This window comes from Leuconostoc sp. BM2 (assembly GCF_002095565.1).
In the GTDB taxonomy this organism is placed as follows: domain Bacteria; phylum Bacillota; class Bacilli; order Lactobacillales; family Lactobacillaceae; genus Leuconostoc; species Leuconostoc falkenbergense.
The window spans coordinates 1-57,671 of record NZ_MOWQ01000006.1 but is presented as its reverse complement, the minus strand read 5'-3'; the positions used below and the strand labels follow the sequence as shown (position 1 = coordinate 57,671).

Below are 57,671 nucleotides of genomic sequence, written 5' to 3'. Positions count from 1 at the left end.
GCGTCTGAGGATTCATGTATTGTCCAACATAATTAGCCAATTCCGTAATAGCTTGACCCATATAAACTGGTGCTTTAACTTCAAAATAAATAGAAATGACTGTTACAACCGTAACAAAAGCTAAGCTGAGCCAATAACGCTTAAGATATTTTGCAAAATAGACAACCGCGCGTTTAATATCAGTCATGCGTTCGCTCCTTTCGCTTTCTGTGTCTCATAGATTTCTGTATAAATAGGAGATGATTGCAATAATTCTTGATGTGACCCAACACCAACAAGTTGCCCATTATCAAGCACCAAAATGCGATCTGCGTGTAATACGGAGCTAATTTTTTCAGCAATCACAAATGTCGTGGTACCTTTCAAATCACGATCAAGCGCTTCTTGCACTAATTTTTCAGATCGCGCATCCAAGGCGGATGTTGAATCATCAAGTATCAAAATTTTAGGATTTCCGACCACGCCACGCGCAATTGATAAACGTTGTTTTTGCCCACCGGAAAAATTGGCCGAACGTTCTTCAACCTCGTGTTCAAAGTTATCATCTTTTGATGATTGTAGTGGTGTCATTTCTGAAGTATCGGGCACACGCTTGATGAACAGGAATAAAATTGGAAAGGCAATCAAATAGACCAAAAATGTCGCACGCCATCCAAATGCTAGTAACAAGCCTGCTAATAAAGTCAAAACTGCTTGTCCAACTTGCTCAGCAGCCGCACGATAACCTAACATCGCCGCGCGTGTTTTACCATTGTACATTACTGCAATCATGGATACTGCCAATGAATTAAAAATGCCTAGTCCAGCGCCCAATACTGTTCGTGAAACTAATATAATGGCATACGAGTCAGTGAACATTGGCACAATACCAGCTAGACCCACTAACGTCACACCCAAAATAATAGTGTTTTTGTCACCAAGTTTTGCTGCTATGAAGCTGCTCAAGAGTACAAAAACCGTTACCGTGATAGACGGTGTTGTTGCCAAAACCTGCGCCTCTGTCGATGAAATGTGCAATGCCTCAGTCATTTGTGGCAACGCACCGTTAATAGCATACGCACTTGTCAAGACAAATGAAATGCCCAAAAACGCAATCTTAGTGAGCAGGCTATCTTGTTTAACCATGTTATCTCCTTCAATTATGATAATCACTTACCATAATATTGTAACCGGTTCCACTCTAAAATGTCAATCGTTTATCAAATTTTTGTGAAGAAAATAACAATGATGTTTTCAGAAACAATTGTGAAAAAATCATTGCTAAAAGGTTTATTTTGTTTCTCAATAAAAGTAAAGAATTTTTAAATATATCTATTTTTAGGAAAAAATGGTGTCAATGTCATTAAAGTGAGTCACTTTCAAACCATTATTATCCAAATCAAAGACAGCAACTGCACCATTTCGAGGACGCTGGGCGCCTTGCAGATGGCCATAGTGTTGCGCTAAGTTACCAATCAATTGGCCGTGAGTCACAATTAAAATATTATCATTGGGTTGATGCTTAGCGTTTAAGTGACCCAGTGCGCCGGACATACGTTGCCAAAAATCAGCGGCAGTTTCGCCAATATGTTGCGGATCTACTTCATGAATTTTGTTCATGATAGCCGTCATATCATGTATTGATTCAGCAATCGCATCAGGCGTTTTTTCGCTAACATCGAGCGCATCAGCGACAGCGCCCCACATAATATCGTTGCTACCACCTTCAAAACTCCCAAAAAAATATTCACGCCATTCGGGCAGAAACTTCAGTTGTGGTGTGGAATTATTGTTTTCAGCCAAAACAAACTCAGCCGTGTGGATAGCACGCGACGTATCTGAAGAATAAGCAGCATTGAATTTGACATTTTTTAGTCGTTGGCCAGCCATTTGACCATCTTTTTCACCTTTTTTAGTAAGTGGTGTATCAGCCCAACCTTGTACTTTGTTTAATTGATTAAAGATGGTCTGCCCGTGACGTACAACGTACAATTTCATAATATTTGCCTTTCTAAGTGGTAAATTTTAGTGCTCAGCATTATTAACTTTCGCAGCAAAATCAGGTAGCAAACTTTTCGCCAAATCATATAATAATGCTTTGTGGATGAAAGTTTCATGGAAGATGTCTGGTAAAATTTCAGTGGCTAAATACTTAACACTCGCCATTGATTGATACTCAGAAAGTGCTTCTAAACTGCTTTGGAAAATTGAAACATAGACTGGTTCTGGATTAAACTTTTCAAGTTCGCCATACGCTTCATACATCAGGTCAATTTTATCAGCAATGGACAAAATTTGTCCTTCAATGCTGTCGTCTTTACCTTCTCCAAGCCGTCTCGTATAGGCTGCTTGAAATTGCGCTGGAATTTCTGTTTTGATAAAATTTTCGGTCATTGAATCTTCTACGTCAGCTAACATTGACCGTAAGGTTGAGGTCGCATATTTCACGGGTGTTTTGATATCACCGATAAATCGTTCTGTGTAATCATGATTCAAGGCTTTTTCATAAACCGATTGCCAATTAATTTTGGCGCCATTTTGTTCCTCAACATCCGCTAGAAACTGCGCGATTTGAGTCACTTTCCAAGAGTGCGCCGCTACGTTGTGGGGTTGATATTTGAAAAATCCCGGCGCGCGATTAATGAGCTCTAGTTGTGTCATGCCCATAAAGTATTCATGCATTGGCATTATTTAATTGTCCTCCTCATCCAAATTGTCTTTAGTATAACGCAAATCTATCTCTGGTGCATGTGCCACTCCCTTATTATCAACCTTCAGTAGTCCAATCATCACAGCAATAATGCTACTTTTTCTCGAATAAGCAATGTACATTGCCTGCCACGTAGGAGAAAATTTATTTTTGTAGTGATGTAAGCCTTCAAAAGAATAGACTTTGGATCCAAATTGATAGACTAAGTTAGCTAATCGCTCACGTCCAAAGCTTTGTCGATGAAGCCCGACATTGGCTAAGGGTGACATGCCTAAATTAAAAGTTTCATAGTTTTGTGCCTTTGCATATTTGAAGACATTAACAAAAAGGACATCCATCACCCCATTAGGTGCTGAAGCAGTGAAACGCATTAAGTCAACTGCCATCTGCTTTTCTGTGTGTGAAACAACTAATGAAGCAAACGCCTCAATGCGATCATCTTTTTCCAAAATGGCAACCTCGCCACGTTGCAAATAATTAGGGTCAAAAAAGCCTAACGAGTAACCTTTTTCATCACGACCGGCTAACCATTCATCACTAATTGCCTGCATTTGTGTGAGGACGGCTGGGCTGAATGGTGGTGTCAAAACTTTGAATTCAAAGCCAGCGCGACCAGCTTGATTTATTTCTGAACGAATATTTTGCATTTTTTTGCCAGCCGTTGAAAAATCAGCCAAATTAACATGCGCCTCTTCGCCAAGTTTGAAAAAGTCATAGCCAAACTCATGAGCTAGCATCGCCACACGCTCACTAACCTCATAAAATACTGGTACATAACCAAGTCGATCAGCTTCTTCAACAAAAGCTTGCATGGCTTCAGCAAAATAATGTGACTCCCCAAATGGATCGCCCATCACCATGGCCTTATTATTGACTAATCTAAACTGCAACCCAACAACATCATGTTCCTTAATTTGGTAAAAATAAAGTCGCTTATCACCCAAAAAAATCAAGCTGGTATAGTGATTGTCACCGAGTGATAAGACTTCTTGTACGCGCATTTCATCAAATTCAGTGCCCAATGGTCGTTGTTTGGCATGTAAAAATTGTGCTAGCAGCCAAACAGAAATCGCAACAATTGCTATCGTAACGGCGCCTAACCACCACCAGTGTATTGATGGTAAATGACCAACATGAATAAAGTGGCGATGAATACTTGGCACATGCATGAAGCCTAACATTAAGTAACCGGCAATCAAGGCACCCCATATCACACCATCAACTGTTTGCTCTTCCCACGCGTGTATAAATTGTGACCGATATAACGTTTTTTTGCTAAAAATAACTGCCATTAATACCAAACCAATCAAAATCAAAGGTAATAGATGGCGATAGAAAAATAGCACATATACAACCGTCAAACTTAGAACAATAATGGTTGACTGATAAGCACGCGCCACACGATTAGCTACGCCACGTGCATTCATCAAAATCAAGAATCCCAATAAAATGCTAGGTAACTGATTCGCCAGCGCATAAGTAATAGGCCACAATCTAAGTTGGTTAAATAATGGTATTCGCTCAACGATTTGAGGCATCGTACCAGATAGCACTAGTAAAATACCAGATAAATAAAGTGCAATCGTCACCAAACGATGTACCACGGCTTGCGCAACATAATGTGGTACACCACGAAAATTATTATTTATCTGCTTTGATAGCCGGAAAAATAACAAGCCCAGCGCGCTCAATAGCGGCACCAAATTAAAGGTCACACGATATAAAATTAGCCAAATGACACCATCCACGCGAGATATGCCAAGCAAACTAATTAGCAATAAAACCGCGACTTCAAAAGCACCCCAAGTACCCGGCGCCATTGAAATCAACGCAATTGTACTAGCAATAACAAAGACGATTAAAATATTTAACCAGCTTAATTGAACATTAATGATAATGCCAATGATTAAAAACAAAATCATTTGTGCACTCACAGCAACCACAGCATTTAACATTAACTGTCCTGCAACTGGCCATGTCAGCCCGTCCCAAGCTTTCAAACGTGAACTTAACGATACTGCCAAAGCCGCCATGCCGACGATGATTAATACTGCCAACCAACCAATTTCATCGGCAAAATAATGACTGTGCCAAACTAACAAATCAAACAAAACTAGCACTGCCAATAGCAATAAACCAGTTTGTCCCAAAAAATACATTTGTACAAAGGGCTTAACACCATTCTTTCGTGTTTGGTCGCTATAAAAAATACGCCGTAATAACACACTAAAGACACCAAAAAAACCAACGTTAAGGTTGATCACATTAACGAGCCATGAACGCTGTAACAACTCACCATTTGTCAATTGATACCCTTGCCAGCGACTTAATATTTGGTCGTTATACAATGTCGGTATCACCGCTAAAAAGCCAAGCAAAATCAACAAAGCGGCTTGCCACCATGCCACGTCATTAATACTTGACCAAATTGCCTGCCAAGTAATCTCACGCGTCATAATGATTAATTGTGTCACCAAAATCAACGTAATGGTCGGAATCACCAACCGCAATAATAAGTTTTTAAATTTTTGCATCATTTCCCCCTATTAAAAATGGTGCCACCAATTGCGCAAACTTGCGTGGGTTCGTGTAAGTGACAAAATGCCCATGTCCCTTTAAAATCATGACTTGTGCATGTGGCATTATTTCAGCAATATGTTCGATATGACGACGCTTGACTAGATCAAACTCACCAATGACTATCAAAGTAGGAATGGCTAAATCCGCCAATTGCTGACAAGTAATATTAAGTGGTTCACTCATCACATGTAATTGTTGGTGGCGACGTTTAGCATAAGCACTGACTGGTGCCATTGCTGCAGTCGCAACTTGCGCAACATTGTCTCCCCACCAGAGAATTTTGTACACACCTTCCGAAGTCAAATTAGGTGCATTGAGTACCAAACGTGCCACATGCTGTGGATATTGTATGGCATATTTCATAGCAATATTAGCACCATCGCTGTAACCTAAAATAACCACTTTGTCGAGATGCAACGTCGTACGAATTTGTTCAATATCACTAATTAAATCAGTAATCTTAATATCCGGTTGTGTATTATTAGAGCGACCATGCCCTCTTGAGTCAATCGCAATGACATGTAAATGTGCAGCATAGATTGGTAATTGACGCTTAAAGTAACGCGCAGAGCTACCATTGCCATGCAATAGCAAAACAGTCGTTAGCGTGTCATTTCCATATTCATCATAAACAATTTTTGTACCATCAGGCATAGTCAAAACGTGTGTTTTCATATTTTCTCCAAAATAAAAGGAAGCTTTCGCTCCCTTTTATTATACCGTTAAGAAAATTTACTTGCTATCTGATGGCTTATCAGTATCATCAGTAATCTTTTCTGTTTCTTCAACTGTTTCGGCTGGCTTTAAGTCATCAACTGTTGGCTTTTCTGCTACTGGTGCAACAGGGTTTTTGATTGTACGAATTGCTGACAATTCAAATGTCAAAATAACACCTTCAGCGTCTAAATCAACTGTTTTTGCAGCAGTATCTACGCTATCAACAATCGCATGTAAGCCGCCAATTGTCACAACTGAACTACCTTTTTGCAAACTGTTTTGCATAGTTTGTTGTTGTTCACGTTGCTTCTTTTGTTGGCGTGACATAAACCAAAACATTGCCACGATAATCACCAATGGCAAAATCAAATTCCAAGACATGTTATATCCTACTTTCTTCATTCTGTGGTCATATTTTGAGTAAAGCCCATAATTTTACTAGTATCTCTATTGTACCAAATTTAAAAAAGACGTGCATTTGGTTTGTTGTAACCGTATTCTTCCATGACTGTCTCACGGAAAGCTAGTAGCTCATCATTCTCGATTGCTGTACGCATATCTTCCATGAATTGCAGTAAGAAACGTAAATTATGTTCTGACGCTAATTGTGCACCTAGTAACTCATTGGCGTTAAACAAGTGGTGTAAGTATGAGCGTGTCAGATTCTGGAATGGGTTGTAATCCGGCAAATCATATTGTGCTAAGTTACCAAATTGTTCACGGCGAATTGGATTAGGTGAGTAATAACTCAAATCTGGATCCAATGGTGTGAAATCATTTTTGTACTTTGAATTTTTGATGACGACGCGACCAAAGCGTGTCATTAAGGTACCTTTACGACCAATTCGAGTGGGCAAGACCGAGTCAAACATATCAACACCGCGAATAACACCGTCAATCAATGAATCAGGTGCTGCCACGCCCATAAGGTAGCGAGGCTTGTCTTCTGGCAACAGTGGCATAGTGAAATCAAGCACGCGGTTCATTTCTTTTTTAGATTCACCAACTGATAAGCCACCGACTGCATAACCGGGCAAGTCCATGCCAACTAAACCATTAGCAGACTCTGTACGCAATGCTTTAAAACCAGCGCCCTGTACAATACCAAACAAGGCTTGTGTGTCAGGATTTTTGTGGGCAACTTGCGCACGTTCTGCCCAACGTAATGATCGTTGCATTGATTCCTTGATGTATTCATAAGTTTCAAAATACGGAATGGCTTCGTCAAGTTGCATCATGACATCTGAACCCAAATTATTCTGAATTCTCATTGCCACTTCAGGTGATAGAAACATCTTGTCCCCGTTGACGTGATTTTGGAAAGTGACGCCTTCTTCTTTGAGCTTACGAGCGTCAGCCAATGAGAAGACTTGGAAGCCACCTGAATCAGTCAAAATGGCTTGGTCCCAACCCATATATTTGTGTAACCCACCAGCTTGCGCAATTAACTCATCCCCGGGACGAACCCATAAGTGATAGGTATTGCTCAAAATAAATTGTGCACCAATATCTTTTAATTCACGTGTACCAACACCTTTGACAGCACCTTGTGTGCCAACCGGCATGAACATAGGCGTCTCAAATGTGCCATGCGGCGTGTGGATACGGCCTCTGCGTGCGCCGGTGTATTTCTCGGTATGCAGATGTTCATACCACACTGCCGGATGTTCTGATTTTGCCATTGTTATTTCTCCGTATTTAGCAAGTTATCTTTCTGTAAATCAATCTTTTCAGTTAATTAGTTACTTTACTATTGTACGTGAAAAATCCGAACATTGTCAAACGCAACTGCAACAAAAAAAGGCAACTAGGTGTTAACGTAAACGTTATTAACCGTTATGTTGCCATGCTGACACTGATAAAAATAAGTCATTATAATCGTAGTCGGTCCAATCTTCCGCCACGAAAACATAATCACGAGTAATCAGACTGTCATCATTATTTGAAATAGTGAGTTGCTCATAGCGCACATCTAAATCTGTCGAATCATCACAACGAATTGTCACCGTAGGATTGTCTGTCAATGTGATAAATGTGCCAGTAATAGTTGGTATTGGATTGCTACTTGATCGCTGCGCATAAAATAATTGCGTACCATTCTGATCAGTAATAGTAACTTCTATGGCATAACCTGCTTGCGTTGTCATCGTCACTAAACCAAAATAACCAGCTGGAAATTCAAGCGTTTCAGTTCTAATATCTTTCATCATCATCTTGTACCATTCTAATAATCACCTTTACAGTATCTGTTGTGTTCTGGCTATCCATCACCGTTATTGTAATTGTTGTATCGCCGCCAAACGCAATGGGTTGTCCATAAATCACACCAGTTGTCCCATGACAATATAAGCCACATGGCAAACCGTGACAACTATAATTTATCTTGCCAACACCGCCATCAACCGCTATTTTTTGTGCAAAAAACTGTCCTTTTTGAAAAATAATGATTTTAGATAATGGTCCAATCTTAAGTGGTGGCGAAACCGTCGCACAAATATTTAAACGTACTGTTAAAATATCATGACCATTGATTGTGCTCACTTGCACATCATGAGTCTGCGCAAATGGCGTTGCCGTTCCATATAATTCACCAGTCGTTTCATTAAACAGTATCCCCCCCGGTAGTTGCCCGGCAACTATTTGAAATGTCACATTTGGATTAACTTCATTGTCCGTCATGTAAGCAATCACTGTTGAATAAGGAACACCAATATAGATGTTAGCAAACAATTGCCCACGAACAAATCCATCCATCACAATTAAAGGTGTAATTGTGAGATGAAATCCATCTCGTGTTCATTTATTGGTGCTGTTTTCAAGCCTCGATTTGTTTGTAATTGTTTTATCTTTGAAGCTTCTGCAGCCCCAAACAGCACACGTAAATCAATGTCAACAACATCACCACTTTTGATGCCAAATTCAGAAAATGAGTACTTACAATTATAGTTATTACCAGTCTTCACAACTGGTAATTCAACCTCATTGCTAAACGCAATCCCATTATGCGCTGTGACTCTTAAATAGGCCACGCCTGATGGCGCAAGGGTAACATTTGAAAAGAACAAAGCGCCTTGATTATAATTCAATTGAAAATAAGAACCTGATTTAACATTTTCAGAATCAACAACTAAATTTTTAAAACTCGCAGTATAAATCATGCCGCCAGCCGCCAGAGCATTTCCTCTAAAAGTGGTGGGTTCGTTAACTGGCACGACTTGCACAAATGTGTCAACTGGATAATGTGAATTCGTATAAAATGGTTCAATATAACCTTTATCAGTTGGCCCAATGAGCAAGCTTTCACTCATTGGGTCATCACCCTTGATATCATCAACATTAGCACGGGTAATCTCGAGTGCATTTTCAGAGGAGCGATTGAACAAAAGATGATCAACCTTACCAGTTGTTTCATTTTTACTTGTGATAAAAGAGCCATCACCGATTGATAAGCCAGTGTCAGATAATAAGTGTGTCTGTCCATCATGGTCAGTGTAGCACATAGTTAAGCGTCCCGCATTGGTATCAGACAATGTGCTCGCAAAAGCGCCACAAATCTTACCCACCATTGCACCGGCACCCAATATTGTTCCTAGAATTCCCATAGTTTCTCCTTTTGTGATAATTTAAGCTAAAATTTACTTGTATCCCACTCAATATATTCGTTCAAGTAGGCTTTATGATCCCAATTAATTAAGAAGCTATTAGAAGACGAGTACAAAACTGGTTGCCACGTATAGACTGCTGGAAAACTAAATGACACACCCAGTTTATTTTGTACAAAGTCTGGATAACCGAATCCTATTGCACTCGTGACCGCTGCTAGCCAGTTTAATTGTCTGGCGTCAGCATCGCTTGTCAGTACGAAAGTGTTGCGATAAACATCTGGTCCACTAGGTGGATTCGGATTATCATCACTCATATCTGCCACACCAGCATCATTGTAGTGCACCCAGTGACGTGGGTCAAAATTCATCTTAATTCTTATATTCCAAAAACCTTTATCTAAACGTAAGTTGTGCACTTGACTAAACATTTTTTGATAAAATGTTTGAACTAAACCGTTATTTTGTGACCATAGTGATTCAATGTTTTGCAAACACCATGCATTGTAATCGTCGCTCAAAGTGGCAGCTGTTGCCTTATGATTGACCGTTGGACTGACTTCGCCAGCATATAAAGCGCGTAAGAAAGTGCTTATCAAATTTTCTTTCTGTGACTTATCATAAGCCGACTTTACAATGCCCCCTACTATATCATCCATCGTCTGCCAACTAATCGAATGACAGATGTGCATACTAACACTATTATCAAAAAGCTTCTCAACTGCTGATGTGAAGTTCGGTCGTCCTTCAGTAATAACTAATTGGCCATCGTCATCAAAGTAAATCTTTTCAGCAATTGATATGATGTTGTCATTCATGAACTCTACCTCATACCAGAAAAAGACTACTCTAATCGAATAGTCTTCTAAGCATTATGCACCCTCTGTCAAAGTCCAAGTCACTTCAGATGTCAATGCCTTGTCAAGAGCATTTGTCAAATTACCACTACCTGTCAAGTCTAAAGTAAAGTCCTTAGAGCCATAGTTAAAATTCTTGTCAGATAAACCACGTGTTGTTGGCGCAGACGTACCAGTAGTAACAAAATCTTGAGCAGCTGTAATAGAAGTACCATCATACTGAATTGGCAGGTTAGCTGCTGTCGCTTGCGTTCCACCATTGATCCAATCACCTGTTTGTTGCACTGTAATACCATAAGTGCCAGTTGGATTAGCTGAAGTTTGGCTCAAAACAACCTTACCTGTTGCTTGGTTTGTAGCCGTAGGTGTGAAATCAGCAACGCTTGCCAAGTCAATTGTGCCAAATGTAATGTCATCTGCACTATCAATTGACAGTGCACCTGTTTCATCAGAAAATGTCACAGTTCCATCTGAAGTTTCAGCACTAACAGTACCAACAAGTGGGGCTGCACCTAACATTAATGCCAAAGCAGCAGTGATTGTCTTTGTGTAAATCGTCATAATATATACCTCTTCCTTTTATGTATATTGTGTTACCGCGAGAACACTCTCACTTCTTCACAAGATTATTATCTCTAAAATTTGTGAAGATATACGGGAGAACTGATGAACTAACAGTGAACAAAATCGTTCAGTTTGTGACTATTCTTTGACTACTTGGCGGGCACTCTTGATATGACTGAAACCGTTATCATTCTCGCTTATTCAGCACTATAATAACGGTTTTTATTTTTTTAATTTTTAATCAAATTCTTGAGAATGATATGATGACTTACCCTATTACAATACCTGATGAACAATAGAAAAATGATAAGGAGAGAAACATGTTCAAGAAATTCACCACACTGTTCAGTTTGGTTGTGATGATCAGCACTTTTGCTGTGACGCCTATATCAGCTGCCACACAGGCAGCTTCAACGGATACAACAGTATCACAGGCAACAACGGAGCAAAGCAATCACACTGATGTCACTAAAGAAGAGACGACAGCAGCTACAACTTTGCCCGCTACAAGCGACAAGTCTTCACTAATACCAACAACACAGAATCAAAAAGCTACTAATCAAATAACTAATGCACAAGCACAATCTCGTGCGCCTGCTTTGAGAGCCACAGACTGGGGTGACCAGTTCGTGACCCATGCAGAACTCGAAGATGAAAACGGTAATCCAAAAACGGATTTTGGCATTTACGACAATATGCAAGCCCACTGGGACTATAACATTCCCGCAGGAACTGCTATTAAGTCCGGAGATACAATGTCGGTTAATGTGCCCTCAGTATTGGCATTACAATCTGATGTCACATTTGATATCAAAGACGCTGCCGGCAATGTCATTGGTCATGCTGTGGCTGACCATACAACAGGTAAAGTAACAATTACGTTTACTGATTATGCAGAAACATCAGCCAAAAACGGCATAAATGGTGACTTCAATATTTGGGTTCACTGGAATCATAGCCAAGTAGAAGAAGATACAGATGTCCCGATTGATTGGGGAACAAATGGTCAAACTATTCATGTTGACCCTGATGGCAATCCAACACCAGATCCAAATGAAGTTTTGTATAAATGGGGAACAGTTGATTCTAATGATCCAACACTTATTCATTGGACAGTGAGACTGAATTTAACACAAGAAGAAATTAAAAATGGTGTTTATACAGACTTCATAGGCGAAAATCAACAAGTTGTCCATGGTACAGTGGCAGCAATGCATGGTTCTTACAACGCTACTTTTACAGATTTCATAAAAAGTAGTGATGTGCCAGCTGACGCAATCTCCTATGATTCAGACACGCAATTCCATATCAATATTGGTGATTTTAGTGATACCGTTCTAATTAATTATGACTCTCGTGCTACCGATGGCGGTCAATCTTCCAAATATGAAAATTCTGGTCAGCTTACTGGTGACAATATAGAAAAGCAGACCGTAGATATCTATACACCAGATAATGGTGGTGGCGGTGGTGGTGAAACCACTGAAACTGTATCAGGCACGAAAACTTGGCAAGATGATAACAACGCCGAAGGATTACGTCCTGACGCAATCATCGTTGATCTTTACCAAAATGGTGTAAAAATTGATAGTAAGTCCGTTTCCGAAGAGACGAACTGGCAATATTCATTCACTAACTTGCCAAAGTATGATGCCGATGCCAATGCGTATACCTACACCGTCAAGGAAGAAGCAGTTGATCATTACACATCTCAACAAGACGGTAATAACTTTACCAATACACTATCTGATACAACTTCTGTATCAGGTACAAAAACTTGGGACGACCAAAACAACCAAGATGGTAGCCGTCCTGACGCCATTAAAGTTAATTTATTGGCTAATGGTCAAATCATCAATACAAAAACCGTAACAGCCAAAGATAATTGGCAATACAGTTTCACTGATTTACAAAAGTACGATACTAACGGTAAAAAGATTGTCTATACCGTCACTGAAGATAAGGTTTCAGGATATAAGACTGAAGTGTCTGGCTTCGATATTATTAATCATCACACGCCAACACCTACGCCTACTCCTACTCCTACTCCCACGCCTACGCCTACGCCAATTATTCCAGTAGACCCAGTGACACCAGATAAGCCAATTCAACCTAGTGAACCAAAACTCACACCTGAAGCACCTGCTAAGCAAGCTAAGTTACCAAGTACAAGTGCTCAAGCTTTGGCAATTGTGCCACTCGTTCTCCTAGCGTTGGCTATGACTACGATTACACTCGTTTGGTATCAAAAACGTCACAACTAATTGATAAAACTCATCAAATTAATTGATGGGTTTTTTTTTGCATGACCTGCCAACTGTTTTATAATGAATGTAATATACCGATAAACACTACAACGAAAGATTCCTATGCCCTCAATCCTGAATGAATTTATTAATAAAAATGACGCTTTAAAGATTAAGTTACTCACTACTTTGCTGGAAAACAAACAAAACACCTACGAGCTTCGTAATTTAACCAATCAGTTCAAAGTGTCAGACTATTTGATGCGTGAGTCATTAGAAGCCCTAAATAGTGACATCAACGTGTTATTTGGTGACGATTGGATGGTACTAAAACGTGGTATCATTTATCAAAAAATGACATTGACTCGTTATCATGTCTATCGTTTATCGCAATATTTCTTTGATTTATCGCCACTTAAATTATTGCTAGATCAACGATTAATTTCTGGCAGCATACCAAATTACACGTTTATGCAATCGGAATTTGGCTGGAGCACCTCTTATTTCTTCATTCAAAAAAATACCTTATCAGAGCTTATTGATCTTGACTCACCCGAAGCTGTGATTTCGGCCGCTTTTGTGATTTACGATCACTACGATGCTAAACCAAAATTTGATCATTATATCCTGTCAGCAAGTCAAGCAGTCAGTCAATTTTTAGTTGACAAAAGCTACATCAATACCCACGGTGCTGACAAAAAAAGACTTCTGATCGCTATTTTTTTGAATGAAATAACCCATAATCCAGACAACTGCCGCAATATCATGCAACACGAAGACAAGCACATCCATGTTGATGACGGTTTGCCAGATGATATTTGTCAACGTTTAGGCATTCCTCTAAATAACATGGTGCTATCACATCTCATTAGTGCCCTTAATATTTTTGACCTATTAGAAATATCGGCGCCCATCTCTTTCACTGATTACGCCCAACCAATTGTAGATCGACTGGCGGCGGTAATCATGCCAAGATTAAGTCATAGTAAATTAAATTGCACACCCGAAGACGCTGAGAAAATTAGTCACGCAATGGCATGTTATTGCCTTAAATTTACGACAACTAACCATTGGGCGCTGCTATCGCAAGATAATATTTCAACGAATTATTTTCAAGATATCTATCCGTCAATTTATTACTTGATTGAATCCTTTTTACAATCAATTAACTATCCCAAAGAAATCGTGCCACCCACCTATTTAAACGCAGCCATTTTAAATATGATTAGTATCATCTTTTACTATTTGGACATCACTAATGTTGACGCCATCACTATTAGTCTTAATTTTTCGGGATCCCCTTTCACCAATAATATGATCGAAGCGATATTAAAAGATCATATCAGTCACGCCAGTGTGCATTTTGTCACTGAAGTCCTTGATGACAGTGCTGACATTTACCTGTCGGACACACTTTGTGACGACGTCTCAAAACCTCAAGTGATTTGGAAAAAACCACCCACAGTTAGTGATTGGCAATCACTCGCTGAACTCATCATAAGGCTAAAGAAAAATAAAAATGACCAACAATCAAAATAAAATAAACCGCCTCTACTACCTTTTGGCATTTAGTTCAACACTACTCACTGTTAATCAATTAATGCCTTACACAGTGGCTAATGCTAGTGCTTTAATTTCACAAAGCCACTTAACACAACAACAATTAATTTCAAATTTTACAACCAATGGTTCGGCCAAAGTTAATCACAATATTTTTACGTTAACTGATGACCACCCTATGCTGTCCGGAGCTGCTTATCAAAATACGCCCATTGATTTATCACAAGATTTTTCGTTGGACTTAAAGGTTAATTTAGGTAGCAAATTGCAACAACAATGCGGTGGCGACGGGTTAGCTTTCGCATTGGTACCTTTTGAAAAGGTTAGTCAAGTTAATCATACAAATGGTGGTGCCTTTGGTTTAGGTAAAATTGCGAATGTTTTTGGTTTCAAATTAGATACTTATTATAATGCCAACGGCGAAGCAGGATCATTTACCAGCGATCCCAAAGAATTTGGTACTTCAGAAGGCAACGGGTCACCATTTGGTGCTTTCTTTGGATCTAGCACAGATGGTGAAATTCAAACCTATGAACATGATGCCATGGCTATCAAACCACACACTAATGATGATTTTGAATCATTGCAGATAGTCTACCATGCTGAAACACAAAATTTAATGGTGACCTATCAGTCAAAAGTATGGTCCTATCACATCACTGATGAGGATTTGTTAACCAATCCAATATCGCTTGTTTTTTCTGCGTCAACGGGTACCAATCATAACTTGCAACAATTAATGATTGAACGCAACGACTACCACCCTTATACCACCTCGCTAAGGATTAACTATCTCGATGAGCAACAACATCCCCTCGCAGCTTCACAAACTATTTCTGGTGATTTGAACACACCTTATCACACAAAGCCCCTATCATTACCCGGTTTTAAGCTCGCGTCGCAACCAAATAATGCCAACGGCATTTTTACGTATCATGACAACCGTAGCATTAATTATTATTACGAACCTTTAACGCAATACGTTACGATTAACTTTGAATATCAAGGCAAAATACTACGCAAGGCTATTTTTTCTGGACACACTGGCGAACAAATTGATTTTTCACCAGTGTCCACTCTGGCACAATTAAAAGACTATACAATGTCTCAAACTGACTGGCCCGGCAGCTTTGTTTTGCCAAAGGATAATAACACCACTTGGCATTTCACAATTCACCTCGAAAAGAATGCCAGTCAACCCGTCAACAACAGTACGATTTCCCAGCACACTGATCGCGTTGCAGACCCATTCCTCTCACAAGCACAAATAAGACCGCAACCAAATCCAAGCAACACACAATCAACGCCTAAGGCGTCATCAGCTAGTCAAGCAGCTACTGAAAATGCCACGTCGCAATCTAAAAAACCAACCAGCAGCAAACAATCACCCGCTGTCACAACGCCAAAAAAGAAACATGTGATCTCCAAAAATCAACCATACGCATTATTTCAAGATACAGTAAGTGATTTTAACGAAATGACACAGCCTAATTTTCAACCAAGCCCGGCAAGTGAATCATCTTCATTCACTCAAGTCGTCACACTATTAGCTCACTACACACTACTAGCCGAACGTTAAGATAATTATTTGCTATCAAAAAGCCTAAAAAAAAGCCACATATCTGCGACAGTTACTTTATCTTTCAGATATGCATTGCTTCTTTTTAGGCTTTTTTTATTTAATTCTTGTTAGTTTGATTACGACGGCGCTTCCAAATATAGGCACCCAGAGCTAGTATGATAGCGACAATCAAGACGATCCACCACCAATTGAAGCCTTCGTCATGGACAATTGTAATATCCTTGGCGTTCACATCAGTCGCTTCTTTGGTTATTATGGTAAAGTTTTTCTTGAAATGCCAAGTGTTTTTTTCAGATTTTACAGTCATATTCATTGTATAACGACCCGCTTTAAAGGCATGTCCCTTTAAATTGATTGGGTAGTTAAAAATCGAACTCGGTGCAATCTTCATATCACTTTTCTTAGATTCATAGAGCACTTTACTGCTGTTAACACGCGTTACTTTTGATGTCACAGATACTTTCTTAAGATATGTTTCGGAAGTATTATGCAATTCGGAAATGATTGCATTGCGTGCATCAATTTGACCAGCGGTTACCTTAGCCAAATTCAATTTTTCAGCTACGGTTGAATCCTGTTTTGTTTGTAGCAAAACACCAATTGCGTAGGCGTATCGATTCGAATCGTTACACCGCTTTTTTTGTTACTATTACTTTGGGTAGCTTCAGCTTGTGTCACCGTAATACCCCCGGCCACTACACCATCCCAGTTTTTATCTGGAATAGCCAATTTCACTTCCAATTTTTTTGAGCTATTGGCAGGAATTTCTACTGATTTAGGTAGGGTCGCAATTTTTGCCATATCAAACGGTGCTGACTTATCTAGTTTGTTCTTAGATGGGGCATATTCTACGACACCGTTGATGTTTGTTTTGGCAGCGCTGACCGCTGTGTTCACAGTTTGTGGTTTATTACTGGTATTGACTACGTTAACAATGAGCGTCTGTTCATCTTTTGGCTTAACCAACAAATCAAAATATGAAATATCGTTTGATCGTTGATTTTCTGGCAAAACAGCGCTCACACGCAAACCAACACTATTATCTTCCGCATTAGCGGTACTTAATAATGGTGTCATCGTCATTGCAGTTGCTACAAAAATCAGTCCTATTTTTTTAAAATTCATCGCCTATTCCTTCTATATTGAGAGTTTATGCTTTTATTATAGACAATGATTGTGGCGGATTTTTGCGCGTTTTGTGAATTAATTAAGACCAAAATATAGACAAAAAAAATCCAAGCAGCATAACACAGCTTGGACGTTTGTATTTTAGATTTATTTTAGTACTTTAGCAGCTTCCGTTTTCACTTCATCAGAAGACATTTTTTCAAATGCTTTCAAGTGCTTCAAAGTTGACAAAGTATCTTTGTTGCTGGCTTCCATGAAATGATTCCATAGTGCATCACGTAGTGGGGTTTTGTCCTCGCTCCAACTAAATACTTCATTCATTGGAATATCTAACGTTTCGAATTTTTCATCTGCCATGATTTATGGCCCCCTTTTCTTAACTCCGTTATAGTTCTTTTTTGGCTAAAATGCAAACTTCTTAACTTGTCCTAGCTTGCTAACTATGTCACAATGGAGTATAAGAGAGGTCCTATACCATAGGACTGCATTAACATGGAGGAGCGTAATATGATTCAGTTAACTGACATCAGCAAAAAATTCGGCGCACATACTGCCGTTGCTGATATGAATATGACTTTAACGCCCGGAAAAGTCATGGGTCTCATCGGCCAAAATGGTGCGGGAAAGACGACCACATTTCGTATGATTTTGAACTTTATTGAGCCTACTTCCGGCAGTATTTTGTGGGATGATCACCCAATCACCCAGCTAGACAAACAACGAATTGGGTTTTTACCAGAAGAACGTGGTTTATACCAAAAGCGTACAGTCGAAGAACAAGTTTTGTACTTTGCTGAATTGCATGGTATGTCGCGTGCTGATGCAAAATCATCGTTAATTCAGTGGATGAAGCGTTTAGATGTTGTTGGCAAACCAACAGATAAGGTTCAGACTTTATCGAAAGGTAACGCACAAAAAGTTCAGATGATTGCATCTTTGATTTTTGAACCAGACTTCATTATTTTGGATGAACCTTTTTCAGGCCTTGACCCAGTCAACACCAGTCTCATGATGTCAGAAATTATCCGTATGCGTGACAATGGTGCTATGATCATTTTTTCAAGTCACGACATGAGCAATGTCACAAAAATTTCTGATGACTTAACGATGCTTAAAAACGGTAAAACAGTCTTACAAGGACCAGTCCAAAACATTCGTGAACAATTTGGACGGACACGCATTTATGTTGAATCGCCAACAACAGCCACTGAACTGGCTGCAATTGAAGGCGTCGCCACCGTCACTAAACAAGGTACCGGCTTTGATTTAGTTTTATCTGATGAAGCTGCTGGACGTCGCGTCTTTGAATTAGTAACGCGAAATGGTTATATTCCAGCGTTCAGCCAACAACCACCGACATTAGATGACATTTTCCGTCAGGAGGTCGCTATTCATGATTAAACAACTTAATATTGTCATTAAAGATACGCTAAGAGCTAACTTCAAATCACGTGGCTACTGGATTTTGGTATTATCTCCCTTAATTTTTGTAGCCGTTATTGGTTGTGTCGCCTTTGGTGTAACACAACTGCAGGGCAACACAACGCCCACAGTGGCCGTTATCGGACAAGCAAGTGAACGGGTTCCTTTTGTTCAATCAGCAAAAAATTTGGACATGAAGATATCCAAAATCACTAACGAAAAACAAGCTGATAAAGCATTAAAATCAGAAAAATTGGGTGGTGTCTTAACTTTAAAGTCAGATTTAGCGACACTGACAACCCAACCAAAAAGTGACCAAGTACCAAAAGACGATATCGCCACTATTTTAAATCAACTCTCACAAGCCAAAAAAGCCACGCAGTATGGCTTAACTGCTGCACAGACAGCTGATTTCATGAAGCCTGTTAACTTCAAAACCGTTGTGCAACAAGCAAATCAGTCTGAAAGTGGTGACAATACTGAGGGTGCGAATTACGCCATCGCTGTTGCGATTGGTGTTATTACTATGATTGTGGTAATGTGGTATACCTCAATGATTGCCAACGCGATCGCCAACGAAAAATCGTCACGTATCATGGAAATTTTGTTGGCAGCCACTTCTGCTCGCATTCAGTATTTTGGTAAATTAATTGGCGTGTTTCTATTAGCCTTGACGCACATGCTGATTTATCTTATCGCAGGATTTGCTACTGTTATTTTTTTGAAAGATAATGTTTTTGTCAAAATGATCACGTCTAATCTAAATGGTGTGACAACTGGCTTTATGCTCTACGCGTTAGCCTTTATACTCATTGCTGTTGCCTTATATTTGGTACTGACGGCTATGGTTGCTTCATTGATTAACGACAACGCACAAGTGCAACAAGCCATTCAACCTATTTCATTTTTAGCGATGATTGGCTATATGTTTAGTTATTTCATGACGTTTATGCCTAATAATATCGCTATTCGCGCATTAAGTTATGTCCCATTTGTTTCACAATCCATGATGCCAGTGCGTCTGGTCACCCACGTTGAGGGTTGGCCGACTGCCTTGGCTTCACTTGGTATTTCATTTGTTGCCCTAATCCTATTAGCTTGGTTTGGACAAGGTATTTATGCCAAAAATGTCTTATCATATTCAGACGAACCGATTATGAAACAAATTACTGGAAGGTTTTTTAGAAAATGATTAATGTTAAAGAACAAAGTGTCACTGCGTTACAAGCCATGCTACGCGCCGGTGAAATAACGTCAGTTGCTTTGGTTGAAAGCTATTTAGCACGGATTAAGCAACTCGAATCAGCGCCTTACCATCTCAATGCCATTAGCGATTTAAACCCCAATGCTTTAGACGAAGCTTTAGCTGCAGATAATGCTAGGCTTAAAGGTCAGGTGACCCCAAAACAGTTATTGTTTGGCATTCCAGTTTTAATAAAAGATAACATTGATGTCGCGGGTATGCCAACATCAGCTGGTTCACTAGCCTTAGCAGATAATATTGCTAAATCAGATGCGACAATTGTCCAGCGTTTGCGATCAGCCGGTGCTATTATTTTGGGTAAAAACAATCTTTCTGAATTTGCTCATTTTATGAGCAATACGCAACCTTCTGGCTTCTCTTCTCGTGGTGGACGTGTCATCAATCCAATTATGCCAGATATCACGCCAAGTGGCTCTTCTTCCGGCTCAGCAGTTGCTGTGGCTGCCAGCATGGCCACAGTAGCTGTTGGCACGGAGACTAATGGTTCTATTTTAGCACCCGCTCATATGAATAGTATTGTTGGTTTAAAGCCAACTCATGGTCTACTACCAAATGATGGTATACTGCCGCTAGCTGAATCACAAGATACTGTTGGTCCAATGGGACGTACAGTATCTGACACTTTTGCACTATTTGCAGCATTAAATCAATATAATCAAAATCAAAAACTAGTCCCTGTGATGAAGTCACATTTAAGCGTTCTATCTTCACTAAAATGGACCACGTCATTACACGAAGCAGTTTCTGATTATGTGGATCACTACGATCGCGTTGACATGCCGGAAGAACAACCAAATGATGACGACGAAAAAGCAGTCTTCTTGTCGGAATTTCAGCATGGCATAAACAGCTATCTCACAACACACAGCACTAGAATGAACACTCTTCAAGATATCATTAATTTCAATCAAGCCGATATCCAAAAACGTGCACCTTTTGGACAAGAATTACTAGAAAAAGCACTTCTTGCTGGCGACGCCACCCAAGAAAAGCCACGTGTCCAAGACATAGCACGACGGTTGCTTGATACTATGCTCAAAGATAACAATGTTTTACTTGGTGATGACACCAAACTAATTAATCTTGCTGCGATTGCCGGTTATCCTAGTTTAACAGTACCTACCGGCAGTAGTGATGACCTCTACTTTCATGGCCTCTCAAGTGTGATTATGGTCGCTAAGCCCTTCAATGAGATTGCTCTCAAAGTCATTGGCGAATCAATTGAATCTCATCATCAACGTTTAATACCGGAGTTTTAGCATGACCAACACCCCTTATTTTTTAACTAATCCAACATGGTTTCGCTACGAAACCCACACAGCGCCAAATGGTATGCCGTTTGAACGATTCGAATTAACAGCTTCTGCAACACCGTCTGCCATTGACAGTTTTAAAAAAACGATGCTGAGCGTTGCTCAAGATAGTGCTATCGAACCAGATAATCTCAACCGATTTCAGCAAGCACTAGCAGCAGCCGAAAAGCAATTTTTATTTGAAGAAGCTAACGACTTATCGTTAATTGCAAGTCAGGCAGAACAAATTTTAATTGCAAGCGCCATTCGAACTTATCAACTATTAGAAGACGACTTTAGCGCACCAACAACATTTATTTTTCAACCAAGAATCGGGTTTCTGTATCGACGATTTTTAAAGCAACATAATCAGCGTATTAATGATGAAGCGCTCACCCAATTTATCATCGCACAAGACCAATTACTTAAATAATCGCAAAGAAAAAACCAACTCATAAATTGCAGCTGGTTTTTTTAGACTATAAATAAGTTTGGGCGTATATGCTTTAATAATTCAATAACAATCGTTGGTAGTATTGATAAGACCAAGATTACCGACCAATGAGCAATTGAAAGCCCTGTTAAGCCGAATAATGTCTGTGTCAGTGGTACTAACGAAATAGCCAAAGTAATCAATGTCGCGATTATCGCCATATTGACTAGCGACTTATTGGCACCATAGCTGATTGCAAACAGCGTTTTTTCTGATCGAATATTAAAGACGTGCCAAATCGAAGTTAACGATAAGATGATAAATGCCATTGTTTGTCCAACTTGTTCATTAGGTTGTAATCCGCCCAATATTACGTTTTGCCCCATCCAAATGGCAATTAGCGTCACAACCGCAAACAATATTGCGTTCAACCCAATTTGTCGATCAAGCCCTTGTCCAAATAACTTGGCATTTTTGGGCATTGGCGGTTGGTTCATAACATTTGTCAACATTGGTTCTCGACTCAGTGCAAAACCCGGTAATCCGTCGGCCACTAAGTTGATGAACAGCAAATGAACCGGTAACAAAGGTGAACCCCAGCCTAACAACATGGCAATTAAAATCACTAATAGCTCAGAAATGTTAGCACTCAATAAGAAATTAATTGTTTTGCGGACTTTAACATAAACACCACGTCCTTCAGAAATGGCGTTAATAATCGTCGCAAAATTATCATCTGTCAAAATAATATCTGATGCTTCACGGGCCACGTCTGTTCCTGTTTCACCCATAGAAATACCTACATCAGCGGCTTTCAAGGCTGGTGCATCGTTAACACCGTCACCAGTCATTGCAATCGTCGCATCCTGACGTTGCCATGATTTGATAATTCTGATTTTATCTGTTGGTGTCACACGCGCATAAACGCTATAACTTTGTATGTTGTCATCTAATTCTTGATCGGACAACTTAGCTAATTCTGAGCCGGTAATTGTTTGGTCACCCTCACGCAAAATGCCAATTTCACGAGCAATTGCGCTGGCTGTTTCGACGTGATCTCCAGTAATCATAATGGTACGTACACCGGCTTGTCGTGCTTTTTCGACGGCTGGCGCTGATTCAGGTCGTGGTGGATCAATGATACCAACCAAACCGACCAAAGTTAAATCCTGCTCATAGAAAGCTTGTGTTGGCTCTTCTGGCATGACATCAAAGTTTTTGTGTGTAATTGTTAGAACACGCAATGCCTGTTCACCAAATATTTTGTTCACTTGCTCAGCTCGTTGATGATTGCCATGCTTAACCATTGGCAATAAAACATCAAACGCGCCTTTTGTGATTGCTATGTAGCCACCTTCTGGACGTTTGTGAACAGTGGTCATCCGCTTCTTTGTCGAGTTAAATGGTACTTGATCGACAAGAGGATATTGTGATAAAAGATGTTCACGTGACGTTTCTGATTCAATAGCACGTACCAAGGCCACTTCAGTTGGCAAGCCGTCGTAGACCTTTTGATCATCCACTGATTTAACAGAAACGTTTGTCGACAGGGCGGCTAATGATAGCACTTCCTGAGCTGAAGTATCTAAACCATCAGCGATATCCAACAAATCGTCGTGCTGATCATGCCAAACTTTTCGAACAGTCATTTTATTTTGTGTTAGGGTACCTGTTTTATCAGACGCAATAATATTGGTCGTCCCTAATGTTTCAACGGCTGGCAAACGACGAATGATGGCGTGCTTTTGCGCAATCCGTTGCACACCAAGCGCCAATGTCATCGTCACAATAACAGCCAAAGTTTCAGGCACTACCGCAACTGCCAATGAGATGGCTGTCAAAAAGATGTGCTTAAGATCCATGCCTTGTGAAATGCCTAGTCCCAAAACAATCACAGCAGCACCAATCGCTAACCAAGAAATGTTTTTATCTAATTGTACTAATCGACGTTGCAAAGGTGTCAACGGTGTCTTAGACTCATTACGTAACAGGCTGGCAATTTTACCCATTTCTGTTTGCATACCAACAGCTGTAACCACTGCACGACCGTGTCCATTGACGATTGTTGTCCCACGATACACCATTGTAATACGTTCACCCAAATCAATGTTATTGTCTGAATCAAATGTCGCATTTGCATCTTTTTCAACAGGTAAACTTTCGCCAGTTAATGCCGATTCTTCAGCTTGTAATTCAACTGATTCAATCAAACGCGCATCAGCAGCAATGGCACTACCATTTTCAACCACTAAGACATCCCCTAAAACGACGTCATCAGCGTCAATTTGCACAATATGACCATCGCGCAAAACTTTCACTTGGGTGCGGTTTAAATTTTGGAGTGCCGCTAAGGAATCTTCTGCTTTACCTTCTTGGACAATGGCCAATGCAGAATTGATGACGACGATACCTATAATTAACAAACTTTCAAAATAATTACCGCTTGATTCTAAATAGGTTGCAACAAATGAAATCACCGCTGCAATCAATAAAATAATGGTAGCAACGTCATTTAAACTGAGTAATATTTTTTTAAATAATGAAACTTTTTTCTCAGCATCAAATACGTTAGCACCATTTTCTTGCCGACTTTGTGTCACCTGTTGTGATGATAAGCCATTTTGCACATTAACTTGATGTGCTGATATTGTTTCTTTAATACCCTTTCGGAACGCTTCCATTTAGTGTCCTCCTGTTGGTTTACTATTAATGGGAAGATTATAAAACTACATGATGTAGCCATGACACGTTTTCCCCAGCGCTGTCATGTTGGCAGTTGCATACTATCTCGTGCAAGCACTTCCGTACAAAATGAGTTTGACTGCATAAAACAATCGCTATCATGATGTGCTGTGCAAATAAAAATGAACCATCGTCATCTTAATTAGTCATTGCATTTGTTAATGTCACTCACTGTCAAAATTTAATTCTTGTGGATATCATGAGATAATGATAAAAAAAGAATAAAAATGATTACTTTTATAATTAGTATGATACTTATATTGTAACATATATACCTAAACGTTGTAATATATCACGGAATTTTATAAAAAAATTCAACACCATTAAAAAAAATAGTGACATGATGTCGCTATTTTTTGGACTGCAATATTGCTTTAATCAACGCTTCTTTCAGGAGACTGCCACGTCCCCTTACCCATGCCAGCGTAAACCGACAACAACGCGGGTATGAACTGTGTAATAATTGTCAAAGGATTTACAATCCAATAAAACAATAGGTATAATGGCGCAAACATGAAGTAATTCAACTTACTACCATTATCATCAACTAGTAGCGCAATAAATATTTGCACAGTACCCACAACAATTTGTAAGGTCATGACAATCAACGAAATACCAATGGTGCCACCCAAGGCATAAAAATCCCCGCTCAAAAATTCTGTAACTAATCGATAGGCTAAATAAATTGACATAATTAGCCATGAAAACGACCAAGCAATCGTTAAAAATTGATCAAATAACATCATAATAACTTTAGGACGCTTAAATGAAGTCAATAGATTAGTGAATAACACTTCAATGCCACCCTTTGCCCAACGTTTCCGTTGACGGTATAAATCTCTCAATGTTGTTGGCACATTCATATAAAATTTAACATCTGGGGCGAAACCAGCATCATAGCCATTCAAAGAGTGATCAAACGCTATACTAATGTCTTCCGTCGCGCGATCTTCTCTGAAACCACCAACCTCTTTTAAAGCAGCCATTGCATACAATGTCGTTGCGCCGGAATAAGCGTACATTGTGCCCGTCATGGCGACCTGAGCACGTTTGATAATACCAACTATGGAACTAAATTCGACAACTTGAGACTTTGCTAAAGCATTTTCACGATTGGCAACATCCATATTAGCTGTCACGCCGCCATAATTATGCCCGTAAAAATAGTCTAATAATCGCTGCACACCATTAGCCTGCAGAATCGTATCAGCATCAATTGAGAGCAAATAAGCAGTTTTGTTTGGGTCAGCTAATTCATCAATTAATTTAATCGCATAATTTAAACTATCAGCTTTTCCCTTGTTTTGGTCTTTCGTGTATACTCTAACACCTGCCATTGTGGCAATTTTGACCGTTTCATCACTACTGTTATCGTCAATAACCATAATATGGTCGTTATCCAACCCTTGATTTTTGACTGACTGAATCGTTGTTAGTAAGGTTTTTTCTTCATTATAGGCTGGAATCACAGCAAAAACTTCATCTAAATCGTGATTTTGTTTTGGAAATTCATGATTTCTCTTACTCAAAATTAAATAAAAGAGTAAGCCACACGACCATTTGAGTGCCCCTAAAACAGGATAAATCGCTAATAAGATTAAAATGATTTCAATTGTTAGTAACATTTTTTGTAGCGCTCACTTTCTTAACTGCAAGATTGTGACTAAAGGTCATCAACGCCGTATACAATAATGTCACTGCAGTCGCTACCAGAATAACTTGTCGGATTAATGCCACAGTATTCATATTAGGATGGAACGGAAACCCAACACTATTGATAAAGCCTTCAGATAACATCACATACGAATGATGAGCAAATATGACAAATAATATCCATACCACAGCACTCATGATGATTGCACCAATCGTTAAGCGTTTTCTTATTTTTTGTTTATTATTTTGTTGCATCTTAATTTCTCCAGATTCTTGTCAAATGTGGCAATATATTATTCTTACAAGAACAATATGTCACCAACTTTAGGCTTGTTTGTGTGTCTGATAACACAATGATACCAATTGAATTTGCGCTACTTGCGACATGAATGCTAAGAAATCGTGAAGAGAAGAGAATTAATTATGAATTGTATGATTATTTTTCATTTGATATCGTTAGCAATGTTTAGGTGCTACTATCATCACAAAAAAAGTTTGACCAATTGCCTGATACAATCGGTCAAACTTTTTAAATTGTCGATGATAATTATTGATACCAACTATCAACTAACTTTTTGTGTTTTTTAATCCAATCAGCCGCCGCCTGTTTAGGAGATTTACCATTTTGAATTTCTAACATGACTGATTCCATGTCATCTTTCGTCCAATGGAATTTGTCTAATACTTGATAAGCTTTTGGATCTGATGATTTGAGCTTTTTACTAACAATAGTATTAATTGTTTCTGAAGAGCCAAAAGTGTTTTTAGGATCTGCCAAATACTTTAAGTGATACTTACCAAACATCCAGTGTGGTGACCACCCTGTTACGACAATATCTTGTTTATTTTTATAGGCTTTCGCCAAAGCAGACACCATAGCACCAGATGATGATGATGACAAATTCCAACCCGAAAGGTTCGGATAAGCCTTCAGCGTCTTCTCAGCAGTTGCCATTTCTCCTGCTCCGGGTTCAATACCAGTGATTGTTTTATTAGCTTGCGTGGTTAAATCACTAATTGAGTTTGCTGACATATAATCCGGCACCACTAAGCCGGTTTTGACACCTTTTAGGTTTGGTCCCAAAAGTGTCACATCGTTTTTATATTTTTGATAAAGGGCTTTGTGGGTGTTTGGTAGCCATGCGGACACAGAAACATCAACTTGATTATTTGCCAATGATTGCCATAAAACAGCATTATCTAATGGTGTCAAAGTAACATCATAACCATGCTGACGAAGTGATTCAGCCAGAACATTTGATGAAGCCACTTCAGAATCCCATTCGACGTAACCAATGTTAATTTTTTGACCAGTCGTTTGACTAGTTGTCATGGCATTAACTGTACCACCAGCAACGATAGCGAGCAAAGCAACGACAATTGTCCAACGACGCCATGGCTTGAGTGGCGCTTTTTGTCCGGGTTTTGTATTGAACTTTTGTGCGAATCGATCAATAATGATGGCTAAAATAACTAGTCCTAATCCATTCACAAAACCAGAACCAACATCAGCGTGTTGCACCGCCGACAAAACTCCACGACCAAGTCCAGGCGCACCAATCATAGAAGCTGTTACAACCATTGATAAGGCTAACATAATCGTTTGGTTAGCTCCAGCCAGAATTGTATTTTTGGCATTTGGTAACTCTAACTTAATCAGCTTTTGCCACGTTGTTGAACCAAACGAGTCTGCTGCTTCAACTAAATCAACTGGTACTTGACGAATACCTAAGTTAGTCATACGAACCATTGGCGGTAAGGCGAAAATAATTGAGGCAAAAACGCCTGGTACGACACCAATACCGAAGAAAGCAACGGCCGGAATTAAGTAAACAAAGCCAGGCATTGTTTGCATAAAGTCCAAAATTGGCTGTACAACAGCAGCCGTTTTTGGCGATTTGGCCATTAAAATACCTAAAGGAACACCAATAATTAATGACACAACTGATGCCATCAATACCAATGTCACTGTATTCATCAAATCAGACCAAAGTCCTTGGTTGGCAATTAACATTAAACCCAAAGCAGCAAAAATGGGAAAACCATATTTTTTAGTGGTCATTGCAAATGCTAACGCTGTGATACCAATAATCATCAATGGCATCGGCACCGCCATCAGCGCACTTGTGATGGTGTCCATAATTGCTTGACCGCCTTGCTGAATTGCGTTGAAAAAGCCAGACAAATCGGTCGTTAACCATGAAACGAACCCACTAACCCAATCTTCAAGTGGCAGTTTTGGAATATTTATCAGATTATGCGTTGTCATCACTGTCTCCCTCCGTATCTGCTAACGCCTTAAGCACAGCACCACGAATGATAACCCCTCTCAAACGATTATCATCATCAATAATAGCCACTGGTGTTTGGGCATCATAAATAATCGGCATGATATCAGATATCAATGTATCTGGCTTGACAGTCGGCATTTCAACAACAACATCAGCCAGTGGCAATTTTTCACGTCGAGCTGAAACCGCTGCTTCAGATGACAAATAACCGACAAATTGACGGTGGCGGTTAACCGCCACAACACCAGAGACTTCTTCAGCAGACATCTTACGAAGCGCAACAGTTGGACCATCAACTGAAATATTAGAGGTCAATGCCGGAATCATAATACTATCAGCCGTCAAAACCTTAGTACGGTCAACATCACCAACGAAAGTTTTAACATAGTCGTTGGCAGGATTAGTCAAAATTTCTTCTCCAGTGCCAACCTGTTGTAACTGACCATCTTTCATGATGGCAATATGGTCACCAATGCGCAACGCTTCGTTCAAGTCGTGCGTGATGAAAATAATTGTTTTTTGAACATTCGCCTGCAAATCCAATAATTCGTCCTGCATTTGACCACGCACTAGTGGATCTAATGCCGAGAAAGCTTCATCCATCAACAAAATGTCAGGATCATTGGTCAGCGCACGTGCTAAACCGACACGTTGTTGCATACCACCAGATAACTGGTTAGGATACTGATCCTTAAATGATAATAATTGTGCATTATCCAACGCCTGTTCCGCACGTTGACGACGTTGCGCTTTTGGCACACCTTGAATTTCTAATCCAAACTCTGTATTTTCCAGTAGTGTACGGTGTGGAAATAGACCAAAGTTTTGGAAAACCATGCTCATCTTTTTGCGACGAATTGATAACATTTGTTTTTTTGTCAAATTAGTAATTTCTTGACCATCAATGAATAGTTGGCCATCTGTCGGTTCAATTAACCGGTTTAACAAGCGAATCAGCGTTGACTTTCCTGATCCGGAAAGCCCCATGATGACAAATATTTCGCCCTCTTCAATTGACATGTTGATGTCATAAACACCAACTGTACTCCCTGTCTTTTCGACAATTTCATTTTTGCTTTTGTTTTGCTTAACCATTTTGAGTGCCGCTTTAGGGCGCTTACCAAAAATCTTGGTTAAATGTTTAATTTCTACTTTAGACATTTTTTAGCATGCACATCACACAGTGATTGAGATAAAATACCACTGCATGCGCCACATTCCTCCTTGATTCTTTTCGAATTTAACTATAAAATAAAGTGACAACCCATTGCATTTATTAGGTTGTTACTTCAAGTGACAACTTATATTTTTACACAGATTGCCACTTGTGTCAAATTTTTAATTATTAGGATAATATAAAATGCCAAAAATCAGAGAACCGCGTTACCGAAAAATTGCTTTTCTTATTGCAGAAAAAATTGTTAATAATGAATACCGTGTTGGTACTAAACTCCATGCGCGCTCGACGCTATCAACTACATTTGGCGTGTCTGCGGAAACAGCTCGTAAAGCAATTAATGTCTTGTCAGATTTGGATATTGTGCGTGCCGTTCATGGTAGTGGTGTCGAAATTTTGTCACGGGAAAAAGCCAAGTCATTTTTGAATCAGGCAGCAGAAACGACTAACATTCAAAATATTCATGTTCAAATCAATGATCTCATTGATGAGCAAAAATCTGCACTAGACAATTTGTCAGGCGCATTATCAACATTATTTGAACAAACACAACGTGTCCAACAGCACAATCCACTCACACCCTATGAATTAGTGTTAGAGCAACCAAGCGCAAAGTTAAACCAATCAATTGGTAATTTAAATCTGTGGCAAAATACCGGTGCCACCGTCATTGGCATTTTGCACAATGAAGATCTCATCGTTTCACCCGGTCCGTACGCCGTCATTGAAACCGGTGACACGCTATATTTCGTTGGTAATGATACCAGTTACCAAGCCGTCCAACATTTCTTCTATCAATAAAAAAACGATTTGATGTCGATCAAATCGTTTTTTTACGCGACCACAGCTGTTGACAGAGCCAAGCGCATCATATCCTGAAATGCAGTCTCGCGCATTTTAGCATCAGCGTATTTTTGAGTCACTAAATTGTCACTCACTGTCAAAATACTGAGCGTTTGAACATGATATTTAGCGCCAATCAAGAATAAACCAGCTGACTCCATTTCGACAGCCATAACACCGTACTGCGCCAATTTATGATTATCAATTTCATCATTATAGAAGCGATCAGCAGCAAAAATATTACCAACACGCACAGGAATATTAAGTTGTTTAGCAGATTGATGCGCTTGACACAACAAATCAAAATTAGCTAAAGGTGCAAAAGCAATTGATTCTCCAAAAGTGGCTTGTAAGACATTGGAATCTGTTGAGGCCCCTTCGGCTATCAAGACATCCCCAATTTCTAACTCAGGTAATAAACCACCAGCTGTGCCAACACGAATTATTTTTTTGACACCAAAATCTTGAATAAGCTCTGTGGCATAAATTGATAATGACGGAATTCCCATGCCAGAACCTTGCACACTAACCCGCACGCCTTGATAAGTCCCTGTATATCCAAACATGTTACGAACCGTGTTGTATTGGGTGACATCCGACAAAAGGTTTTCAGCGATAAACTTTGCCCGTAAAGGATCGCCCGGTAATAATACGACTTCTGCAATGTCACCTTGTTTTGCATCAATATGTGTACTCATTGTAATTCTCCTAAAAAACTTGTCCCATTGTCTAGTTGCCCACCAAAATTATCTAAAATTGTTGCCCCAAGGTCAGCAAATGTTCGGCGTCTGCCTAACGTTTTCCCGCATTTAATCAGTCTTGGTGAATAGCTCAACAATGGTACCACTTCACGTGTATGATCAGTACCATGAAAAGTCGGGTCATTGCCATGATCAGCTGTAACCATGATGAGATCATCGTGATTCATCTTACCTAACACATCACCAAGCTCTTGATCAAATGTCATTAAAGCACGTCCGAAACCAATTGGATCCCTGCGATGACCATACATAGCATCAAAATCGACTAAATTAGTAAACACAAAACCCTTTGGTGTAGTCTCCATCACATGCAGCAAGTGGACCATGCCATTATCATTGCTGTCATTATGATAAGTCGTATCAATTCCCTCACCGGAAAAAATATCCTGAACTTTACCAATACCAATCACTGGTACACTCATTTTTTGTAACCTTGTCAATACGGTATTGCCAGTGGGCTTCAGAGAAAAATCACGCCGATTGGCCGTACGCTTAAAATCACTCGCATCATGACCCACAAACGGTCTAGCGATTACCCGTCCCATTTGATAGGGTGGCTGATTAACTAATGTACGTGCATACTCACAAATTCGATATAGTTCAGTTACTGGCACAACGTTTTCATGCGCTGCAATTTGTAACACCGAATCTCCAGATGTGTAGACAATCAGTCCGCCAGTTACCATCTGTTCTTCACCATAGTCCTTTAGCGCTTCTGTCCCCGAATAGGGTTGATTCAACAAAATTTTCCGATTTGCAAATTCAGAAATTTTGCTTACCAGCTCATCTGGAAAGCCATTTGGAAATGTTGCTAAGGGTTGCTTAACCGGTAGGCCCATCATTTCCCAATGACCATCCATGCTATCTTTGCCTGCTGATATTTCTTGCATAGTCCCAAAATCACCAATTGGCCGACTCTCAACAGCAACACCTTGCAGACCGCCTTTGTGTAAATTAGCTAGTCCCATTGCTTGTAAATGTGGCAAATGCAACCGACCATGATACACTTGCGCAACATGCCCGATCGTGTCAGCGCCAACATCATTAAAGGTAGCTGCATCAGGTGCCGCGCCAGCACCCACCGAATCCAAAACAATGACCATAATCCGTTTAAAAGGCTTCATGCTTGAACCTCCTTTGTCACGTGACTGCATATATTGGGATAAGATTTTTGCGTACCACGCGCCATGACAGACAGCGCAGCATAGGCATTAGCTTGAGCAATTGCTGCATCAAGTGACTGACCTTGAGCAAAATAATGTGCAAACGCACCGACAAACGCATCACCTGCACCGGTGGTATCAATGGCATTAACATTTTGACCATCAACTAGTGTTTCTTTCTGGCCTGCCGTCATCCAAAGCGCACCACGTTCGCCCATTGTCACAATGACATTTGCCACGCCAAATGACAACAAACGTCGCGCCGCAGATTTGGTTTCCTGAACTGTTGACACTGGCATATTGGTAATAGCAGTAAGCTCAGATTCATTAGGAATCAGATAATCAACCATTTGCAAAACGTCTAACGGTAATTTGTGCGCCGGTGCAGGGTTATAAATAATTGGAATATTATATTTTTTTGCCAAATGAATGGCCTTAATATTAGTTGGCATGGGTATCTCTTGTTGCAGCACAATAACCTTTGCTTGTTTTATCAAGTCGATTTTATCCAACAATACTTCTGGTGTGAGTTCAGTGTTTGCACCCTGCACAATCAAGATACGGTTGTCACCGTTACTTTCGACAAAAATTGGTGCCACGCCGTTGCTCTGATTTCCTGTTAATACACCACTGATGTCAATATGATTGGCCACAAAATTGGCACGTGTTTTTACGCCAAAGCCATCATTGCCAACACACGTTAGCATTGCAACCCGAGCGCCCAATCGACTGGCTGCTACTGCTTGGTTGGCACCTTTACCGCCAAATCCCATCTCAAAGCTTGGTGCTTCAACTGTCTCGCCTTTATGCGGTAAACGCTCAACATAGCTGATTAAATCCATTACATTTGACCCAATGACTAATACATCAATATCTTTTACCATATTATTCTCCAATTCCAGTCGTAACCGTAAATGACTGTGTTTTACCAGCCGCAAGATGAATCAAAGTACCTGCTTGACTAGCAGCGTTATACCCATCAGGGTGACTAGTACCCGGAATGGCAAATGCCGCTACTTGTTGATCAGGATTATTTAACAACCACCTCGTAACAAACGGTAATTCTTTTGTGTTAAATGACGTAACAAATGTCGGTCCATTTGGTAGTGACATTTTAAAAACAGCTCGGTCAACTAACGGACGCAAATCTGTTGACATGTATACAATTTCCGGGTCAAAACGACTACCATTATCTAGCACCTCAATGACTTCACCACTTGCTTGTAACGCTTGATTAAATGCCCGCCAGCTGGCTGTCGGTTTGACATGGGACGGGATTGATTGTCTTAATGTCAGTGCATTCTCTGGTATGTTAGCTGTCATCATTGCGCCATCCACATAGCAATAATTAAGATGATTCAAATATTGCAAAGGCATTGTTTGATAGTTGCTGAGATTAGTCACTTTTAATCCAATATCTATCAATGCTGAACCTGCGTGCATGATAACAGTATTATGGGTTCGATAATGATATCCAAATCCTTTTACATACTCGTACTCGCCGCCAATTATGATATTATCTTGGTCAATTTCTAAATAAATATGATCAAGTTTGGTCATAGGATATTCGCCATGCAATGAGTGAGTATCTGTCTCACTAGGCGTACCACTAGCTAAAACACCAGATGTAAATTGAAACATGCCATACGTATCGGTCACCTGCGTTCCTGAGTATGGTTTATCAAACGCTGATGTCATTTTCAGAGACAATTGATCAAAAACGGCATCCCAAATCATGAAACCTTGAAAAGGTAGTATCATAATGTAGCCACGATTATTACTAATTTTCAAGCCGGCAACGCCTGTATCATATTGCATGGTCGTCACCGTAAAATGCTCATCTTGATAAATGTTATAAGGTTCTTGGTCAAATAATTTCTCCGGCAAATTGATTCTTTGTGTCATTCTGTTGCGCCTCTCTTTCTTGCTGTACCATTGTCTTGGCAAACCAAGCGACAACGGCAAAAGCGATTAAATCAATGCTGAAACTAGTAGACATATCCGTCATATCAGCGACAGCACCTTGTATCAGTGGCAAAATCGCACCACCAACAATACTCATAACCAAAATAGCACCGGCTGTTTCACAATGAATTGGCACCTGAACCGTATTAATCGTTTCCGAATAAATAGTTGCCCAACCCGGTCCAAACAAGCCACTCACTAGCACTAAGGCATATAATGCTGAAACATCATGTACCAATGTGACGTAGAGCAACGCTACAATACCCATCACACCATACGACAGTAGAACATGAACCGCACCAAATTTTGGTATTAACAAGTTGGCAATAAATTTACCAACAAAGAAAGCAACATAGGCATAAATCATAAAATTACTAGCATATCGTTCATTAAAATGACTATTCAACGTCAAAGCAAGTCGAATTGTAAAGCTCCAAACCGCTGTTTGCATACCAACATAGAAAAATTCAACCAAAATGCCTTGTTTAAAAGGCTTGTTTTGCCATAAATACTTGAGTGTGTCCAGAAGCTTTGCATTTGGTTGTCCAACAGTTAGTGATTGCTGCCTTTTCTTTGGGTATTGTGTCAAAACCAAGATGATAAAAGCAACACCTAACACCACCAGCAAGCATTGATAAGGCAATAATGTATGTGCCAAAGCTTTGTGCCCAAATGAGAGTTTCTCGCTGGCGTTCATTCCTGCCATCTGTTGCGCCAAACTTTTTCCATTGCCAAAAATAAGATATTTTCCCAATATAATGCCTAAAATCGATCCCACAGGATAAAATGTTTGCGAAATATTGAGTCTCAGAGTGGCGTGTTGCTTAGGACCTAACAAACTAGAATAGGTATTGGCGCTAGTTTCCAAAAAACTCAACCCTGTTGCCAAAACAAATATTGCAATTAAAAATACGCTATATGTTCCCATTTGACTGGCTGGAAAGAACAATAGCGACCCGACCATGTACAGCCCGAGTCCAATTAAAATGGAAATTTTATAACTCGTTCTTTGAATCACGCGACTGGCTGGAATAGCCAGTACAAAATATCCCAAGTAAAATGCACTTTGTACAAATGCGCTGGCAACATTTGACAGCGTAAACACTGCTTTAAATTGCGTAATTAAAATATCGTTCAAACTAGCTGCAGCACCCCATAATGGAAACATGAGTGATAGTAAAATAAACTGAAAAGGTGGTGTTTTATTCAGGTAGCCATCTGCCTGAACAACTGCTTTTGTTTTAAATATTGTCATTATTTTCTCCTCCAATGTCACTATTTACATAGCATAGTTGACCTTTTGAGAGCGTACAATGACAATAATCGTCTTCACAAACATTTGTTCGTAATTCATCGCACTGATGTTCCCGACGAGCCGGTCATGATAGAATATTTTTTTCACAAAGTGTTGACATGCTATTGTTCATTTCCTCATATTTACGGGAATAATAACGATGATATCTAACTTATTAACCCTTTCAGTATCATTATATTATCTTGTTAATAAACGATTGGCACACCCAAATATTGACATTAAAAAAAGACACATCTCTATTAAGACGGCTTTGTACATTAATTCACATTATCATAGAAAAATTCTTCTTTATTTTTGAACAATTTTCAACTTATATTTTTAAACGTTCGTTTTTCAGCAAATTATAGATTTTAAAAAAGACAGATTTAGTTCATCATAAACTAAATCTGTCTTTTCAACTCATTTATTGTATTAGTTGTTATTTTTTCTTTTCAAGAGTGTTAACAAGCCTAGCAAACTTGTCAAAATCAAGCCACTTATTACAACATGGCCGTTATTTTGTGATGCACTCGTTTTTGGTAATTGCTTGTCTGTGCTTTCACTATGATCACTATTGATTTGCTGACCATCATTACTAGGATTAGCAACAGGTAGCACAACATCATTATCTTTGTTCTCTTTTATGTCGTCGATTGGGGATTTTTTCTTTTCCTCAACTTTTACGACAATGGCAACATCACCACCTGCGTCTGGTACAATGACCGGACCATAGGGTGTATCAATTGTAGTACCCGGTGCTACTGGACCGTATGGTATTTCTGGACCAACAGGATTACCATTTTCATCTTCTGGCACAATGTTGCCAGCTACTACATACTCTGGCACGTCTACGGCTGTCTTTTCATAGACCGCAATCCCTGGTACTTCTGAAGCGACCGTAACGACAATATCCCCACCATTTGCTGGTACTTCAACTGGGCCATACGGTGTGTTAATGATAATGCCTGGCGTCTCGATACCATGTGGCGTCACAATTCCAGAATTGGGTTCAAGTGGACCATATGGAATTTTGGGCCCGACAGAGTTACCATTCTCATCTTGAGGTACGATATTTCCTGCCACTACATACTCTGGCACGTCTACGGCTACCTTTTCATAGACCGCAATCCCTGGTTCATTTTCTGCTGGCAATGCAACGTGTTCTGGGACGTCTACGGCTGTCTTGATTGTCACAACCACATCGCCACCTGTCTCTGGGACAATTACTGGGCCGTATGGTGTGTCAATTGTTGTCCCTGGCTTAACTGGTCCGTATGGCATCTCTGGTCCTACTGGATTTCCTGCTGGATCTTTTGGCACAATGTTGCCAGCTACTACGTATTCTGGCATATCTACGGCTGAACCTTGCGCTTCTGGAACATCGGCAGCTACCTTTTCATAGACTGCAATTCCTGGTTCGTTTTCTGATGGTAATGCAACATGTTCCGGTATGTCCACGGCTACTTTTTCATAGACTGCAACTCCTGGTTCGTTTTCTGCTGGCAATTCAATGTGTTCTGGGACGCCCACGGCTGTCTTTTCATAGACCGCAATTCCTGGTTCAGTTTCAGCTGGCAGTTCAACATGTTCTGGGACGCCCACGGCTGTCTTTTCATAGACCGCAATTCCTGGTTCAGTCTCTGATGGTAATTCAATGTGTTCTGGGACGTCTACGGCTATCTTTTCATAGACCGCAATTCCTAGTTCAGTTTCTGCTGGCAGTTCAACATGTTCCGGTATGTCCACGGCTACCTTTTCATAAACCGCAAGCCCTGGTTCGTTTTCTGCTGGCAATTCAACGTGTTCTGGGACGTCTACAGCTACCTTTTCATAGACTGCAATACCTGGTTCAGTCTCTGATGGTAATGCAACATGTTCCGGTATGTCCACGGCTACCTTTTCATAAACCGCAAGCCCTGGTTCGTTTTCTGCTGGTAATTCAACGTGTTCTGGGACGTCTACAGCTACCTTTTCATAGGCTGCAATACCTGGTTCGTTTTCTGCTGGCAATTCCACATGTTCTGGGACATCGACGGCTGTCTTGATTGTTACTACCACATCGCCACCTGTCTCCGGGACAACCACTGGACCATATGGTGTGTCAATTGGTGTCTTAGGAGCTACTGGTCCGTATGGTATCTCTGGTCCTACTGGGTTTCCTGCTGGATCTTTGGGCACAATGTTGCCAGCTACTACATACTCTGGCACGTCCACGGCTGAACCTTGTGCTTCGGGGACATCGACTGCTGGTGTCTTGATTTGAATCACAACATCACCACCATTAGTTGGTACTTCAACTGGGCCATACGGTGTGTCAACCGTTGTCCCTGGCTTAACTGGGCCATATGGAATTTCTGGTCCTACTGGGTTACCATGCTCATCTTGAGGTACGATATTGCCAGCTACTACATATTCTGGGACGTCCACGGCTGAACCTTGTGCTTCGGGGACATCGACAGCTACTTTTTCATAGACCGCAATTCCTGGTTCGTTTTCTGCTGGTAATGCAACATGTTCTGGGACGTCCACGGCTACCTTTTCATAAACTGCAATTCCTGGTTCAGTCTCTGATGGCAGTTCAACATGTTCCGGTATGTCCACGGCTATCTTTTCATAGACCGCAAGCCCTGGTTCGGATTCTGCTGGCAATTCAACGTGTTCTGGGACGTCTACAGCTACCTTTTCATAGACTGCAATCCCTGGTTCAGTCTCTGATGGTAATGCAACATGTTCCGGTATGTCCACGGCTACCTTTTCATAGACCGCAATTCCTGGTTCAGTTTCAGCTGGCAATTCAATGTGTTCTGGGACGTCGACAGCTACTTTTTCATAGACCGCAATCCCTGGTTCAGTCTCTGATAGTAATTCAATGTGTTCCGGGACATCGACAGCTACTTTTTCATAGACTGCAATTCCTGGTTCAGTCTCTGCTGGCAGTTCAATGTGTTCTGGGACATCTACGGCTACTTTTTCATAGACTGCAACTCCTGGTTCAGTCTCTGATGGCAATTCCACGTGTTCTGGGACGTCTACGGCTACTTTTTCATAAACCGCAATTCCTGGCGTGCTCGTGGCCACTGTAACTGTAATATCGCCACCATTTGCTGGTACTTCAGCTGGGCCATATGGTGTGTCAACTGTTGTCCCTGGCTTAACTGGGCCGTATGGTATCTCTGGTCCTACTGGATTGCCTGCTGGATCTTTTGGCACAATGTTTCCAGCTACTACGTATTCTGGCACATCTACGGCTGAACCTTGTGCTTCTGGGACATCCACGGCTACCTTTTCATAAACCGCAAGCCCTGGTTCGGATTCTGCTGGCAATTCCACGTGTTCTGGGACGTCGACAGCTGCTTTTTCATAGACTGCAATTCCTGGTTCAGTCTCTGCTGGCAATTCAACATGTTCTGGGACGTCGACAGCTGCTTTTTCATAGACCGCAATCCCTGGTTCAGTCTCTGCTGGCAGTTCAATGTGTTCTGGGACGTCGACAGCTACTTTTTCATAAACCGCAATCCCTGGCGTGCCCGTGGCTACTGTAACTGTAATATCGCCACCATTTGCTGGTACTTCAACTGGGCCATACGGTGTGTCAATTGTTGTCCCTGGTGCTACTGGGCCGTATGGTGTCTCTGGTCCTACTGGATTACCTGCTGGATCCTTTGGCACAATATTTCCAGTAACGATTTGTTCACTGGTAACAGTCTTATAGGTGTAAGTAGTCGTATATGAAACCTGATTGCCATACAAGTTAGTACCAAGCGCAAACATTGTATCCATATTTAGTTGCTGACCAACCTGTAAAGAATCGGCGATATCAACAGCAACTGTTATTTCATTTTTTTCACTTGGAACATTAGTGCCCGTTAATGCGGATATTTTCAAAACATTGTGATTGCTATCTTTAAATAGCATAAAGCGATGACCATTACTATCGGCATTTACTTCAGCATCATACATTGTACCTTGATAGCTAATTTTTGTGTTATTGGCTAATTCAGTAATTAATTTCTGTATATCATCAGCCGTCATTTTTTTTACATTTACCTTCAAAGTTCCAGTCGGTACTTGAACTTTAAAAGTAGCTGGGTCTAAATGTACCCATTCCCCATCTGAATCTTCAATATTTAAGTAGCCATTATCAGTCAAGGCAGTCATTGTGATGTTGTCAACCTGTGGATCAAACTCGACATGTGCCTTCATACTACCAGCAGATCCTGGTAATGTGCCACTAATATATCCCTTTGGTGGGTTAAGTTTCTGCGTCTCTGTATAGTACACACGCGTCGTTGACTGATTCCCATCAGGAACCTCGCTCAAGTCATTTACCGTAGTCTCTGATGATACAACATCATTAACATAGTCTATATTTGATGCTTTCATGTCATCACTATATTGTGACTTCAAATTATTATCGTCAAGCGAATCAACTTTTGTTGGCTCACTTGTTGTAGACGTGCTGACTGTTGACGAGTTGTCTTGATTGCTGACAGTATTAATACTTTGCTGAGTATTTTGTGCGGTCTGGTTCTGACTATTGTCAACCAAACTATTATCTGAATCAGTCTGAACATTAGTTGATACAGATGTGTCAGCAGCATTTGCGCTTTCACTTGTTAAAACATTCACATGACTAACAACAGAATTAGTGTTTGTGTCCGAAATATCTGATTGCTGAGTATTGTCTGTAACTTGCGTAACAGCCTGTGCGTCTATTGTATCTGCGCTAACTGTGGCGTGATCAACCATAATTGCAGCACCAGTCATAAAGGCCAACGCGGCCATTACCCATTGCTTTTTTGCCTTATACATCTTAAATTTAACGGTTGGCGTTGCTGTAAAATTATGCTCTTGCTTACTCATATTTTTATTCCCCATTTTTAACTCAACTTACAAATTGTAACCAGTGTAATAATATCATTTATTCACAAAAAAGTCAATATTTGTTCATATTTATCGTTTTAATAACACATATAAGCACATTTGAACAAAATTTAATAAATTTGAACAAAAAAAGACCAAAACAATTAACACATTGTTTTGGCCTTTCTAAAATATTAAATCAACACAACTTTATTTATCTAAGCGCGCACGGAATGCTTTTGTGGCTTCTTCATAGCCAGGCTTGCCCAATAGCGCAAACATCGCTGTCTTATAAGCTTCGACACCAGGTTGATTAAATGGGTTAATGCCAAATGTATAACCAGAAGCACCAACAGCCATTTCAAAGAAGTAAATCATGTAACCCAATGAGTAAGCGTCTTGTGCTGGCAAGTGGACAGCCAAATTAGGTACACCACCGTCAACGTGAGCCAAAGTAACACCTTGAGAAGCCTTTGTGTTCACTTCATCAATCGTGATACCTTCCAAATATTGCAAACCATCATTGTTGCCTTCTTCATGTGGTAGATCCAAATTAGATACAGGATTATCTAACTTAACCACGGTCTCAAACAAGTCACGGCGTCCTTCTTGAATATATTGTCCAAGTGAGTGCAAGTCGGTTGAGAAGTTAGCTGAAGATGGGTAGATACCCTTTTGGTTTTTACCTTCAGACTCACCCATCAATTGCTTCCACCACTCTGACAAATATTGCATTGAAGGTTCCCAGTTAATCAACAATTCTGTTGTATAACCCTTATCATACAAAATACGACGAACGGCAGCATACTTATATGCCTCATTCTTTTTCAAATCAGAATCAGTATATTCGTTTTGCGCATCACAAGCGCCATCCATCAATTTTTGGATATCAGCACCTGAAGCAGCAATTGGCAACAAACCAACGGCTGTCAAAACAGAGAAACGACCACCAACACCGTCAGGAATTGTAAATGTTTCATAACCTGAAGCCGCAGCTTCATCATGCAGAGCACCACGATTAGCATCTGTTGTTGCGTAAATGCGCTTCTTAGCAGCATCAGAACCGTACTTTTTCTCAAGCAATTGCTTAAATACGCGGAAAGCAATTGATGGTTCTGTTGTTGTACCAGACTTTGAGATAACGTTGACAGAAAAGTCTTGATCACCAATGACACGAACCAAATCATTCAAGTAAGCTGCAGAAGTTGAGTTTCCTGCGAAATAAATTTTAACACCTTGACGTTGATCATCCGCCAATTCATTATTAAACATTGGATTCAAGAAATCAACTGCCATTTTTGCGCCCAAATATGAACCACCAATGCCAATGACAACCAAAATTTTTGAATCAGATTGAATTTGTTTGGCCACCTTTTGAATACGTGCAAATTCGTCCTTGTCGTAATCAGTAGGTAGAGTCAACCAATCAGAATATTCCGCACCAGCGCCCGTACGATTGCGCAATTGTTGGTCAGCCATCGTAATTAACGGTTGCATCTCGTCCAATTCATGTGGTGCGAAAAAATTCTCAATGTTCTTTGTGTCAAATGTAATGTGTGCCATTATTCGCTCCTATTATTAATATTATGAAATCGTTTTCACTATTATTTTATCACAACTTTGACGCAGCTGCTTCATCAACAATGATTGTAACATTTTCGTGATTTTGTAGAACAGAAGCTGGCACGGTTTCAGATACTGGTCCATTTACTGTTGCTGCAATCGCATCGGCTTTGCTGTCACCATAGGCTACCAAAAGAATCTGTTTAGCTGACATGACTGACGCAATACCCATTGAAATAGCTTGCGTTGGCACGTCAGATTCTTTTTCAAAAAAGCGTGCATTTGCATCAATTGTAGATTGCGTTAAATCAACAATATGCGTGGTTGAGTCAAATGATGTCCCTGGCTCATTGAAACCAATATGCCCATTACGACCAATGCCTAATAATTGTAGGTCAATTGGATTTTCCGCAATAATTTGATCATACGCTTTGGCGGCAGCTTCGTGGTCATCACTTTTACCATCTGGAACGTAAGAATGCTTGAAAGGCTTTTGATTAAAGAGATGTTGATTCATAAAATAACGATAACTTTGGTCATTATCACCGTCTAGTCCCAAATATTCATCCAAGTTGACTGATGTCATATTTGAAAAGTCCAAATCACTTGCTGATAAACGATCGTACAACGCAATTGGTGAGGAACCTGTTGCCAAGCCTAACACTTTTGCGCCACTTTTAATCACATTCTGATAAATTTCAAATGCCTTTTGAGCCCCTTCGTCAGCGTTTTTTACTTTGATAATATTCATGATGTGGTCTCCATTCTTTAATTGGTCTATACCGCTTTGGTCTATACCAATATAATAGCATTATTTTAATGGAATAACAAGGTTATGGTTGGATCAGTTCACAAAAAAATCGATCTTTCGATCGATTGTATATTAAAACAGATTCCGCCAAAGTCTCACAAACCAGTTAGCTTGCGTGCCTTTAACACCAGATTTTACAGTTAATTGTTTGTCTGTTTTTGAAGTATAAGGCAAATATTGTGCGTCTAAAGCTGGACTAATATGCCCAATCTTTTGATTTTTATTTAGTTTGGCAAGCTTAGTGTCAACACTCAAATTCGATAATTTAAGTTGTGTCTTTTTGTTTGTCCAAAAAGTTTTAGTTTCCGCCAATTTGACCGGAACTTCAGTCTTCTTTAGTGCTTGAAAATTTAACTTTTGTATTGTTTGATTACTTGTGAATGTATGCCCTTGCTTTTTGGCTAACACCTCATTGACTACATCCAACGTGGCCTGAAAGCGTGTCTTTTCATCCATATAATCACCGGCACCATTGACAACCGTAATAAATACATGTCCATTTTGGTCTTTGATAATGCCTGTGAATGCTGCGCCAGATTCAGGTGTTGATCCGGTTTTTAGCCCTTCAATTATCAGTTTGTTTGGATTAGACAGCTTTGGCATTGTTTGTGTCATTAGCTGCCAGTAATCAGTTTTGTCTGTCACCACATAAGAGGCAGTTAAATGGTATGAAATAGTCATTTTTTCAGACAATTTTCTTAGAGTGGGATCCAACTCTAAATCAGCTTTAGCAATCATCGCTAATTGTTTTGCAGTCGCATGGTTGGCAGCTGTCTTTGAAGCACTCTTAATTTGATTTTCAAAGGCATCCCCATTGACTTGCCCCGCAGAATTATACCACTGTGAGCCGGTCAAATGTAATGATTTTGCCCACATTTGCAATGCTTGCTGAGTTGTTTTGCCTTTAGGTGTCATAAATTCACCTAGTGCAAATGCGGCATCATTAGCAGAATTAGCAAACATAACGTCATATAATTCTTTGACAGATAATTTGTCACCAGCTTTCACGGCAATATGGGAAAAAAGATGGCTGTCCTGATCAGATAAATCTGATTTACTGGTAATGGGCACTTTGGTTGTCCATTTAATTTTGCCGGACTTAATGCCTTGTAGCACACCATAAGCAGTCAACATTTTAGTTTGTGAAGCAATTGGCACCTGCTTTTCAGCATTTTTGACACCAAGTATTTGTCCAGTTTTTGCGTCAATCACAACCGCTGAAGTGGCATCAACACTCAAATTGATTGGTTTATCAGTCACGTGCTTGACATTAGTTGGCTTTGAAACATCCTTTTTATTTGTCGATAGTCCAATAATCAAACCAATTATTAGGACAATCACGCCCGCGACTATTAACTTAGTTTTGTATCTTTTCATAACTCACTCCCTTTTGTTTGAGTGGGAGACTGATGACAAAAGTTGTTAAATCATCATCCGATTCGGCAGACACAACACCGTGATGTTGTGTCACAATACCTTTAACAATTGCGAGGCCAAGCCCCGTTCCCCCTGTTTTACTATTACGAGAACTTTCTACACGATAAAAACGGTCAAAAATATCGTCTAGCGCATCCCCCGGAATTTTAGCCCCGTCGTTAATCACACGAATCTCAACATTTTCATCTCGTACTTGAGCTGTTAACTTAATAAAAGTGGCCCCATCACCATACTTAAAAGCATTCGTAATCAGATTCATCAACACCCGCGCTAACTTATCAGAATCAGCTTCAATCACAATCATCTCTGGATTGGTTAATTGCGTCAACTTAATATTTTTTTCCTGTGCCTCAAGTTCGTAGCTCGCTAATAATTGACCAAACAAATCGCTTAAACTTAATGATGTCAGATTCAAAGACGCGTCCTGAGCCTGTGTCTTTGAAAATTCAAATAGATCCTCAACCAACACTTTCATTTGATTGGATTTATCATAAGCCGTATGAATATACTTTTTGCGGTTATCGTCGCTAAGATTGTCACCCATTTCTACCAATCCTAGGTAACCAATAATCGCTGTTAATGGCGTACGCAAATCATGTGAAATATTAGTAATCATTTCATCTTTAGAACGTTCACTGGCACGTTCTTCTTCTCGAATACGTCGCGTGTTAGTCGCAATTGTGTTAGAAACATCAATCAACGCTTGTGTTTTAGGCGCATAAGTAGCATGCCAATCAATAGTCATATCCGCATTATCTGCAGATATTTGTCGTAATTCCCTAATTAATCGCAACAAACTTTCATCTCGTCGCCATTTAACATATTGAACGATAATAATCGCAAAATTGCCTAGTACAAATACAAAAAATTCCAGTATCTGCCAAGTATTACTGGAAAATCTATTAACTCGCTGTGCTAAAACATCAAAACCTGTCATAGTTGTCCAACTATATAGGCAAAGCAACAGTAGCGTAACGATGATATAATAATTTTTTGTGCGATTATGCTTAAAAAATATCGCTATTTTTTTCATTGGTTCACTTCAATTTTATAGCCAACACCCCAAACTGTTTGGATGACTTGGTCACCATTAGTTGCTTCTTCAATTTTGTCACGTAAATGAGAAACGTGCACCATAACTGTTTTTGCAGACACAACCGATTCTTGTTGCCAAACACGCTCAAAAATATCATCAGCCGAGAAAACACGATTAGGATGAGAAGCTAGCAAGTACAAAATACCAAATTCCAATGCTGTCAAATTGACCAAATCACCATCTGATGTTTTGACTTCATGGCTGTCTTTATTGATAACAAGTGATCCAATGTCTAATACGTCGGGTGTTTGATCTTGTACGGCATTTTCAGCTCGACGCAAGAGTGACCTAACGCGCGCCATTACTTCCAGCGGATTGAATGGTTTGGTAACATAATCGTCAGCGCCTGTGATCAAGCCCTGAATTTTGTCCATGTCGCCTGACTTAGCTGACAGCATCAAAATCGGAATACGACTATCTTTTCGTACTGCTTTGACAACTTCTAGACCATTCATATTTGGCATCATGACATCTAAAATCATCAATGCAATGTCTGGGTTTGTATTCAGCTTTGACATTGCCTCTTTACCATCGCTGGCCATAATTGGATCATAGCCTTCATTTTTTAAATAAATTTCTAACAGCTCTGCAATTTCAAGATCATCATCAACGACTAGAATTTTCATGGTTCAATTTCCTTTCAATTACTTTTGCGCAGCTTCTAGGCGCGCTTGTTGTGATAATTGACTTATGGCGAAGAAACCACCCTTTAAGCCAGCACGTTGGCGGTTCCAACGGAAAGCAAGATAAGCCACGGCTGCCAAGATAATATAGACAATCGCAGGCAATGTTGGGTTAATAACAGCTGGCAACATACCCAAAACGACGAATCCCAAAATCCAAGCTACCATCGCAGCAATGAGGTAGCCCCAGCGACGACTACGAGAATTAGTTTGTTCAGGTACTTTTGGATTAGGTGTCAACTTCAAAACCACTGCTGTATAAATTGACCCACCCACTCCGGCAATCAGCAACAGAGAAATAATCCCTGCGCCTTGATTACGATTGTTTTTTGAGAAAAACAAAGTCAAGCCAAAGACTAAAGCAAATAACATAAATATGGCTAATGACGTATCAATTGCTAAAGTACTAAATTTGAAGTCAAAAAGCTTTTTGGCTGTCTTTTTAGGGTCAAGATACTGTTGAACAGCTTGTGTTGGTGTACCAAACAATTGCGTCGCTGTTTGTCCTTGGCCTTGTGTTGCCAAAAGTTTAGCTTCTACCTCTGATACAATTGTGTCTATTTTTTCACCATCTAATTTTGTATTTTGAGCCAATAGTTTTTTGAATTGGAACATGAAATCCTGATTTTTTTTCGTTAATTCACGATTTTCTGACATGCGTTGTTGCCTCCCTAGGTTATGTACGGTGCGAGTGCACCTTTATATTGATTAAACGTTAAATCTGAACTCGATAATATCGCCGTCTTGTACGACATATTCTTTACCCTCCGAGCGCAATTTTCCAGCTTCCTTCACTGCTTTAACTGAGCCTAAAGCATCTAAGTCGTCAAAACTAATGGTTTCAGCGCGAATAAAACCACGTTCAAAATCAGAATGAATGACACCAGCGGCTTGTGGCGCTTTGGCACCTGCTCTAAAAGTCCAAGCGCGTGTTTCTTTGCCACCAGCTGTGAAGAATGTTCGCAAGTCAAGCAGATGGTAGGCAGCTCGAATCAACTTATTCAATCCGGGTTCATCAACCCCGGCCATCTCCAAAAACTCAGCACGTTCATCATCTGGTAATTCGGCAATTTCTTCTTCTGCACTTGCTGACAAACCAATGACATCAGCACCTTCGCTATTAGCAAACGTTTTGATTTCATTAAAGTACTTTGAAGATTCAGGATCAGCCATATCATCTTCAGCCAAGTTGGCGACATACAAAACGGGTTTGGTAGTTAATAAGAACAAGCCTTTGACGATTTTTTGTTCATCATCACTAAACGCAACAGTTCGAGCGGATTGACCAGCTTCTAACGCTGGCTTTAATTTTTCAAGGACTGCAAACTCAGCTTTAGCAGCCTTGTCGCTACCCTTAGCGGCACGCGCTACTTTGGCATAACGCTTATCAACCGTTTCAAGATCAGCCAAAATCAGCTCAGTGTTGATTGTTTCAATGTCATCCAACGGATTAACAACACCATTAACATGAATAATTTCATCACCGTCAAAAGCGCGGACAATGTGGACAATAGCATTCACTTGACGAATGTTTTCTAGGAATTTATTGCCCAATCCCTCACCTTGTGAGGCGCCTTTAACAATACCAGCAATATCCGTGAATTCAAAAGTTGTTGGGATGACTTTATCAGCAGGTTCAATGGCTTGAATACGTGCCAAACGCTCATCTGGTACTTCTACCATACCAACGTTGGGCTCAATCGTCGCAAAAGGATAGTTGGCCATTTCTGCACCAGCTTTCGTAATTGCGTTAAATAATGTTGATTTGCCGACGTTTGGAAGGCCGACGATTCCAGCAGTAAGTGCCATGTTAATCTTCTTTCTGACTTGCTTCTTCAAGTATTTTTTTCAATCGTTTGTTAAAATCAAAACGCGTCATCATAATTCCACGTCCACATTTTGTACAAGATAATTTGATGTCTGCGCCAACACGCGTAATTTCCCAAGCATTGGCACCACAAGCATGTGGCTTTTTCATTTCAACAATGTCATGTAAATTGTATGTTAATGGTGTTGCCATCAATCTACCTCAATATTTAATAATGCTAAAATACGACTTAAATCATCATTTGAAACATAGTTAATTTCAATTTTGCCATTTCCCTTGGTGGCTGTATTGACCTTAACTTTTGTGCCAAATTTTTCTTCCAGCTGTGTTGCAACTGCCGCAATGAAAGGTGAAATTTGTGGCTTTTCAGAGGCAGCAGGCTCGTCACCAGATTCATTGATTTGTTTAACTAATGCTTCGACTTGACGGACATTTAAACCACGCGCCATAATCGTGGCAACAACCTTGTCAATTTGTGATTTTTTCTTTAAACCTAATAAAGCTCTTGCCTGTCCCATTGATAAATCACCATCTTGTAACAATGTTTGGACATTTTCTGGTAACTTCAACAGTCGCAATGCATTTGCCACAGTTGCTCTATCTTTACCAACTTTTTCAGCCAGTTGAGCTTGGCTAAGTGACAATCTTGTCATTAAAGCATCGAAAGCTTGCGCTTCTTCAATGACATTCAAATCATCACGCTGCAAGTTTTCAATTAGTGCCACGGCTGCCATCGTGTCATCATCAACCTGACGCACAATAGCTGGTATTGTAGTTAATTTTGCTAATCGTGAAGCACGTACACGTCGTTCACCAGCAATAATTTGGTAGCTTTTACCATCTTCACGAACGATAATCGGTGTTAAAACACCGCTATCTTGAACGGATGTTGCCAATTCCTGTAACTTCGTCTCGTCAAAATGACGGCGTGGTTGAAATGGATTAGGCTTTATAGCACTCAAGTTAAGCTGCACAACATTCTCGGTTGCAGTCGGCTCTTTTGTTGCAGATTTTGTATGTTCAACTGCTGATTTTGACACATTATTGGCGCCAAATAGCGAACTCATGCCCTTTCCAAGGCCACCTTTTTTATTTGCCATATTGCTTCAAGACCTCCTGTGCCAGATCATTGTACACTTGAGCACCAACACTTCTTGGATCAAAATCAATGATTGCTTGTCCATAAGATGGCGCCTCGCTCAAACGAACTGTTCTTGGGATGATTGTCTCATAGACTTTGTCATCAAAGTAATTACGCACTTCTTGCGCAACCTGCTTAGCCAAATTCGTGCGTCCGTCATACATTGTCAACAGAATTCCGGCAACATCTAACTCTGGATTAAATTGCTGACGAACCAGCTCAATTGTATTCAACAATTGGCCCAAACCTTCTAACGCATAAAATTCAGTTTGTACAGGAATAAGAATAGCATCTGCTGCCGTAAATGCATTGACAGTTAACAATCCCAAAGCTGGTGGATTATCAATCAAAATAAAGTCATAATCATCACGCACTTTTTCAAGTGCTGTTTTCAAGCGGTATTCACGTTTTTCTTGATTGGATAATTCAATTTCGGCGCCTGATAATTGAATGGTGGCAGGCACCAAATCATAATTGTCCGTTGGCACAATAACATCATGCAATGGTGTTTGCTCAACGATAACGTCATAACTATCAACGGTTAAAGCAGATTTATCAACACCAGAACCACTAGTCGCATTACCTTGGGCATCAATATCAACCAATAAAACGCGCTGCCCAGCCTGTGCTAATGCCGCGCCTAAATTGATACTTGTGGTGGTCTTACCGACACCGCCTTTTTGATTGGCTAATGCAATTATTTGTGCCATTTTAGGCGCCTCCTATTTTAGTTTAAGCAATTGGTTTTTTACTTGGTGTACCCGCTTGGCGCGGATACTTCTTGGGTGTTTTCGTCACTTTATCAACAATTTGTATAAATCGTGAATCACCATTAGGCAATTCAAACGCGTATTCATCACGTAATTTACCGCCTAGCGTTTGCAACGCCTTTTGCCCATCAGCCAACTCTTGTTGTGCTGCTGCACCTTTCATGACTAGAAATTCACCACCAATGTGGACAAATGGCAACGTATACTCGGCCAATACGCTTGTCCGTGCAACAGCACGCGCTGTTGCATAGTCAAATTGCTCCCTGAACGTTGGATTTTGTCCAATATCTTCGGCACGCCCATGAACAATAGTCACGTCGCTCAACTTGAGCTCGTCGACAACGGTTTGTAAAAACTTAACCCGTTTTTGCAAAGCGTCCACCAAGGTGATTTTAAGATTTGGAAAGGCAATTTTTAGTGGTATCGCTGGGAAACCGGCGCCAGTACCAATATCAATTAAACTATGCTCACCATCTTGCAAGCTTTTTTCATAAAATGCGACTGTCAGTGAATCATAAAAATGTTTGAGATAGACCTCTGATTTTTCAGTGATTGCCGTCAGATTAACACTGGCATTAGTTGTCACCAATAATTCATAATATTGTTCAAATTGCGCTAATTGCGCATCACTTAATGTCATGCCGGCTTGTTTGAGTGCATTCATGAAGTCTTCGTTTGTCAATTGTGTTCTCCAATTTCAATTAGTTCAGCACACAAAAAGCGCCATTTTCAACTACTACTAGAATACCTAAAAATGGGCTATTTTTCAAGTTTTCCCGCGTTGATATTTGCGTCATCAATTTGTGCAACCATCAACAAAAACCAAGCATTAAACGCTGGTCCGTCAATATCAAGGGCCACATGTGCGTTTGTCGTGTCGTGGCTACTTTGCAAAATGTCCCCAACTGTTGCACCAATTGCCGGTCCGCTTGTCACCACGTCAATCCAAATATCCCTCATTTGGTATTTTTCAGGGTGTAATAAGTAATATAGTGTGTTAACGTCATGCATTGGCTTGCCAGTACCTGTGTGATCAGCGTAGTGGTCAAATAACGCTGACAGCATTCGTCCCGTTTCATTGATCTGTGCTAATGTTGCTAAAGAATCAGTTGTCAAAACGGCCTTTTCTGTTACATCAAGACCTAACATTGTAATAGACAAGCCACTTTCAAACACAATTTTGGCGGCATCCGGATCGGTAAAAACATTAAATTCAGCAACTGATGTCAAATTACCGCCGGACAAACTGCCACCCATAATGACTAATCGTTCAATTTTCTGCAAATCGTCTGGGAATCGCTGTATCAACATCGCGATATTAGTAAATGCCCCAACTGCAACCAACGTAATTGGTTCACGTGATGCCTGTATGGTCTGATGCATGGCCACAACTGCTTCTTCGGCAATTGTTTGAGTAGATAGTGTGCCAAAATCATAGCCCGGCATGCCGCTTTCACCATGAATTGCCGCAGCATCCTTAAATGGCTTGACCAATGGTTTTTCTGCGCCACGAGCTACTTTAACATCTTGCCGATTAAAATAATGTGTTAACTTCAAAGCATTCAGCGTTGTTTTATCGACGGAAACGTTCCCCGCAACCGTCGTCACCAATCGCACATCAAAAGCAGAATTTGTCAGTAATATACTGAGTGCCGCAGCATCATCAATACCCGGATCAGTATCAAAAATAATTGGAATTGTCATATTTTCCCCTTTAGTTATTATTGTTATTATTATACCAAAGCTTTCAACTTGACATTTTTGAAAGTCCGTTTTATTATGGTCTTAATCTAGGAAAGGGGGTCATAACTTTTGAGTAATTCTAATGGAAAACGCTCAATCGTTTTGGCCGCTTAATAGGAAAAGCGGTCGATTCGATTGCAGCAACCACGAAGCAAGTTTGATTTAGATTCTGCTTCGTGGTTTTTTTATTGCCTTTTACATGAAATTCACCAAATAAAAAAGCACACCAAATGGCATGCTTTCACGAATAATCACTTGCGTGCTGCAAGTTTAAAGTCCAGTGGAACACCAACTGCATGGTGATAGAATCCTGTAACATCAGGATTAACTAGTTCTGGTTGTGCTTGAGTTAAATAATTTATGTTACCTCATTTTTGGTATGAAACAAGCATCTATCTCTTTGATAAGTAATTGTTTGTTAGTAAACTATTAAATGTTATGTCCCCCACTAACCTTAATGATCTGCCCCGTAATTTGGTTTGCTTCGTCACTACATAAAAACGCAACCGCGTCAGCAATATCTTCTGGTTGAACCAACCTACCTGTCGGAATATCTGGTAAAACAATTGTTTCTAAATCTTTGTTGATCCATCCTGTTTGCGTTGGTCCTGGCGCAATACAGTTAACAGTTATACCTTTTGAACCCAGTTCCACTGCAAGCGACCTAGTTACTGACTCGTTAGCAGCTTTACTTGCACCATAAGCAATTTGACCTGCCATATTTTGCGCAGAATCTGTTGAAAAATTGATAATTCTCCCACTTTGTCCTTGAAAATTTTGAAGGTAAAGTTGTGACATCAACAATGTCGCTTTGGTATTTACATCAAAAATCAAATCAATTGCTTCAGGAGTAATTTTATCAAGAGAATCATGTTCGCTAAACTCGGCTGCGTTATTGATTAGGAAATCTACATGACCAAATTTTTTGACAGCTTGCTTAAATATTTTTGCTGGTGCATCTTTTTCAGTGATATCAGCTTCTATTGTTAATATTTTAGCACCAGCTCCCTCTAACTCATCTTTGACTTCGCCACCATCACTCGCAAGGCTTTTAAAATATAAATCATATCCTGGTTCATTAGCCTTTGCTTCGTCCCAAGAATAGTCTAAGCGTTTATAAACGAGTACAAGTTTTGCGTTGGCGTTAGCAAATTTTCTAGCGATGGCCGCCCCGATACCTTTGGGGTTATTTGTCCCTGTAATTAATATTACTTTATTTTCAAAACGCAATTTCATCACTCTCTTCCATCCCAACTATCACTTGCGTGCTGCAAGTTTAAAGTCCAGTGGAACACCAACTGCATGGTGATAGAATCCTGTAACATCAGGATTAACTAGTTCTGGTTGTGCTTGGTAATACAGCGGATTCAAAATGGCTTGTTGATTGATAATCTTTTCCAATCCCTTTTCGTCAGCTGCACGTTTAGTATCATTTGTGGCATCGACACCCTTTGCTTTGTTCCATAGTGCATCGTAATCCGCGTTTGAATTGTGGTTGTAGTTATTAGCGTTGCCAGTCGAAGCCAAATCTAAGAATGTCGTTGGTTCGGCATAATCAGCGCCCCACTGCGTCAGCATAATTTGGAAATTAGCATTCGATCCATCTTGCAAGCGTTGCTTGAATGGCACGAACTTCTCAGTCACTTTTAAGCCGGGCAAATTCTTACTCCATTGACCTTGCAAATAGTTGACAACATCTTTCGCGTTGGCAACACGATCTGTATCGGCTTCGATTTCTAATGTAATGGACTGCTCGCCTAATTCCTTCAGGCCTTCTTGGAAAAGCTTCTGAGCTTTTGCTTTATTATACTTATAGTCTTGCTTTGCATAAGTCGCAAAATCAGTTCCATTTACCGAGCTCAATCCTTTAGGTGTAAATGACGTGGCTGGCGTTGACGTACCTGACAATACTTGTGAATTCAACTCTGAACGGTTCGTCACCAAATTCAGCGCTTGACGAATCTTCGTATTATTCAACGCCTTGACATTTCCGGACTGGTTATAAGCCAAAAATACCGTTGTTGCTTGTGGCGTGATGCGATATCCTTTGTTATTCTTATTCGCTTCTGATAATTGTGGCGTGTTAACCAACGCAGAGTCCAGCTTACCCGTCTTATACATTTGCACAGCTACTTCTGGTTTCTGAATGACCTGCAAGTCAATCTCCGGTGTCTTAACCGCTTTCGCGTCCCAGTAATACTTATTCTTGACTAACTTAAACTTATTGTTTGTTCCGTTCCAACCCTTAAATACGTAAGGCCCGTTATAAAGCGTCTTGCTAGCGGTTGTCCCGTACTTTTTGCCATATTTTTCAACAAAGCTTTGCTTTTGTGGGAAGAAAGTTGGGAACGTCAACAAACTCTTAAATTGTGGCATCGGCTTTTCCAATGACACTGTCAACGTATTGCCGCTGGCTGTGATACCTAACGTCTTTTTGTCGACCTTACCAGCTTGAATGGCGTCTGCGTTCTTGATACCACTATACAAATAGGCATACTCTGAAGCAGTCTTCTGGTCGTTAGCACGCTGCCAAGCGTAGACAACATCTTTGGCCGTTAACTTACTGCCATCAGACCACTTGAGCCCATTACGCAAAGTAATTGTCCATGTTTTGCCATCAGTTGATGACTTGATTGATTTGGCAAGCGCCAGTTGTGGCTTGCCATTCTTATCAGCTCGAAGTAAGCCTTCTCCAGCATTACCAACGACGTCCATTGAGTATTCATCAGTAATCGTTGCTGAATCCAACCCATTCAAAGGTGTCGGCAACGAAAAGTGTATCGTTTTATCACTGCTACTGTTGGAACCACCCCATAAGCCAGCTGCACGAGTGCCACCGACCACAGCCACAACAACCACACCACCAATTGTTAGTTTTTGCCATGTTTTCATTAAAATATCCTCACTATTTTCTTCCGTATTTACTCATTTTACCACATCGAAAGCTAATCGGATGGGAAAATGCCATAATTTGGTACTTTTTTTCATAGTTGGTCTAACAGATAAACATTGATGAAAAATATGTACCAATTTTCAGTAATATTATATATATTAATAGTAATATCATAGACAGAATGAAAATATTGCCTTATACTAGGTGCTAATAAGATAATTAAAGCAATATATAAAGCTATTTTGACGAGGAAAAATTATGATTGGTATAGAATATATTTTGGAAACAGATTGGAAAAAAACTGCGTATATTATTGCGACTGGCGATACGCAATTGGTCAATGTATCAGATCGTGTCCACCATTTATGGCGTGATTCATCACATGCACGTACACTACCACGTGACAATCGCATTAAAGAACAAGCACGTATTTTGTCTGATTTTCAAAAAAACGGTTGGGCATAATTGATAAAAAAGGCGGACGGTGTTCGTCTTTTTTTAATTCGCGTACTTATTTCAGTCATATTTCGACGCTAAAATTCACAATTTATTCACTTAAAAGTCGTCTTATCTTCCACCCCCCCTAGTAGAATGAGGGTCTAGACTACTATGGAGTGGAAATATGCGTGTTAGAAAATCATTATATATTATCATCATCACCTTATTAATGACTTTATCAGGCCCTCTGCAAGCTGTGACAGCGTCTCAACTATCAGAAAAAAATAATAACCAACCAGCAACGACAATGCGGTTACCTAATGAGGGGCGTTCTGATTTGCAGGAATTGATTCAACGGGTGGATGCTAATGTTGGTGATGATTCTGCTGAGGGAAGATCATCAGAGCCAGAAACAGATGAGCATGAAACAGTGGAGGAACCGGTTGAAAATAGTGGGGTGTCAGAACCCACAGTCAAAGAAGCGCCTGAAGCAACTGATAGCCAGAAACCGGTTGCCAAAAATAAAGCACCAAGAGCCATCACAACTAATACCAACGGGACAAGTACTTGGACGTTTGATTCTGCTACTGGCTTGTTGGTCTTTGGTGCGGGCACGCTGTCGCAGATACTTAAAACAAATTTAACTAATGCAGGTGTGACACCAGCAGACGTCAAGAGCATTCAATTTGAAAGTGGCGTTGTTGCGCCAGCAAATTCAAGCAATTTGTTTTCGCAATTAACAGGGCTATCTCAATTAATTGATGTGAGTAATTTTGACACCTCATCAGTAAAGTACATGAGCGGGTTGTTTTATAAGGATAGCGCTTTAGCCACCACGCTAGATTTGAGCACGTTCGATACAAGTAACGTGATCAGTATGGGCTCTATGTTCGAGGAGAGTGGTGTGACCAGTTTAGATTTGAGTAGCTGGGATGTTACCAAAGTGTCAGGTTTTGGCAATATGTTCAGAAATGCGACAAAGTTAACCACCTTAAATCTATCGACTTGGGGGGTTGGTCGGACCGCGACATCAGTTGAAATGTGGTATATGTTTTATGGCACCAGTCTATTAACCAATTTAAACCTAACCAATTTTAAGACAACCAATGTCACTAATATGAGTTATATGTTTGCTTACAGTAAGTTGTCTAGTTTGAATTTAAATAGCTGGGATGTCACCCAAGTGTCAAATTTTAGCTATATGTTTTACGATGCGGATAAGTTAACCACTTTAAATCTATCGACTTGGGGGGTTGGTCGGACCGCGACATCAGTTAATATGGCTTATATGTTTTATTCCACTCCTAACTCTTTCAGTTTCAACTTAACCAATTTTAAGACGACCAATGTCACTAATATGAGTTATATGTTTGCTCGCGGTAGTGAGTCTGCTTTGGACTTAAGTAGCTGGGATGTCACCCAAGTGTCAGATTTTAGCTATATGTTTTACGGTGCGACAAATTTACGTAAGTTAGATCTCTCGACTTGGGGTGTCGGTCGGACCGCAACATCAGTTAATATGGCTTATATGTTTGCTTACACTAAGATCACACGTGGTTATTACGACATCCCTTTGGACCTATACAATTTTAAGACGACCAATGTCACGGATATGAGTTATATGTTTTATTGTTTTATCTACAGTGATATCCCTTATATCTCTAGCTGGGATGTCACCAAAGTGCAAACGTTTAGCAATATGTTTAGACTGTCTGATATTAGTATGCTATATCTGTCCGACTGGAATACATCCGGTGCGATAGTTACTAACATGTTTGCAAAGACTTCTAAACTCTGGCACATCAAGCTGGGGGAAAACATTAAATTTGCCGATGATCCTAGCTTCACAGCAGCTCCCCCCATTGGGACAACGATTACGTCAAGCCACAAAACAACTGCAGCCAGTTGGCAGATTGTTGGCACAGGAAAAGTATTTAATCCTAAGGGTGCAATGGTCACAACGACAGAAATGTACGCTGATAGAACTGAAGCAGTTACGTACGTGTGGGCACAAGAGGATGTTATCAATACGATTTCATCACTTACCTTTGGCACGTTAGCAGCCAGTGACTTCTTTAATGGCAATAGCCCGCTGGCAACCAACATGGCAACTGGTTCGGTGGCCTTAATAGATTTAGATTACAGTACAACGTATAATGTTACAGTGGCGCAAACAAGTGATTGGACAACTGATGGTGAATCAGCTACGATTGCCAAGTCAAACTTGAAGATTAAATATGGCACTAGTGATTTAGCCACTGGTGCTAGCAGTTTCTGGTCGGGCACATCAGCGGCTGCGACCAAGAGTATTGCTTTTAATCATGATGATACCAAAAACTTCAGCATTTGGTTGAACCCAAGCACTGTGATTGATACAGCATTGCTTGGCAAACAACTAGAATCAGAATTAACATGGACGTTGAGTGAGACGCCATAATCTAACAAAAAGATATGGTAGATTGCAAGAATTAACCGAACACTGCAAACTGCTGAAAAACCTTTCGTGGTGATTGCCAGTTGAGTGTTTTCATTGGTCTCGCATTGATCCAATGATTAATTTGATCTAATTCTTTGGCGCTA

The 57,671-nt window shown here is 40.1% G+C and carries 51 protein-coding genes and 1 pseudogene (1 of these 52 running past the window's edge); 10 read left to right on the top strand and 42 right to left on the bottom strand.

The genetic code is table 11. From position 1 onward, the window contains the following. From BMG01_RS03450 to BMG01_RS03390, 13 genes are all read right to left on the bottom strand, one after another. Positions 1-187, bottom strand: partial view of an ABC transporter ATP-binding protein gene (locus BMG01_RS03450; protein WP_004911416.1) — the start only. 1,595 nt of this gene lie to the left of the window's left edge; 187 of the gene's 1,782 nt are visible here — the first part of the coding sequence; the start codon lies at positions 185-187; its stop codon lies beyond the left edge, outside the window. Then, positions 184-1,125 (bottom strand): MFS transporter, encoded by a 942-nt coding sequence (locus BMG01_RS11615; protein WP_080539865.1) that lies wholly within the window; start codon positions 1,123-1,125, stop codon positions 184-186. Before BMG01_RS11615 ends, BMG01_RS03450 begins: the two co-directional genes overlap by 4 nt. A 192-nt stretch (positions 1,126-1,317) precedes the next feature. Next, complete coding sequence (locus BMG01_RS03440) at positions 1,318-1,977, bottom strand: histidine phosphatase family protein (RefSeq protein ID WP_004911423.1); 660 nt, start codon at positions 1,975-1,977, stop codon at positions 1,318-1,320. Between the two features lie 27 nt (positions 1,978-2,004). Beyond that, positions 2,005-2,667, bottom strand: coding sequence for a YfbR-like 5'-deoxynucleotidase (locus tag BMG01_RS03435; protein ID WP_004911426.1), 663 nt, complete (start codon positions 2,665-2,667; stop codon positions 2,005-2,007). Between the two features lie 3 nt (positions 2,668-2,670). Continuing rightward, entirely contained in the window at positions 2,671-5,223 is a 2,553-nt protein-coding gene (mprF, locus tag BMG01_RS03430; protein ID WP_004911429.1) for a bifunctional lysylphosphatidylglycerol flippase/synthetase MprF, read from the bottom strand. Continuing rightward, positions 5,210-5,944 (bottom strand): alpha/beta fold hydrolase, encoded by a 735-nt coding sequence (locus BMG01_RS03425; RefSeq protein ID WP_004911431.1) that lies wholly within the window; start codon positions 5,942-5,944, stop codon positions 5,210-5,212. The genes mprF and BMG01_RS03425 overlap by 14 nt, the downstream gene beginning before the upstream one ends. 57 nt (positions 5,945-6,001) lie before the next feature. Next, positions 6,002-6,367, bottom strand: a complete 366-nt coding sequence (yajC, locus tag BMG01_RS03420) for a preprotein translocase subunit YajC (protein ID WP_004911433.1) — start codon at positions 6,365-6,367, stop codon at positions 6,002-6,004. 80 nt (positions 6,368-6,447) lie between these two features. Then, positions 6,448-7,668, bottom strand: coding sequence for a tRNA guanosine(34) transglycosylase Tgt (gene tgt / locus BMG01_RS03415; RefSeq protein ID WP_004911440.1), 1,221 nt, complete (start codon positions 7,666-7,668; stop codon positions 6,448-6,450). Between the two features lie 147 nt (positions 7,669-7,815). Beyond that, positions 7,816-8,193 (bottom strand): hypothetical protein, encoded by a 378-nt coding sequence (locus BMG01_RS03410; RefSeq protein WP_004911442.1) that lies wholly within the window; start codon positions 8,191-8,193, stop codon positions 7,816-7,818. After that, positions 8,180-8,740: a putative Ig domain-containing protein gene (locus BMG01_RS03405; protein ID WP_004911443.1), complete on the bottom strand. Its 561-nt coding sequence runs from the start codon at positions 8,738-8,740 to the stop codon at positions 8,180-8,182. The genes BMG01_RS03410 and BMG01_RS03405 overlap by 14 nt, the downstream gene beginning before the upstream one ends. Positions 8,741-8,745: 5 nt before the next feature. Further along, the gene (locus BMG01_RS03400; RefSeq protein WP_004911444.1) at positions 8,746-9,588 is read right to left on the bottom strand and encodes a hypothetical protein; all 843 of its coding nucleotides are present in this window, start codon (positions 9,586-9,588) and stop codon (positions 8,746-8,748) included. A gap of 26 nt (positions 9,589-9,614) precedes the next feature. Further along, positions 9,615-10,406 (bottom strand): hypothetical protein, encoded by a 792-nt coding sequence (locus BMG01_RS03395; RefSeq protein ID WP_004911445.1) that lies wholly within the window; start codon positions 10,404-10,406, stop codon positions 9,615-9,617. 54 nt (positions 10,407-10,460) lie between these two features. Beyond that, a complete protein-coding gene (locus BMG01_RS03390) occupies positions 10,461-11,006 on the bottom strand; it encodes a hypothetical protein (RefSeq protein ID WP_004911446.1) in 546 nt (181 codons plus the stop codon). 323 nt (positions 11,007-11,329) lie between these two features. Here BMG01_RS03390 and BMG01_RS03385 point away from each other — a divergent pair, with 323 nt between their 5' ends. The 3 genes from BMG01_RS03385 (at position 11,330) to BMG01_RS03375 (ending at position 16,394) form a co-directional block, all read left to right on the top strand. Further along, on the top strand, positions 11,330-13,273 hold the full coding sequence (locus tag BMG01_RS03385) for a Cna B-type domain-containing protein (RefSeq protein WP_004911449.1): 1,944 nt from the start codon (positions 11,330-11,332) through the stop codon (positions 13,271-13,273). A gap of 105 nt (positions 13,274-13,378) precedes the next feature. Next, positions 13,379-14,794: a hypothetical protein gene (locus BMG01_RS03380; protein WP_004911453.1), complete on the top strand. Its 1,416-nt coding sequence runs from the start codon at positions 13,379-13,381 to the stop codon at positions 14,792-14,794. Further along, positions 14,775-16,394, top strand: coding sequence for a MucBP domain-containing protein (locus BMG01_RS03375; RefSeq protein ID WP_036066529.1), 1,620 nt, complete (start codon positions 14,775-14,777; stop codon positions 16,392-16,394). The genes BMG01_RS03380 and BMG01_RS03375 overlap by 20 nt, the downstream gene beginning before the upstream one ends. A gap of 100 nt (positions 16,395-16,494) precedes the next feature. On the opposite strand, the gene BMG01_RS11395 is transcribed toward BMG01_RS03375, so the two are convergent. From BMG01_RS11395 to BMG01_RS03365, 3 genes are all read right to left on the bottom strand, one after another. After that, a complete protein-coding gene (locus tag BMG01_RS11395; RefSeq protein ID WP_233127265.1) occupies positions 16,495-16,989 on the bottom strand; it encodes a DUF3324 domain-containing protein in 495 nt (164 codons plus the stop codon). Continuing rightward, positions 16,959-17,522, bottom strand: a complete 564-nt coding sequence (locus BMG01_RS11390; RefSeq protein WP_004911463.1) for a DUF916 domain-containing protein — start codon at positions 17,520-17,522, stop codon at positions 16,959-16,961. The genes BMG01_RS11395 and BMG01_RS11390 overlap by 31 nt, the downstream gene beginning before the upstream one ends. A gap of 150 nt (positions 17,523-17,672) precedes the next feature. Further along, positions 17,673-17,882, bottom strand: coding sequence for a hypothetical protein (locus BMG01_RS03365; protein WP_004911464.1), 210 nt, complete (start codon positions 17,880-17,882; stop codon positions 17,673-17,675). Positions 17,883-18,032: 150 nt separating this feature from the next. On the opposite strand from BMG01_RS03365, the gene BMG01_RS03360 reads away from it, so the two are divergent. Genes BMG01_RS03360 through BMG01_RS03345 form a run of 4 tightly spaced genes read left to right on the top strand, consistent with a single transcriptional unit; the run spans position 18,033 to position 21,936 of the window. After that, positions 18,033-18,926: an ABC transporter ATP-binding protein gene (locus tag BMG01_RS03360; RefSeq protein WP_036067591.1), complete on the top strand. Its 894-nt coding sequence runs from the start codon at positions 18,033-18,035 to the stop codon at positions 18,924-18,926. Then, positions 18,919-20,139 (top strand): ABC transporter permease, encoded by a 1,221-nt coding sequence (locus BMG01_RS03355; RefSeq protein ID WP_004911474.1) that lies wholly within the window; start codon positions 18,919-18,921, stop codon positions 20,137-20,139. The genes BMG01_RS03360 and BMG01_RS03355 overlap by 8 nt, the downstream gene beginning before the upstream one ends. Next, positions 20,136-21,470 carry an amidase family protein gene (locus BMG01_RS03350; RefSeq protein ID WP_004911475.1) on the top strand — a complete coding sequence of 445 codons (1,335 nt, stop codon included), beginning with the start codon at positions 20,136-20,138 and terminating at the stop codon, positions 21,468-21,470. Before BMG01_RS03355 ends, BMG01_RS03350 begins: the two co-directional genes overlap by 4 nt. Position 21,471: 1 nt before the next feature. Further along, complete coding sequence (locus BMG01_RS03345) at positions 21,472-21,936, top strand: hypothetical protein (RefSeq protein ID WP_004911478.1); 465 nt, start codon at positions 21,472-21,474, stop codon at positions 21,934-21,936. A 41-nt stretch (positions 21,937-21,977) separates the two neighbouring features. Here BMG01_RS03345 and BMG01_RS03340 read toward each other — a convergent pair whose 3' ends face one another. From BMG01_RS03340 to BMG01_RS03320, 5 genes are all read right to left on the bottom strand, one after another. Then, positions 21,978-24,617: a cation-translocating P-type ATPase gene (locus BMG01_RS03340; RefSeq protein WP_036068436.1), complete on the bottom strand. Its 2,640-nt coding sequence runs from the start codon at positions 24,615-24,617 to the stop codon at positions 21,978-21,980. Between the two features lie 435 nt (positions 24,618-25,052). Continuing rightward, entirely contained in the window at positions 25,053-26,303 is a 1,251-nt protein-coding gene (locus BMG01_RS03335) for a glycosyltransferase family 2 protein (RefSeq protein WP_004911486.1), read from the bottom strand. Then, positions 26,287-26,586 (bottom strand): hypothetical protein, encoded by a 300-nt coding sequence (locus BMG01_RS03330; protein WP_004911489.1) that lies wholly within the window; start codon positions 26,584-26,586, stop codon positions 26,287-26,289. The genes BMG01_RS03335 and BMG01_RS03330 overlap by 17 nt, the downstream gene beginning before the upstream one ends. Before the next feature lie 292 nt (positions 26,587-26,878). Further along, entirely contained in the window at positions 26,879-28,600 is a 1,722-nt protein-coding gene (locus tag BMG01_RS03325; protein WP_004911492.1) for an ABC transporter permease/substrate binding protein, read from the bottom strand. Beyond that, the gene (locus BMG01_RS03320) at positions 28,587-29,783 is read right to left on the bottom strand and encodes a glycine betaine/L-proline ABC transporter ATP-binding protein (protein ID WP_004911495.1); all 1,197 of its coding nucleotides are present in this window, start codon (positions 29,781-29,783) and stop codon (positions 28,587-28,589) included. Before BMG01_RS03320 ends, BMG01_RS03325 begins: the two co-directional genes overlap by 14 nt. Positions 29,784-29,982: 199 nt before the next feature. On the opposite strand from BMG01_RS03320, the gene BMG01_RS03315 reads away from it, so the two are divergent. Continuing rightward, positions 29,983-30,600, top strand: a complete 618-nt coding sequence (locus BMG01_RS03315) for a TrkA C-terminal domain-containing protein (protein ID WP_004911497.1) — start codon at positions 29,983-29,985, stop codon at positions 30,598-30,600. A 32-nt stretch (positions 30,601-30,632) separates the two neighbouring features. On the opposite strand, the gene deoD is transcribed toward BMG01_RS03315, so the two are convergent. The 20 genes from deoD to BMG01_RS03215 form a co-directional block, all read right to left on the bottom strand. Continuing rightward, positions 30,633-31,340, bottom strand: coding sequence for a purine-nucleoside phosphorylase (deoD, locus tag BMG01_RS03310; protein WP_036068435.1), 708 nt, complete (start codon positions 31,338-31,340; stop codon positions 30,633-30,635). Beyond that, the gene (locus BMG01_RS03305; protein ID WP_004914219.1) at positions 31,337-32,527 is read right to left on the bottom strand and encodes a phosphopentomutase; all 1,191 of its coding nucleotides are present in this window, start codon (positions 32,525-32,527) and stop codon (positions 31,337-31,339) included. The genes deoD and BMG01_RS03305 overlap by 4 nt, the downstream gene beginning before the upstream one ends. Further along, the gene (gene rbsK, locus BMG01_RS03300) at positions 32,524-33,450 is read right to left on the bottom strand and encodes a ribokinase (protein WP_036068433.1); all 927 of its coding nucleotides are present in this window, start codon (positions 33,448-33,450) and stop codon (positions 32,524-32,526) included. The genes BMG01_RS03305 and rbsK overlap by 4 nt, the downstream gene beginning before the upstream one ends. 1 nt (position 33,451) lies before the next feature. Then, positions 33,452-34,471: a DUF4432 family protein gene (locus tag BMG01_RS03295; RefSeq protein ID WP_036067036.1), complete on the bottom strand. Its 1,020-nt coding sequence runs from the start codon at positions 34,469-34,471 to the stop codon at positions 33,452-33,454. Further along, the gene (gene fucP, locus BMG01_RS03290; RefSeq protein WP_004914226.1) at positions 34,434-35,786 is read right to left on the bottom strand and encodes an L-fucose:H+ symporter permease; all 1,353 of its coding nucleotides are present in this window, start codon (positions 35,784-35,786) and stop codon (positions 34,434-34,436) included. Before fucP ends, BMG01_RS03295 begins: the two co-directional genes overlap by 38 nt. A gap of 471 nt (positions 35,787-36,257) precedes the next feature. After that, positions 36,258-40,688 (bottom strand): KxYKxGKxW signal peptide domain-containing protein, encoded by a 4,431-nt coding sequence (locus tag BMG01_RS11610; protein ID WP_036068429.1) that lies wholly within the window; start codon positions 40,686-40,688, stop codon positions 36,258-36,260. 210 nt (positions 40,689-40,898) lie between these two features. After that, positions 40,899-42,251, bottom strand: a complete 1,353-nt coding sequence (locus BMG01_RS03280) for a glucose-6-phosphate isomerase (protein WP_004914239.1) — start codon at positions 42,249-42,251, stop codon at positions 40,899-40,901. A 49-nt stretch (positions 42,252-42,300) separates the two neighbouring features. Next, complete coding sequence (locus tag BMG01_RS03275) at positions 42,301-43,002, bottom strand: glucosamine-6-phosphate deaminase (RefSeq protein WP_004914241.1); 702 nt, start codon at positions 43,000-43,002, stop codon at positions 42,301-42,303. Between the two features lie 132 nt (positions 43,003-43,134). Next, complete coding sequence (locus BMG01_RS03270) at positions 43,135-44,439, bottom strand: D-alanyl-D-alanine carboxypeptidase family protein (RefSeq protein WP_036068427.1); 1,305 nt, start codon at positions 44,437-44,439, stop codon at positions 43,135-43,137. Then, entirely contained in the window at positions 44,420-45,532 is a 1,113-nt protein-coding gene (locus BMG01_RS03265; RefSeq protein ID WP_036067037.1) for a cell wall metabolism sensor histidine kinase WalK, read from the bottom strand. Before BMG01_RS03265 ends, BMG01_RS03270 begins: the two co-directional genes overlap by 20 nt. After that, on the bottom strand, positions 45,529-46,221 hold the full coding sequence (locus BMG01_RS03260; RefSeq protein ID WP_004914247.1) for a response regulator transcription factor: 693 nt from the start codon (positions 46,219-46,221) through the stop codon (positions 45,529-45,531). Before BMG01_RS03260 ends, BMG01_RS03265 begins: the two co-directional genes overlap by 4 nt. A gap of 18 nt (positions 46,222-46,239) precedes the next feature. Further along, positions 46,240-46,935, bottom strand: coding sequence for a DUF1129 domain-containing protein (locus BMG01_RS03255; protein ID WP_036068424.1), 696 nt, complete (start codon positions 46,933-46,935; stop codon positions 46,240-46,242). Between the two features lie 51 nt (positions 46,936-46,986). Further along, positions 46,987-48,087, bottom strand: a complete 1,101-nt coding sequence (ychF, locus tag BMG01_RS03250) for a redox-regulated ATPase YchF (RefSeq protein ID WP_084013427.1) — start codon at positions 48,085-48,087, stop codon at positions 46,987-46,989. A gap of 1 nt (position 48,088) precedes the next feature. Continuing rightward, positions 48,089-48,298 carry a DUF951 domain-containing protein gene (locus BMG01_RS03245; RefSeq protein WP_004914252.1) on the bottom strand — a complete coding sequence of 70 codons (210 nt, stop codon included), beginning with the start codon at positions 48,296-48,298 and terminating at the stop codon, positions 48,089-48,091. Next, positions 48,298-49,206 (bottom strand): ParB/RepB/Spo0J family partition protein, encoded by a 909-nt coding sequence (locus BMG01_RS03240; RefSeq protein ID WP_004914254.1) that lies wholly within the window; start codon positions 49,204-49,206, stop codon positions 48,298-48,300. Before BMG01_RS03240 ends, BMG01_RS03245 begins: the two co-directional genes overlap by 1 nt. Continuing rightward, the gene (locus tag BMG01_RS03235) at positions 49,196-49,957 is read right to left on the bottom strand and encodes a ParA family protein (protein ID WP_004914257.1); all 762 of its coding nucleotides are present in this window, start codon (positions 49,955-49,957) and stop codon (positions 49,196-49,198) included. The genes BMG01_RS03240 and BMG01_RS03235 overlap by 11 nt, the downstream gene beginning before the upstream one ends. A 22-nt stretch (positions 49,958-49,979) precedes the next feature. Next, a complete protein-coding gene (rsmG, locus tag BMG01_RS03230) occupies positions 49,980-50,699 on the bottom strand; it encodes a 16S rRNA (guanine(527)-N(7))-methyltransferase RsmG (protein ID WP_004914261.1) in 720 nt (239 codons plus the stop codon). A gap of 77 nt (positions 50,700-50,776) precedes the next feature. Further along, positions 50,777-51,721, bottom strand: coding sequence for a ribonucleoside hydrolase RihC (gene rihC / locus BMG01_RS03225; protein WP_004914263.1), 945 nt, complete (start codon positions 51,719-51,721; stop codon positions 50,777-50,779). Positions 51,722-52,189: 468 nt separating this feature from the next. Continuing rightward, entirely contained in the window at positions 52,190-52,996 is an 807-nt protein-coding gene (locus BMG01_RS03220; protein ID WP_004914267.1) for an SDR family NAD(P)-dependent oxidoreductase, read from the bottom strand. A gap of 21 nt (positions 52,997-53,017) precedes the next feature. Beyond that, complete coding sequence (locus BMG01_RS03215; protein ID WP_004914270.1) at positions 53,018-54,652, bottom strand: peptide ABC transporter substrate-binding protein; 1,635 nt, start codon at positions 54,650-54,652, stop codon at positions 53,018-53,020. Between the two features lie 259 nt (positions 54,653-54,911). Between BMG01_RS03215 and BMG01_RS03210 the strand changes: the two genes are divergently transcribed. Further along, positions 54,912-55,118 (top strand): hypothetical protein, encoded by a 207-nt coding sequence (locus BMG01_RS03210; RefSeq protein WP_004914272.1) that lies wholly within the window; start codon positions 54,912-54,914, stop codon positions 55,116-55,118. A 157-nt stretch (positions 55,119-55,275) separates the two neighbouring features. After that, positions 55,276-57,528, top strand: coding sequence for a BspA family leucine-rich repeat surface protein (locus BMG01_RS03205; RefSeq protein WP_036068413.1), 2,253 nt, complete (start codon positions 55,276-55,278; stop codon positions 57,526-57,528). Positions 57,529-57,559: 31 nt separating this feature from the next. Here BMG01_RS03205 and BMG01_RS10905 read toward each other — a convergent pair. After that, positions 57,560-57,671, bottom strand: a pseudogene (locus tag BMG01_RS10905) (IS30 family transposase); the annotation flags it as partial.

What these genes read in the sequence shown, in the direction of transcription:
- BMG01_RS11615 (WP_080539865.1), bottom strand. Translation starts at nt 1,125, where the DNA reads ATGGTTAAACAAGATAGCCTGCTCACTAAGATTGCGTTTTTGGGCATT.
- BMG01_RS03440 (WP_004911423.1), bottom strand. Translation starts at nt 1,977, where the DNA reads ATGAAATTGTACGTTGTACGTCACGGGCAGACCATCTTTAATCAATTA.
- BMG01_RS03435 (WP_004911426.1), bottom strand. Translation starts at nt 2,667, where the DNA reads ATGCCAATGCATGAATACTTTATGGGCATGACACAACTAGAGCTCATT.
- mprF (WP_004911429.1), bottom strand. Translation starts at nt 5,223, where the DNA reads ATGCAAAAATTTAAAAACTTATTATTGCGGTTGGTGATTCCGACCATT.
- BMG01_RS03425 (WP_004911431.1), bottom strand. Translation starts at nt 5,944, where the DNA reads ATGAAAACACACGTTTTGACTATGCCTGATGGTACAAAAATTGTTTAT.
- yajC (WP_004911433.1), bottom strand. Translation starts at nt 6,367, where the DNA reads ATGTCTTGGAATTTGATTTTGCCATTGGTGATTATCGTGGCAATGTTT.
- tgt (WP_004911440.1), bottom strand. Translation starts at nt 7,668, where the DNA reads ATGGCAAAATCAGAACATCCGGCAGTGTGGTATGAACATCTGCATACC.
- BMG01_RS03410 (WP_004911442.1), bottom strand. Translation starts at nt 8,193, where the DNA reads ATGAAAGATATTAGAACTGAAACGCTTGAATTTCCAGCTGGTTATTTT.
- BMG01_RS03405 (WP_004911443.1), bottom strand. Translation starts at nt 8,740, where the DNA reads ATGGATGGATTTGTTCGTGGGCAATTGTTTGCTAACATCTATATTGGT.
- BMG01_RS03400 (WP_004911444.1), bottom strand. Translation starts at nt 9,588, where the DNA reads ATGGGAATTCTAGGAACAATATTGGGTGCCGGTGCAATGGTGGGTAAG.
- BMG01_RS03395 (WP_004911445.1), bottom strand. Translation starts at nt 10,406, where the DNA reads ATGAATGACAACATCATATCAATTGCTGAAAAGATTTACTTTGATGAC.
- BMG01_RS03390 (WP_004911446.1), bottom strand. Translation starts at nt 11,006, where the DNA reads ATGACGATTTACACAAAGACAATCACTGCTGCTTTGGCATTAATGTTA.
- BMG01_RS03385 (WP_004911449.1), top strand. Translation starts at nt 11,330, where the DNA reads ATGTTCAAGAAATTCACCACACTGTTCAGTTTGGTTGTGATGATCAGC.
- BMG01_RS03380 (WP_004911453.1), top strand. Translation starts at nt 13,379, where the DNA reads ATGCCCTCAATCCTGAATGAATTTATTAATAAAAATGACGCTTTAAAG.
- BMG01_RS03375 (WP_036066529.1), top strand. Translation starts at nt 14,775, where the DNA reads ATGACCAACAATCAAAATAAAATAAACCGCCTCTACTACCTTTTGGCA.
- BMG01_RS11390 (WP_004911463.1), bottom strand. Translation starts at nt 17,522, where the DNA reads ATGAATTTTAAAAAAATAGGACTGATTTTTGTAGCAACTGCAATGACG.
- BMG01_RS03365 (WP_004911464.1), bottom strand. Translation starts at nt 17,882, where the DNA reads ATGGCAGATGAAAAATTCGAAACGTTAGATATTCCAATGAATGAAGTA.
- BMG01_RS03360 (WP_036067591.1), top strand. Translation starts at nt 18,033, where the DNA reads ATGATTCAGTTAACTGACATCAGCAAAAAATTCGGCGCACATACTGCC.
- BMG01_RS03355 (WP_004911474.1), top strand. Translation starts at nt 18,919, where the DNA reads ATGATTAAACAACTTAATATTGTCATTAAAGATACGCTAAGAGCTAAC.
- BMG01_RS03350 (WP_004911475.1), top strand. Translation starts at nt 20,136, where the DNA reads ATGATTAATGTTAAAGAACAAAGTGTCACTGCGTTACAAGCCATGCTA.
- BMG01_RS03345 (WP_004911478.1), top strand. Translation starts at nt 21,472, where the DNA reads ATGACCAACACCCCTTATTTTTTAACTAATCCAACATGGTTTCGCTAC.
- BMG01_RS03340 (WP_036068436.1), bottom strand. Translation starts at nt 24,617, where the DNA reads ATGGAAGCGTTCCGAAAGGGTATTAAAGAAACAATATCAGCACATCAA.
- BMG01_RS03335 (WP_004911486.1), bottom strand. Translation starts at nt 26,303, where the DNA reads ATGTTACTAACAATTGAAATCATTTTAATCTTATTAGCGATTTATCCT.
- BMG01_RS03330 (WP_004911489.1), bottom strand. Translation starts at nt 26,586, where the DNA reads ATGCAACAAAATAATAAACAAAAAATAAGAAAACGCTTAACGATTGGT.
- BMG01_RS03325 (WP_004911492.1), bottom strand. Translation starts at nt 28,600, where the DNA reads ATGACAACGCATAATCTGATAAATATTCCAAAACTGCCACTTGAAGAT.
- BMG01_RS03320 (WP_004911495.1), bottom strand. Translation starts at nt 29,783, where the DNA reads ATGTCTAAAGTAGAAATTAAACATTTAACCAAGATTTTTGGTAAGCGC.
- BMG01_RS03315 (WP_004911497.1), top strand. Translation starts at nt 29,983, where the DNA reads ATGCCAAAAATCAGAGAACCGCGTTACCGAAAAATTGCTTTTCTTATT.
- deoD (WP_036068435.1), bottom strand. Translation starts at nt 31,340, where the DNA reads ATGAGTACACATATTGATGCAAAACAAGGTGACATTGCAGAAGTCGTA.
- BMG01_RS03305 (WP_004914219.1), bottom strand. Translation starts at nt 32,527, where the DNA reads ATGAAGCCTTTTAAACGGATTATGGTCATTGTTTTGGATTCGGTGGGT.
- rbsK (WP_036068433.1), bottom strand. Translation starts at nt 33,450, where the DNA reads ATGGTAAAAGATATTGATGTATTAGTCATTGGGTCAAATGTAATGGAT.
- BMG01_RS03295 (WP_036067036.1), bottom strand. Translation starts at nt 34,471, where the DNA reads ATGACACAAAGAATCAATTTGCCGGAGAAATTATTTGACCAAGAACCT.
- fucP (WP_004914226.1), bottom strand. Translation starts at nt 35,786, where the DNA reads ATGACAATATTTAAAACAAAAGCAGTTGTTCAGGCAGATGGCTACCTG.
- BMG01_RS11610 (WP_036068429.1), bottom strand. Translation starts at nt 40,688, where the DNA reads ATGAGTAAGCAAGAGCATAATTTTACAGCAACGCCAACCGTTAAATTT.
- BMG01_RS03280 (WP_004914239.1), bottom strand. Translation starts at nt 42,251, where the DNA reads ATGGCACACATTACATTTGACACAAAGAACATTGAGAATTTTTTCGCA.
- BMG01_RS03275 (WP_004914241.1), bottom strand. Translation starts at nt 43,002, where the DNA reads ATGAATATTATCAAAGTAAAAAACGCTGACGAAGGGGCTCAAAAGGCA.
- BMG01_RS03270 (WP_036068427.1), bottom strand. Translation starts at nt 44,439, where the DNA reads ATGAAAAGATACAAAACTAAGTTAATAGTCGCGGGCGTGATTGTCCTA.
- BMG01_RS03265 (WP_036067037.1), bottom strand. Translation starts at nt 45,532, where the DNA reads ATGAAAAAAATAGCGATATTTTTTAAGCATAATCGCACAAAAAATTAT.
- BMG01_RS03260 (WP_004914247.1), bottom strand. Translation starts at nt 46,221, where the DNA reads ATGAAAATTCTAGTCGTTGATGATGATCTTGAAATTGCAGAGCTGTTA.
- BMG01_RS03255 (WP_036068424.1), bottom strand. Translation starts at nt 46,935, where the DNA reads ATGTCAGAAAATCGTGAATTAACGAAAAAAAATCAGGATTTCATGTTC.
- ychF (WP_084013427.1), bottom strand. Translation starts at nt 48,087, where the DNA reads ATGGCACTTACTGCTGGAATCGTCGGCCTTCCAAACGTCGGCAAATCA.
- BMG01_RS03245 (WP_004914252.1), bottom strand. Translation starts at nt 48,298, where the DNA reads ATGGCAACACCATTAACATACAATTTACATGACATTGTTGAAATGAAA.
- BMG01_RS03240 (WP_004914254.1), bottom strand. Translation starts at nt 49,206, where the DNA reads ATGGCAAATAAAAAAGGTGGCCTTGGAAAGGGCATGAGTTCGCTATTT.
- BMG01_RS03235 (WP_004914257.1), bottom strand. Translation starts at nt 49,957, where the DNA reads ATGGCACAAATAATTGCATTAGCCAATCAAAAAGGCGGTGTCGGTAAG.
- rihC (WP_004914263.1), bottom strand. Translation starts at nt 51,721, where the DNA reads ATGACAATTCCAATTATTTTTGATACTGATCCGGGTATTGATGATGCT.
- BMG01_RS03220 (WP_004914267.1), bottom strand. Translation starts at nt 52,996, where the DNA reads ATGAAATTGCGTTTTGAAAATAAAGTAATATTAATTACAGGGACAAAT.
- BMG01_RS03215 (WP_004914270.1), bottom strand. Translation starts at nt 54,652, where the DNA reads ATGAAAACATGGCAAAAACTAACAATTGGTGGTGTGGTTGTTGTGGCT.
- BMG01_RS03210 (WP_004914272.1), top strand. Translation starts at nt 54,912, where the DNA reads ATGATTGGTATAGAATATATTTTGGAAACAGATTGGAAAAAAACTGCG.
- BMG01_RS03205 (WP_036068413.1), top strand. Translation starts at nt 55,276, where the DNA reads ATGCGTGTTAGAAAATCATTATATATTATCATCATCACCTTATTAATG.